Annotated in this window: 55 protein-coding genes (1 of these 55 running past the window's edge); 16 read left to right on the forward strand and 39 right to left on the reverse strand. The window is 61.5% G+C overall.

Annotated features, from left to right (window positions below):
• Both X733_RS161595 and X733_RS161590 read right to left on the reverse strand, forming a co-directional pair.
• A protein-coding gene (locus tag X733_RS161595; RefSeq protein ID WP_023667978.1) for a histidine phosphatase family protein crosses the window boundary here: on the reverse strand, window positions 1-450 show its 5' portion. The gene continues 147 nt to the left of window position 1, outside the view; the window shows 450 of its 597 coding nt (coding positions 1-450); its start codon is at window positions 448-450; its stop codon lies beyond the left edge, outside the window.
• Window positions 447-1550 (reverse strand): myo-inositol-1-phosphate synthase, encoded by a 1104-nt coding sequence (locus X733_RS161590; RefSeq protein WP_023736084.1) that lies wholly within the window; start codon window positions 1548-1550, stop codon window positions 447-449. The genes X733_RS161595 and X733_RS161590 overlap by 4 nt, the downstream gene beginning before the upstream one ends.
• 85 nt (window positions 1551-1635) lie before the next feature.
• Between X733_RS161590 and X733_RS161585 the strand changes: the two genes are divergently transcribed.
• Window positions 1636-3450, forward strand: a complete 1815-nt coding sequence (locus tag X733_RS161585) for a hypothetical protein (RefSeq protein ID WP_245274380.1) — start codon at window positions 1636-1638, stop codon at window positions 3448-3450.
• Between the two features lie 8 nt (window positions 3451-3458).
• Here the strand turns inward: X733_RS161585 and X733_RS161580 are convergent, their stop codons facing one another.
• The 9 genes from X733_RS161580 to X733_RS161540 form a co-directional block, all read right to left on the reverse strand.
• On the reverse strand, window positions 3459-3644 hold the full coding sequence (locus X733_RS161580; protein WP_023667982.1) for a hypothetical protein: 186 nt from the start codon (window positions 3642-3644) through the stop codon (window positions 3459-3461).
• A 94-nt stretch (window positions 3645-3738) separates the two neighbouring features.
• Complete coding sequence (locus X733_RS161575) at window positions 3739-4779, reverse strand: UDP-glucuronic acid decarboxylase family protein (RefSeq protein WP_023681096.1); 1041 nt, start codon at window positions 4777-4779, stop codon at window positions 3739-3741.
• Between the two features lie 23 nt (window positions 4780-4802).
• Complete coding sequence (locus tag X733_RS161570) at window positions 4803-5906, reverse strand: glycosyltransferase (protein ID WP_023817806.1); 1104 nt, start codon at window positions 5904-5906, stop codon at window positions 4803-4805.
• Window positions 5903-6997 (reverse strand): glycosyltransferase, encoded by a 1095-nt coding sequence (locus tag X733_RS161565; RefSeq protein ID WP_023667985.1) that lies wholly within the window; start codon window positions 6995-6997, stop codon window positions 5903-5905. Before X733_RS161565 ends, X733_RS161570 begins: the two co-directional genes overlap by 4 nt.
• On the reverse strand, window positions 6994-8124 hold the full coding sequence (locus X733_RS161560; protein WP_023817807.1) for a glycosyltransferase: 1131 nt from the start codon (window positions 8122-8124) through the stop codon (window positions 6994-6996). The genes X733_RS161565 and X733_RS161560 overlap by 4 nt, the downstream gene beginning before the upstream one ends.
• A gap of 2 nt (window positions 8125-8126) precedes the next feature.
• The gene (locus tag X733_RS161555) at window positions 8127-9227 is read right to left on the reverse strand and encodes a glycosyltransferase family 4 protein (RefSeq protein ID WP_023725528.1); all 1101 of its coding nucleotides are present in this window, start codon (window positions 9225-9227) and stop codon (window positions 8127-8129) included.
• Window positions 9212-10504 carry a TIGR04295 family B12-binding domain-containing radical SAM protein gene (locus X733_RS161550; protein WP_023817808.1) on the reverse strand — a complete coding sequence of 431 codons (1293 nt, stop codon included), beginning with the start codon at window positions 10502-10504 and terminating at the stop codon, window positions 9212-9214. The genes X733_RS161555 and X733_RS161550 overlap by 16 nt, the downstream gene beginning before the upstream one ends.
• Complete coding sequence (locus X733_RS161545; RefSeq protein WP_023691444.1) at window positions 10501-11574, reverse strand: GDP-mannose 4,6-dehydratase; 1074 nt, start codon at window positions 11572-11574, stop codon at window positions 10501-10503. Before X733_RS161545 ends, X733_RS161550 begins: the two co-directional genes overlap by 4 nt.
• Window positions 11571-12677, reverse strand: coding sequence for an SDR family NAD(P)-dependent oxidoreductase (locus X733_RS161540; RefSeq protein WP_023681102.1), 1107 nt, complete (start codon window positions 12675-12677; stop codon window positions 11571-11573). The genes X733_RS161545 and X733_RS161540 overlap by 4 nt, the downstream gene beginning before the upstream one ends.
• 217 nt (window positions 12678-12894) lie before the next feature.
• Between X733_RS161540 and X733_RS161535 the strand changes: the two genes are divergently transcribed.
• The gene (locus X733_RS161535; RefSeq protein WP_023667991.1) at window positions 12895-13170 is read left to right on the forward strand and encodes a hypothetical protein; all 276 of its coding nucleotides are present in this window, start codon (window positions 12895-12897) and stop codon (window positions 13168-13170) included.
• A gap of 214 nt (window positions 13171-13384) precedes the next feature.
• On the opposite strand, the gene X733_RS161530 is transcribed toward X733_RS161535, so the two are convergent.
• The 4 genes from X733_RS161530 to X733_RS161515 all read right to left on the reverse strand — a co-directional run bounded on the left by X733_RS161530 (window position 13385) and on the right by X733_RS161515 (window position 16712).
• Window positions 13385-13711, reverse strand: coding sequence for a low affinity iron permease family protein (locus X733_RS161530; protein ID WP_023687797.1), 327 nt, complete (start codon window positions 13709-13711; stop codon window positions 13385-13387).
• 110 nt (window positions 13712-13821) lie between these two features.
• The gene (locus X733_RS161525) at window positions 13822-14304 is read right to left on the reverse strand and encodes a DUF2269 domain-containing protein (protein WP_023817809.1); all 483 of its coding nucleotides are present in this window, start codon (window positions 14302-14304) and stop codon (window positions 13822-13824) included.
• The gene (locus X733_RS161520; protein ID WP_023817810.1) at window positions 14304-15590 is read right to left on the reverse strand and encodes an SDR family oxidoreductase; all 1287 of its coding nucleotides are present in this window, start codon (window positions 15588-15590) and stop codon (window positions 14304-14306) included. The genes X733_RS161525 and X733_RS161520 overlap by 1 nt, the downstream gene beginning before the upstream one ends.
• Window positions 15591-15755: 165 nt before the next feature.
• Window positions 15756-16712, reverse strand: coding sequence for an NAD(P)/FAD-dependent oxidoreductase (locus tag X733_RS161515; protein WP_031193031.1), 957 nt, complete (start codon window positions 16710-16712; stop codon window positions 15756-15758).
• Between the two features lie 188 nt (window positions 16713-16900).
• Between X733_RS161515 and X733_RS161510 the strand changes: the two genes are divergently transcribed.
• The 8 genes from X733_RS161510 to X733_RS161475 all read left to right on the forward strand — a co-directional run bounded on the left by X733_RS161510 (window position 16901) and on the right by X733_RS161475 (window position 23530).
• On the forward strand, window positions 16901-17242 hold the full coding sequence (locus X733_RS161510; RefSeq protein WP_023667997.1) for a DUF768 domain-containing protein: 342 nt from the start codon (window positions 16901-16903) through the stop codon (window positions 17240-17242).
• A gap of 157 nt (window positions 17243-17399) precedes the next feature.
• The gene (locus X733_RS161505) at window positions 17400-18434 is read left to right on the forward strand and encodes an ABC transporter substrate-binding protein (protein WP_031193032.1); all 1035 of its coding nucleotides are present in this window, start codon (window positions 17400-17402) and stop codon (window positions 18432-18434) included.
• Between the two features lie 10 nt (window positions 18435-18444).
• Window positions 18445-19212, forward strand: a complete 768-nt coding sequence (locus tag X733_RS161500; protein WP_023817812.1) for an ABC transporter permease — start codon at window positions 18445-18447, stop codon at window positions 19210-19212.
• Window positions 19212-19883: an ATP-binding cassette domain-containing protein gene (locus X733_RS161495; RefSeq protein ID WP_031249205.1), complete on the forward strand. Its 672-nt coding sequence runs from the start codon at window positions 19212-19214 to the stop codon at window positions 19881-19883. The genes X733_RS161500 and X733_RS161495 overlap by 1 nt, the downstream gene beginning before the upstream one ends.
• Complete coding sequence (locus X733_RS161490; protein WP_023817813.1) at window positions 19880-21055, forward strand: ABC transporter substrate-binding protein; 1176 nt, start codon at window positions 19880-19882, stop codon at window positions 21053-21055. Before X733_RS161495 ends, X733_RS161490 begins: the two co-directional genes overlap by 4 nt.
• A complete protein-coding gene (locus tag X733_RS161485; protein ID WP_023704603.1) occupies window positions 21043-22005 on the forward strand; it encodes a PQQ-dependent catabolism-associated beta-propeller protein in 963 nt (320 codons plus the stop codon). Before X733_RS161490 ends, X733_RS161485 begins: the two co-directional genes overlap by 13 nt.
• On the forward strand, window positions 22002-22727 hold the full coding sequence (locus tag X733_RS161480; protein WP_023817814.1) for an ABC transporter ATP-binding protein: 726 nt from the start codon (window positions 22002-22004) through the stop codon (window positions 22725-22727). Before X733_RS161485 ends, X733_RS161480 begins: the two co-directional genes overlap by 4 nt.
• Window positions 22724-23530, forward strand: a complete 807-nt coding sequence (locus X733_RS161475) for an ABC transporter permease (protein ID WP_023681112.1) — start codon at window positions 22724-22726, stop codon at window positions 23528-23530. Before X733_RS161480 ends, X733_RS161475 begins: the two co-directional genes overlap by 4 nt.
• 1 nt (window position 23531) lies before the next feature.
• Here X733_RS161475 and X733_RS161470 read toward each other — a convergent pair whose 3' ends face one another.
• The 13 genes from X733_RS161470 to X733_RS161410 all read right to left on the reverse strand — a co-directional run bounded on the left by X733_RS161470 (window position 23532) and on the right by X733_RS161410 (window position 38715).
• Window positions 23532-23948 (reverse strand): c-type cytochrome, encoded by a 417-nt coding sequence (locus tag X733_RS161470; protein ID WP_023817815.1) that lies wholly within the window; start codon window positions 23946-23948, stop codon window positions 23532-23534.
• Window positions 23929-24807 carry a cytochrome c oxidase assembly protein gene (locus X733_RS161465; RefSeq protein WP_023704606.1) on the reverse strand — a complete coding sequence of 293 codons (879 nt, stop codon included), beginning with the start codon at window positions 24805-24807 and terminating at the stop codon, window positions 23929-23931. Before X733_RS161465 ends, X733_RS161470 begins: the two co-directional genes overlap by 20 nt.
• Window positions 24804-25145: a hypothetical protein gene (locus tag X733_RS161460; RefSeq protein WP_023817816.1), complete on the reverse strand. Its 342-nt coding sequence runs from the start codon at window positions 25143-25145 to the stop codon at window positions 24804-24806. The genes X733_RS161465 and X733_RS161460 overlap by 4 nt, the downstream gene beginning before the upstream one ends.
• Complete coding sequence (locus X733_RS161455; protein WP_023704607.1) at window positions 25145-25750, reverse strand: cytochrome c oxidase subunit III; 606 nt, start codon at window positions 25748-25750, stop codon at window positions 25145-25147. Before X733_RS161455 ends, X733_RS161460 begins: the two co-directional genes overlap by 1 nt.
• Complete coding sequence (gene ctaD, locus X733_RS161450) at window positions 25747-27717, reverse strand: cytochrome c oxidase subunit I (RefSeq protein WP_023817817.1); 1971 nt, start codon at window positions 27715-27717, stop codon at window positions 25747-25749. The genes X733_RS161455 and ctaD overlap by 4 nt, the downstream gene beginning before the upstream one ends.
• On the reverse strand, window positions 27714-28727 hold the full coding sequence (gene coxB / locus X733_RS161445) for a cytochrome c oxidase subunit II (protein WP_023668010.1): 1014 nt from the start codon (window positions 28725-28727) through the stop codon (window positions 27714-27716). Before coxB ends, ctaD begins: the two co-directional genes overlap by 4 nt.
• Window positions 28724-29257 carry a c-type cytochrome gene (locus X733_RS161440; RefSeq protein ID WP_023681119.1) on the reverse strand — a complete coding sequence of 178 codons (534 nt, stop codon included), beginning with the start codon at window positions 29255-29257 and terminating at the stop codon, window positions 28724-28726. The genes coxB and X733_RS161440 overlap by 4 nt, the downstream gene beginning before the upstream one ends.
• Window positions 29254-30045, reverse strand: a complete 792-nt coding sequence (locus X733_RS161435) for a substrate-binding domain-containing protein (RefSeq protein WP_245274381.1) — start codon at window positions 30043-30045, stop codon at window positions 29254-29256. Before X733_RS161435 ends, X733_RS161440 begins: the two co-directional genes overlap by 4 nt.
• A gap of 58 nt (window positions 30046-30103) precedes the next feature.
• Entirely contained in the window at window positions 30104-31981 is a 1878-nt protein-coding gene (locus X733_RS161430; RefSeq protein ID WP_023748051.1) for a methanol/ethanol family PQQ-dependent dehydrogenase, read from the reverse strand.
• Window positions 31978-32760, reverse strand: a complete 783-nt coding sequence (locus tag X733_RS161425; protein WP_023668014.1) for a heme-binding protein — start codon at window positions 32758-32760, stop codon at window positions 31978-31980. The genes X733_RS161430 and X733_RS161425 overlap by 4 nt, the downstream gene beginning before the upstream one ends.
• 274 nt (window positions 32761-33034) lie before the next feature.
• Window positions 33035-34084: a chemotaxis protein CheB gene (locus X733_RS161420; protein ID WP_023700011.1), complete on the reverse strand. Its 1050-nt coding sequence runs from the start codon at window positions 34082-34084 to the stop codon at window positions 33035-33037.
• 142 nt (window positions 34085-34226) lie between these two features.
• On the reverse strand, window positions 34227-35195 hold the full coding sequence (locus tag X733_RS161415; RefSeq protein WP_023681124.1) for a manganese catalase family protein: 969 nt from the start codon (window positions 35193-35195) through the stop codon (window positions 34227-34229).
• Between the two features lie 367 nt (window positions 35196-35562).
• Window positions 35563-38715, reverse strand: a complete 3153-nt coding sequence (locus X733_RS161410; protein WP_023817819.1) for a GAF domain-containing protein — start codon at window positions 38713-38715, stop codon at window positions 35563-35565.
• 221 nt (window positions 38716-38936) lie between these two features.
• Here X733_RS161410 and X733_RS161405 point away from each other — a divergent pair, with 221 nt between their 5' ends.
• From X733_RS161405 to X733_RS161390, 4 genes are all read left to right on the forward strand, one after another.
• The gene (locus X733_RS161405) at window positions 38937-39191 is read left to right on the forward strand and encodes a hypothetical protein (RefSeq protein ID WP_023817820.1); all 255 of its coding nucleotides are present in this window, start codon (window positions 38937-38939) and stop codon (window positions 39189-39191) included.
• Between the two features lie 128 nt (window positions 39192-39319).
• Entirely contained in the window at window positions 39320-40378 is a 1059-nt protein-coding gene (locus X733_RS161400) for an alpha/beta hydrolase (RefSeq protein WP_023817821.1), read from the forward strand.
• 20 nt (window positions 40379-40398) lie between these two features.
• Window positions 40399-40929 (forward strand): DUF1003 domain-containing protein, encoded by a 531-nt coding sequence (locus X733_RS161395; protein WP_023687817.1) that lies wholly within the window; start codon window positions 40399-40401, stop codon window positions 40927-40929.
• Between the two features lie 243 nt (window positions 40930-41172).
• Entirely contained in the window at window positions 41173-41565 is a 393-nt protein-coding gene (locus X733_RS161390) for a response regulator (RefSeq protein ID WP_023700015.1), read from the forward strand.
• 185 nt (window positions 41566-41750) lie between these two features.
• Here X733_RS161390 and X733_RS161385 read toward each other — a convergent pair whose 3' ends face one another.
• From X733_RS161385 to X733_RS161375, 3 genes are all read right to left on the reverse strand, one after another.
• A complete protein-coding gene (locus X733_RS161385) occupies window positions 41751-41927 on the reverse strand; it encodes a hypothetical protein (protein ID WP_155924154.1) in 177 nt (58 codons plus the stop codon).
• 192 nt (window positions 41928-42119) lie between these two features.
• Entirely contained in the window at window positions 42120-42356 is a 237-nt protein-coding gene (locus tag X733_RS161380; RefSeq protein ID WP_023668023.1) for a hypothetical protein, read from the reverse strand.
• 19 nt (window positions 42357-42375) lie between these two features.
• Window positions 42376-43215 carry a Crp/Fnr family transcriptional regulator gene (locus X733_RS161375; RefSeq protein WP_245274382.1) on the reverse strand — a complete coding sequence of 280 codons (840 nt, stop codon included), beginning with the start codon at window positions 43213-43215 and terminating at the stop codon, window positions 42376-42378.
• A 306-nt stretch (window positions 43216-43521) separates the two neighbouring features.
• Between X733_RS161375 and X733_RS161370 the strand changes: the two genes are divergently transcribed.
• Window positions 43522-46851: a DEAD/DEAH box helicase gene (locus X733_RS161370; RefSeq protein ID WP_023817823.1), complete on the forward strand. Its 3330-nt coding sequence runs from the start codon at window positions 43522-43524 to the stop codon at window positions 46849-46851.
• A 73-nt stretch (window positions 46852-46924) separates the two neighbouring features.
• Here X733_RS161370 and cyoD read toward each other — a convergent pair whose 3' ends face one another.
• The 5 genes from cyoD to X733_RS161350 form a co-directional block, all read right to left on the reverse strand.
• A complete protein-coding gene (gene cyoD / locus X733_RS161365) occupies window positions 46925-47335 on the reverse strand; it encodes a cytochrome o ubiquinol oxidase subunit IV (RefSeq protein WP_023748059.1) in 411 nt (136 codons plus the stop codon).
• The gene (locus X733_RS161360) at window positions 47332-48009 is read right to left on the reverse strand and encodes a cytochrome (ubi)quinol oxidase subunit III (protein ID WP_023748060.1); all 678 of its coding nucleotides are present in this window, start codon (window positions 48007-48009) and stop codon (window positions 47332-47334) included. The genes cyoD and X733_RS161360 overlap by 4 nt, the downstream gene beginning before the upstream one ends.
• A complete protein-coding gene (cyoB, locus tag X733_RS161355) occupies window positions 48006-50006 on the reverse strand; it encodes a cytochrome o ubiquinol oxidase subunit I (RefSeq protein WP_023817824.1) in 2001 nt (666 codons plus the stop codon). The genes X733_RS161360 and cyoB overlap by 4 nt, the downstream gene beginning before the upstream one ends.
• A 2-nt stretch (window positions 50007-50008) precedes the next feature.
• Complete coding sequence (cyoA, locus tag X733_RS25095) at window positions 50009-50974, reverse strand: ubiquinol oxidase subunit II (RefSeq protein ID WP_081726068.1); 966 nt, start codon at window positions 50972-50974, stop codon at window positions 50009-50011.
• A 194-nt stretch (window positions 50975-51168) separates the two neighbouring features.
• Window positions 51169-52059: an MBL fold metallo-hydrolase gene (locus tag X733_RS161350; RefSeq protein ID WP_023668030.1), complete on the reverse strand. Its 891-nt coding sequence runs from the start codon at window positions 52057-52059 to the stop codon at window positions 51169-51171.
• 299 nt (window positions 52060-52358) lie between these two features.
• On the opposite strand from X733_RS161350, the gene X733_RS161345 reads away from it, so the two are divergent.
• A complete protein-coding gene (locus tag X733_RS161345; RefSeq protein WP_023817825.1) occupies window positions 52359-53516 on the forward strand; it encodes a hypothetical protein in 1158 nt (385 codons plus the stop codon).
• A 69-nt stretch (window positions 53517-53585) separates the two neighbouring features.
• On the opposite strand, the gene X733_RS161340 is transcribed toward X733_RS161345, so the two are convergent.
• Genes X733_RS161340 through X733_RS161330 form a run of 3 tightly spaced genes read right to left on the reverse strand, consistent with a single transcriptional unit; the run spans window position 53586 to window position 56472 of the window.
• The gene (locus X733_RS161340; protein WP_023817826.1) at window positions 53586-54107 is read right to left on the reverse strand and encodes a ferritin-like domain-containing protein; all 522 of its coding nucleotides are present in this window, start codon (window positions 54105-54107) and stop codon (window positions 53586-53588) included.
• 47 nt (window positions 54108-54154) lie between these two features.
• Complete coding sequence (glf, locus tag X733_RS161335; protein WP_023733195.1) at window positions 54155-55297, reverse strand: UDP-galactopyranose mutase; 1143 nt, start codon at window positions 55295-55297, stop codon at window positions 54155-54157.
• A gap of 2 nt (window positions 55298-55299) precedes the next feature.
• Window positions 55300-56472 carry a glycosyltransferase gene (locus tag X733_RS161330; protein ID WP_023817827.1) on the reverse strand — a complete coding sequence of 391 codons (1173 nt, stop codon included), beginning with the start codon at window positions 56470-56472 and terminating at the stop codon, window positions 55300-55302.
• Between the last annotated feature and the right edge of the window lie 103 nt (window positions 56473-56575).

The raw sequence follows: 56575 nt of genomic DNA on the forward strand, positions 1-56575 counted from the left end.
GTGGCTGACCAGGGCGACACACTGATTCGGATGCCGCTCGCGCACTGCGTTCATCAGTGCGACGATCCGCTCCTGGACATCCAGCATGGTCTCGCCGCTCGGTGTCCTGGCCTCCTGCCGCTGGTCGTTCCACGCCCGCCAACCGGCATCGCCATTCAACTCGTCGAAAGTCTTTCCCGACCAATCGCCGAAATCGATCTCGTCGAGTTCGGCGCAGATCGCGATTTCGCCGACGCCGCAGGCAAGCGCGATCGGCACGGCCGTCTCTTGCGTACGCTCACGCGGGCTGCACAAAATGGCTTCAATCGGCTCCCGGGCCATGCGGCCACCAAGATGCGCGGCCTGCGCCTTCCCAGCCTCGCCAAGGCAAACGCCGTCCATCCGTCCTGCAAGATAGGAGCCGACATTGTCGTGCGCTGCATGACGGATCAAAAAGAACGTTGTCGTCATTCCGCGGCATCCAGCAAAGGCTCGTCCTTGCCGGCGATGAAAGCGAGCGTGCGCTGCCGCGCTTCGGCGTCGGTGAACTGTTCGGGAGGCGACTTCATGAAATAGCTGCAGGGGCCGGTCAGTGCTCCCGCTATGCCACGATCGAGCGCAAGCTTGGCGCAGCGTATCGCATCGATCACCACGCCGGCTGAATTTGGAGAATCCCAGACTTCCAGCTTGAGTTCGGCGTTGAGCGGCACGCCGCCGAAGGTCGTCCCTTCCACCCGGATATAGGCCCATTTGCGATCGGTCAGCCACGGTACGTGGTCGCTGGGTCCGACATGAATATTGCCCGGCTCCAGGGGAACATCGAACTGGCTGGCCACGGACTGGGTCTTGGAAATCTTCTTTGATTCCAGCCGCTCGCGTTCCAGCATGTTGAGGAAGTCGGTGTTGCCGCCGAAATTCAGCTGATAAGTGCGATCGATGCGCACGCCGCGCTCGCGGAAGAGATTGGCCAGCAGGCGGTGAACGATGGTCGCCCCGACCTGGCTCTTGATATCATCGCCGACCAGCGGCAGCCCTCGCTGCTCGAAGCGCCGGCGCCATTCCGGACGTGAGGCGATGAAAACGGGTATGCAGTTGACGAAGGCGCAGCCGGCCTCGAGCGCGCATTCGGCGTAGAAGCGCGTCGCCTCCTCGGAGCCCACCGGCAGGTAAGACACCAGCACGTCGGCGCCGCTGTTGCGCAGGATTTCGCTGACGTCGGCAACCGGCTCCGGCGCCTCCTCGATTTCGTCGCGCAAGTATTTTCCGATGCCGTCAAGTGTCGGTCCGCGCTCGACGCGAACGCCGTTTGCCGCCGCATCGGCAAAGCGGAACGTGTTGTTGGGGGCGGCGTAGATTGCTTCAGCGACGTCGAGGCCAACCTTGCTCCTGGCGACGTCGAACGCGCAGACAATCTCGACGTCGTCGACATGGTAGCCGCCGAGGTCGGCATGCATCAGCCCTGGGATTGGTTCGTTGCTTTTTGCGTGACGATAATAGGAGAGGCCCTGCACCAGGGAGGATGCGCAATTGCCGACCCCGACGATACCGACACGAACCTTTTTCGATCCCACGAAACTGCCGCCCTATGCTGTTCAAAGGTAAGTTCCTGCCGCCGAACCACCAGCGTGCCGGAATGTTCCTTGGCCTGCCGAAAAATTGCGCAAGACAGCATGGATCGAAGCAGCGCTCGCTGCGTTGCCGCAAGGCAAAGCATTGGAAAACCGATCGATGATCGTTTACGGCGACCAGAAGCGGAGGCAGAGCGCAGAACGGCTTCGCGAAGCTGCCAGCGAGATTGCTCAAAGTCTGGACCGCATGGCTCGTGGCCTCCGACGCCATGCCGCGTTGGTCGGACTATTCATCAGCGTATCGGAACTGGTTCGGGCGCTTGCCGATGTCGATTTCGAGACCAGCGGCATCGACATCTTTTCGCCGCGGCAACAGCAAGGCGCGAGATTGCTGGTTGGTCTTGCGGCCGAGGTGGCGAAGTCGTGGCGAAGCGGTTTCGCCGTGGGCGGTGGCATCGACCCAGGACTTCTCCAACTGCTGGACGGGTTGGAATGCGAGGCTGAGGTTCTGACCGGTTCTGCCGAGGGTTACGCGCATTACGCGCTTTATCCCGAAAGCTATTTGGGAGCGGCGCAGGAGTCAGGTCTCGATGCGAACACATGCGTGATCGGCATCCGCAGCATCGGCCTGGGGCTTGCCGCCATAGTGGCTGCCGCGATTGGCGCGCCGGCGCCGTTCAGCGTTCGTCCGGTCGGCCATCCTTTCCGCAGGCACATCAATGCCGATCCGCGCTCGATCGCTTCCTGGAAGAACAATCCATCGGCACGCTTCGCCGTTGTAGACGAAGGTCCCGGTCTGTCCGGCAGTTCGATGCACGCCGTCGTCGCGTGGCTGCGGGAACTGGGTATTGGTATGGACCGCATTCACCTGTTTCCCAGCCATCCTGGCAACCCGGGCATCGAAGCGTCACGGGAGGCCAGGGAGACATGGTCGCGCTGTCCGAAACATGTGGCGACGGCGCTCGAATGCACCTTCCCCGAAAGCTCGAACATTCCCACGCTTAGCGAATGGGTGGCCGAGGCGGTCGGCAGCCCCGAATTACGCCTGACCGAACTGTCTGGTGGCGAATGGAGGAGCGTCCACTACGTCGACGAAAAGCATTGGCCGCCGAGCCCGCGCGGCATCGAGCGGCGTAAATTCCTGGCGTCCGCGGGGTGTGGTCGCTGGCTCGTCAAATTCGCCGGCCTCGGCGAAACCGGACGGCGTAAGAGACGAGCCGCGGAAATGTTGGGGAAAGCCGGGTTCGGATCGCAAGTGGTCGGGCTTTGCCACGGCTTTCTGGTCGAACGGTGGATTGACGGCACCACGATGGACCAGGCGCCGCTGCCAAGAGGAAGGCTGGTCGCGGAGTTGGCGCGCTATCTAACCTGGCGGGCGCTCAATCTCCGAACCTGCGAACCGGGTGCATCATTGCTCGCACTCGCGGAAATGGCTGTTTCCAATACATCTGAAGCCCTGGGCGAGAACCGAGCGGCGACGTTGCGCCGTTGGCTCTCGAAAAAAACCCCTGCGTATGTTCTGCAGCGGGTGGAAATCGACGGAAAGCTTCACGCGTGGGAGTTTCTCGTTTGTGCCGACGGCACGGTGCTCAAGACAGATGCCGTCGACCATTGCCGGGCACACGATTTGATTGGCTGCCAGCCGATAGAGTGGGACATTGCCGGCGCCCGGGTCGAATATGGACTAGCCGACAGCGATGTGACGACATTGGTCGAGGGGATGGGGCTCGATATTGACAATGGCCACATCGATTTTTTCGAACCCTGCTATTTGGCGTTCCAAATCGGGCTCTGGAGCACGGCTGCGCAATCCGAAAATGGCCAGGAAAAAGCAAGGCTGGCCGCGACCGGAGACCGATACAGGGCGGGGCTGATACGATTCCTGGACGAATCTCAGGTGTAGCGTTTCGATCAATCCAGCCTTCGTAGCATGTCTGCTTCCTGCTCGAGAATAGCGGCCACTTCCTCGCGCTGCAGATGCGTCATCATCAGGCTGACGCAGCACTCGAGATAGGTGATCGAGGAGCGCCGCAGATAGGCAGCCGCCTCGCGTTCGGCAATCTTGTCGACATCCTTCGCGGGTCGCTTGGGTTGCATGAGGATGATCCTCCGTATCGGGTCCCTCCCGCCAAACTACAAGGTTGGATGGATGTTCCGCACGATCTCCGGGCAGGTCCGGCCGCGGCCCGCGTCATGCAGGAAGGTTCTGCAGCCCGCCTGCGGGTCTCCTTTTGGCAAGGCCTGTCATCTGATCGCCGATGCCGGTGCCTTCGAGCGCCGCGAAATAATCGATCGTCAGCTTGAGCCCTTCGTTGAGCGGCACTCTCGGCGACCAGCCGAGCAGCGTTTTCGCACGCGAAATATCAGGCTGCCTGCGCCGAGGATCGTCTTGCGGCAGGGGCAGAAATTTCAGATCCGACTTGGTGCCGGTCATCGCCTTCACCAATGCCGCCAGTCGCACGATGGTGAATTCTCCGGGATTGCCCAGATTGACCGGCTTGCCCGGATTGGGGTCGATGTTCATCAGGCGCATCAATCCATCAATCAAGTCGGAGACATAGCAGAAGGATCGCGTTTGCTGGCCGTCGCCGAATATCGTCAGCGGACGCTTCTCGAGCGCCTGCATGATCAAATTCGAGACGATGCGACCGTCGGCCGGATCCATTCTCGGACCGTAGGTGTTGAAGATGCGCGCGACGCGGACGTCGGCCTTGCCGGCCCTTAGATAGTCGAAGCAAAGCGTTTCGGCGGTGCGCTTGCCCTCGTCGTAGCAGGCGCGTGGGCCGGTGCAGTTCACATGACCGACGTAATCCTCCCTTTGCGGGTGTTGTTCCGGATCGCCATACACTTCGCTCGTCGAGGCCTGCAGCAGTCGCGCGTCATTGCGGACAGCGAGTTCGAGCAGGTTGAGGGTTCCGATCACGCAGGTACGCGTGGTGTGTATCGGGTCGGCCTGATAACGCGGCGGTGAGGCGGCGCAGGCCAGGTTGAAGATGTGATCCACGGGCTCGCCGAGATCCAGTGGCCGGCAGATGTCCTGCTCGATCAACCGGAAACCCGGCCGGTCCATGATCGAGATGATGTTTTCCATGCGCCCGGTCAGAAAATTGTCGACGCAGATCACGCGCCAGCCGTTGCGGAGCAATACTTCGCAAAGATGCGAACCGAGGAAACCCGCGCCGCCGGCAACAAGCACCGTCTTTGCCCTGTGCGCCTTTCTTGTCTGTCGCATCGCTGTTTTCTCCTGTCTGCCGTTCATGCTGCACTTCCAATGTCGAGATCGAGGGCCGTCGCCCTTGGTTGGGTCAGCGCCGCCACGAATTCGCGAGCCCTGGCCGCACCGGTGTGGGAAGCGAGGACGAGTTTGCGAGCCCGGCCGGCCATGGCCAGGCGTGCGCGCTCGGACTCGCCAACGAGGATATCGATGACTTCGTCCGTCTCCGCGGCCGTGTGGATCGCCGATGCAGGAAAGAAGCTGTCGAGCCCTGGCCAGCGGTCGCTGACGATGGGCGTGCCGCAAGCCGCCGCTTCGAACAGGCGCACGCTGGGCGACCATCCTGCGGTGATCATGGAACTGCGTGTGACATTCAGCGTGTAGCGCTGACGGCTATAGAACGCGGCGTGATCGGCGGGCGGCAAATGTTCGATGCGTTCGACATTGTCCGGCCAGATGATGTCGGATGGATATTGGGAGCCGGCCACGACGAAACGGAGGTTTGGCATATGCCGTGCGGGCTCGAGCAGCAGAGCGTTCAGCGTTGTCTGCCGGTCCATGCTGTAGGTGCCGAGATAGCCGAGATCCCAGCGGACCGGATCTCCTGTCGGGTGATGCCGTTCCGGATCGACCGAACAATAGAGAGGTTCGGCATGGCGCGCGCCGAAGTCTTGCGCCAGATGGTTGAGCGTTGGGCCGCCAGTGAAGGAGAAATAGACATCGAAATACGGAATTTGCCGCGAACTCAGATAATCGCAATCGTCGGCTGAAAGCTTGGCCAGGGTCACCGGGGTGTCGATGTCGTAAAAGCAGAGCTGCCCCTTGCAAAGCGAGGCGACGATGTCGATGACCTGGCGTCCTTCTGGAACAAAGGATCCGATGACGATGATGTCGGCCTGCTCCAGGCACTGTGCGTAGTCGCGTTGCAGCTCCGCAGTGGTTTCGTAGTAGCGCAAGGCGCAGAACTCCGGTTCGCGCAGATCGCGGTGATTGGCGTACCATGGCACGTTGCGCTCCAGAAAAGTCACGTGGTGACCGAGTCCGTGCAAGCCTTTCAAAAGACCTCGAAAAGTGGTGGCGTGACCGTTTCCCCAGGATGAGGACAGCGACAGGCCGAGAAAGACGATGTCCAGTTTCTTGGTCATTCCGCTGCCTCCACGGCCCCGTGCTCGAAATGACGTTTGAAGACGGCATCCGCCACATCCGCCCGAAGCGCGTAGGTATGGTCCGCCAGCACGCGGTGAAGTGCGGCTTGGCCGATTGCCTTGGCCCGACCGGGGGTCAGCGAGCGCATTATTTCGGCGACATCGCCGCCGTCACGCGCGACCAGGATCTCCTCGCCTGGTTTCAGGAACAGTTCCACGCCCAGCCATGCATCCGTGATGAGACAGGCGCCGGCGCCAGCCGCCTCGAACACTCGCGTGGCCGGTGAAAAACCGTTGGCGGCCATGCTATCGCGGCTGATGTTCAACACGGCTTTTGGGGTGACATTGAAGGCGTTGTGATCGCGGGTGCCGACATGGCCGAGCCAGCCTACATTGGTGGGGAGCGGCTTGTCGCCCCAACCCGAGCCTCCGAGCAGGAAACGCTGTTTCGGCAGCTGGCTGGCGGGATCGAGGAAAAACGATTCGACACGCGCTTCACGGTCCGGCAGCCGGTTTCCGAGGAACGCCAGGTCGCAGGCAAAACGCGCTTTGCTGGCGACCGGATGGTGCGTTTCGGGATCGAGCGCATTGTAGATGGGCACGCACTCCTTGGCGCCCATGGCACGATAGGCCCAGACAACGGGATCGCCGCCACCATAGGTCAGCACGAGGTCGATCTCCTGCAGTGCACGATGGAGCGGGTGGTCCGGCTCGTCGCGCAACTGGGCAAGCGTGGCTGGCGCATCCACGTCCCAGAATACGACAAGCGCGTCGCTGCGGGCGTGGTCGAGAACGGCGCGAAGCAGCGCCTCGTCTTCGAAACCGACGCCACTCGCCTTGACGACGATGTCGGCGCCGGCGGCACGTGCCGCGACCTGCATCAGCGCATGCTGGGTCGCCTCATAAACGACGACAGTGCACCAGTCGGGAGCTTCGATGTCGCGGTTCTTCTGCCGGTCGTAGACATCGGGTTCGTAGAACGTGATCTCGTAACCCAATTGCGAAAGTGCCTTGAGCAAACCGCGATAGTACGTCGCGGCACCGTTCCAGTAGGACGACAAAAGGCTCGATCCATAGAATGCGATCTTCATGCGACGGCTTCCTTTGCGGCTGTCGGGACGGCGGTGTGTCGGTTCGCGCATTGCGTGAGCACGCCGAGCAACTCGTCGACGCGGTGGCGGCAGGTGTGCCGCGAGCGGATGGTCTCGAGACCCGAGGTCACCAGGGAGGCCGCAAAGTCCTCGTCGGACAACACCGTCCGAAGCTGTTGCCGCATTTGCGAGCCATTCTCGGCAAACAGGAAGTCGACACCGGGCCTGAAAAGCTGCTCGACATCGGACCATGGCGCTGAAATCAGCGGAATGCCGCAGGCGAGTGCCTCGAACATGCGGATCGTCGGGATTCCGGGCAACCTCTCGCGATAGGGGCGCCGTGGGATGTGAAGTGTGACACGATGCGCGGCGAAGGCCTTCGGCACGTCGGCATTGGCGATCCACCCCTCATAGCGCAGTCCTGCGGTGGCCAGATCCGCAAGTGCGGTCTTGGGGTAGCGTACGCCGTGAACAGCGGCATCAAGGCCGAGATCGTGCACCGGCTCGATCAGAAACTCCTTGAGTTCGGCGGTCCGCTCATCATCGCCCCAGTTGCCGATCCAGACCAGATCGGAGGTGGGGTGGATCTCCGGGTGCGGCTTGAACAGGCGATCGTCCGCCGCTTCATGCCAAGTGAAGACGCGCTTGCCCCAGCCGGCGCGCAGATAGCTCTCGCGCAAGGTTTCGCCAAAGGCGAGAACGCCGTCATAGTGCTCCAGCCGGAGCGCCGAGAGTGCCTCGGTCGCAGACACGGCCCGGTGGTGGGTGTCGTGAAAAAGAAGGATGAAGTTGCCGCCGGCGGCCCGGGCACGGCCAATACGTGCGACAAGCTCCGGATCCGTCCACTCATGAACGATCACAACGTCGGCCTCGGCAATCCAGGCTTCGTGATCAAATCCGGCATCGTAGGTCACCGGCATCAGTTCGGGAAAATCCTTGCGGAAGCGTTCGATGGCGAACGACCCCTTCTCAGCCAGCAGATTCGACCGGCTCCAGCCATTCGCCGGCTCCAGCGCAATCGCCTGATGCCGGCGCTGGACCAGCTCTCGCATGACGCCGCGCAGGAAATGGGCATTGCCATGGTTCCAGTCGGAAACGACCGAGTGGGTGTAGAACACAAAGCGCATGATCAGCGCTCCGCCATCGCTAAGGCCGCTTTGTCGTAGACGCCGCGCATAGCCGCTGTCTGCTTTGTCAGCCTAAACCTGCGGCTGCGTCGGATGGCTGCCTGGCCAAGCTCTCGCCGGAGCTCGGCATCGCTGGAGAGACGGTTGAGGCAGGCAGCGAGATCGTGCGGATCGCGCGCGTCAAAGAATATCGCGGCCCCGTCCCATAGTTCGCGATAGGTGGCGATATCGGAAAGCACCAGGGGCGTAGCCGACATGGCGGCTTCCAGCGCGGCCAGGCCGAATGGCTCGTAGAGCGATGGCGATACGAAAATACCCGCGCGAGCCATCAACGAACGCACCTCATCGGACGGCACTGCTCCCAGAGGAACAGCATGGCTGAAGCTGACATGCTCGCCGTTTGGACCGTTCGTCGACCCGGCGGCAAACAGAGGCCATCGCGTCAGGGACGCCGCCTGATCGACCACCGCCGCATTTTTGCCCTCGTCCCACCAGCGGGCAGCGGCGAAGACGAGCGGTTGATGCTTTTCGGCCTTCGGCAGAGGACGGGCACCATTTCTGACCACACTCAAGCGCGCGATCGGGCCGTAGCAGGTCTCTAGCATGTCGGCATGGCTGCGGCTCGGCGCGATGACCGCGTCGGCCCGATCCATGCCGCGTCTGTTGCGCTCCTTCTGCCAGGCCCATGCGCCATCCGCCGCCTGTCCTCTGACCGCATGGAACCAAGTCGTCACGCAGGAATGGGAGACCACCACGACCGGGCATGGCGCGTCGAATCCCGCCGCCTGCGAAGGCGCGTTGAAATGGACAAGGTCGATGGCGTGGTCGCGCATGGGCGCATGCAACTCTCGCGGCAGCGCGTCGAGATCACCGCCGTTGCGGGTCATCCAATCCGGCGGCGTGTTCAGCCAGATCAGCTTCGCGAAAGCCTCCGCCTCGTCGGCCTGCTGCCTGGACGGTGGCGGACCGAGACCGGCAAGCACTACGCTATCGCCGCCGTTGACAAGTTCCCTGGCCAGGTCGAGCGCATAGCGCCACACGCCGCCCACGGCATCGACCGTCATCAGGATGCGCCGCGAGCGCGGCGTCAGTGTCCGCAACATGTCGCCTCCAGTTCCGCCAGCGGACGCGGGCGCCTTTCCTGGATGTCGCTGAACTTCTGGAATGATGCGAGATAGTGATCATGGGCGCGCTCCCAGGCGAGGTCGTCGGGTTCGCCCCAAAGCTCGCGATAGCTTGGCGAACTCGGATATGGATAAAGCGGTACGGGTTCATTGGCCCACACGCCGTTGTCGATGAGGTGCGTTCGCCAGTAGTCCACAAGGGCAGGGTCATCCTCGACGACGCCGATCAGATTGGCCTGTACGAACGGAACGTGACGCCTCGCATTGACGAGCAGCGCGGCAAGTTCCTCGGTACCCAGCCGGCAGCGTTTCGCCAGCATCGCACGACCTTCCACGGTCAGGCTTTCGAGGCCGGCCTCGATGGAGACGCAGCCAGCCGCACCGAGCAGTTCCAGCAGCTCGGGTTTCCAAAGGTCGATGCGGGTCTGCACACCGAACTTCACGTCGCGATGGATCAACGCTTCCAGCAGCGCTTTCTGCGGCAGGAAGATTTCATCGATGAAATAAATGTAGCCGACGCCCTGGGCAATCAGCCCATCGATTTCCGCTATGACCGCCTCGTGGTTTCGGCGGCGATAGGCATCGCGGAAATCGATCTTGGCGCAGAAGCTGCAATTGTAGGGACAACCGCGCGATGCTTCGACCTCCGCGCCGAACCCAACCTGATTGTCATCGAACCTGTGATGGTGATGCGAATGGGCAGCGATCCAGTCTGATGGCCATTGGAGTGGCGGATGATCGACAAACGAGCTGGCGTGGACGCCGCCGGTCAAAACCACCTTGGCCTCGCGCAGGTAAGCGGTCGAGGGCACCGCGCTCCAGTCGTCGCGCCGGGCAAGTTCCGCGACGATTTCCTCGCATTCGCCGCGCACAACAATGTCGACGCCAAGCTTGCGCAAGGTTGGCGCGGGCGTAGCCGAGCCATGCGGCCCGACCGCGACTGTGCGTCCACCGCGCCCGGCGAGACGGTTGAGGAAATCGGCCGGCACGCGCAACTCGGGTGGTGCGCAGCGCCAGAACAGATAAGTCGGGGCGGTACTGACGACCGTCATTGCAGGCGCGAAATCAGCCACACGCTCGGAGAGGTCCGAGTTGTCGAGCTTCTGCAATTGCCCATCCAGCATCAACACCTCATGGCCGGCTGTTTCGAGGAGGGATTTCGAATAGCCGAGTTCCAGCGGGAGATGTGGTTGGCGGCAGCCGAAATAGATGCTGTCGTCATAGGTCCAGAACGGGTTTACCAGGGCGATTTTCATGCGACGTATCTCACGACTTCGGGGCGAGGCTGGAGCCGGTGTTGTTGCAGCCAGTCTGCGAGATCGCGAATGCCTTCGCGCCATGAAACACGAGCTTTCCAGCCAAGCATCGCTTTGATCTTGCGGGTGTCGGCGACGAAGAAGGGCTGATCGCCGGTGCGTTCGCCATCATGGCGGATCGAAAGCTCACGGCCGGTCAAGCTACGGATCTCGCTCAACAGCATGCGCAGGCTGATCGCATTATCGGGGCCGCCGCCAAGATTGAATGCCTGTCCTTTGGTCGTCTCGATACGATCGAGCGTGGCCCTGTAGGCGGCGACCGCATCGGAGACATGCAGTATGTCGCGCACTTGTCTGCCGTCGCCGTAAATGGTGATTGGACGTCCCGTCAGCGCACTCAGCAGGAAGTGCGCGACCCAGCCTTGATCCTCGGTTCCGAACTGGCGCGGCCCGTAAATGCAGCTCATCCGCAGCACCGCCGTCGGCATGCCGTAGGATTTGGCATAGTCGAGCACATATTGGTCCGCCGCGCCTTTGGAGCAGCCATAGGGCGTGCAGAAATCCAGGCCGTGGGTCTCGTCGATGCCATTCGCTTGGATGATGCCGTCGCAAGGCAGGTAACGATCGCCGTCCTCGCGAACCGCGACGTCTGGCAGGCTGCCATAGACCTTGTTGGTGCTGGCGAAGACCACCGGCACAAACTCACTGCTCAGCCGCGCCGCCTCGAGGACATTGAAGGTCCCTCGAAGGTTGATATCGAAATCCTCGTCCGGTTGGACCAGGCTCGTTGTGACGGCGGTTTGCGCGGCCAGGTGGAAGATCGCCTTGGAACTCTTCAGAACGGGCGCAAGCGCGTTGGCGTCGCGCACGTCAATCGTTTCGACCATGAGGCGGCTTCCGTGTTTCTGCGCCAGCCATTCAAGGTTCTGTTCGACGCCGGGGCGGCTGAGATTGTCGATCACCAGCACCGGCTCGCCATCCGACAACAGGCTGTCGGCCAGGTTCGATCCTATGAAGCCGCTGCCGCCGACAATGGCGACGGGCGCGTCGCGTCGATTGCGCGTATTCATGACACCAGCCCACGTTCTTCAAGCTCGCGTTTCATGTCGGCGCCGCGGTCGATGGCGGACGAGTTGCGCACCCAGGAAACGAAATCGGCGAGCGAATTCTCCAGTTGTTGCCTCGGCTCGAAACCGAGCAGCTCACGGGCCTTGGAAATATCGGCGAAGCAGTTGCGGATATCCCCGGAGCGCGCCTTGCCGAGCAACTCTGGCGAGCGGTCCGGCGTTCCCATGGCCTCGGCAAGTACCCGCGCGACGTCGCTGATAGCATAGGCTCGGCCGCTGCCGATGTTGATGACGTGACCCCTTGCCTGGCGTTGCTGCAGCGCAAGACGAAAGGCGCGGGCGACATCATCCACATGGACGAAATCGCGTTTCTGTTCGCCATCCTCGAAGATCATTGGACGTTGGCCGTTGGCGAGACGCGAAGCAAAATTGGCCAACACGCCGGTATAGGGGTTCGACAACGCCTGGCCGGCGCCGAAGACGTTGAACAGGCGCAGCGCGACCGCATCGATGCCATAGGCTTCGCCGAAGATCAGCACGGCGCGTTCCTGGGCGTATTTCGTCAGCGCATAGATAGAGGCGAGGTCGACCGGCTTTTCCTCGTCCGTCGGCAGGGGGGAGAGGGGCTCGCCTTCCGGCGACAGCGGATTCCACTGCCCGTTTTTGATGTCGCTCGCCTTGCGCCGGGCATTGTCGATGCGCCGGCCGTCCGATGTAGCATAGAGGCCCTCGCCATAGACACTCATCGATGAGGCGACGACAATGCGCTCGACCGGGTGTTTGATCAGCGCCTCAAGCAGCGTCGCGGTGCCGAGATCGTTGGTGCCGACATAGCGCGCGATCTCGTACATCGACTGTCCGACGCCGACTTCCGCGGCCAGATGAATGACCGCGTCAACGCCTTCCAGCGCCTTGGCGACCGCCTCCCGGTCCCGAATGTCGCCCTTGATCAGCTCGGCCCCGGCGGGAAGGGCGACTGTTTCGCCTGCGTGCACCTGCTCCAGCAGCACATCCAAAATGCGAACCGAATAATCCTGCTCGATGAGTTCCTGGGCGACATGCCGGCCAATGAAGCCGCAGCCCCCTGTAACCAATATCCGTTTCACGACCACTCCTCAGACAGGTAATCTTGGCGACCCGAACTTTTCGGCAAAAGGTTTGTTCCCTTGGCTTCAACAAAGTTCCTTTGGCCGGCTTCGTTCGGAAGCAGCCACATCGCGCTCGCCGCGCCGTGCCGGAACATTGCCGCCCTTGTGCTGTTAGGACGCCGGCAGCCCCGACGATGCCCGATGTTGGCAACGCCGATGATCAAAGGAGATTTCAATGTCCCAGTCGCAAACGACCACCAATCACGACGAAATCCGCAAATGGGCCGAGGAGCGGGATGGACGGCCGGCAGTGGTTCGCACCAAAGGCGCGGGCGGCATCCTGCGGATCGACTTCGGCAAACCCGAGGAAGCATTCGAGCCGGTCGAATGGGACGAGTTCTTCCGCATATTCGACGAGAACGATCTGGCCTTTCTTTACCAGTCCAAGACTGGTGACGGACAAACCAGCCGTTTCAACAAGTTCGTCGAGCGCAACCAGAAAGGCGAATGACGCACTTCGAGCCGGCCGATTTGCCTGACCTGGTTCTCGGGCAAATTTTTCTGGATCAGTGGAACAATAGAGGGCTCCGATCCTTCGGTCGCTGAACCACAGGCGCAGCAAGGATCGAAGGCCTGGGCCTGAGCGCAGGAGGCGGCGGGGCTGGATAGGCGTCAAAAGCTGGAAACCCGCTACTCGTCCTGCCGTGAAACCAAAACGCCGCTCATCAGTCGTCCTGCTGCTTGCGGTGGCGGTGTTTTTCGATTTCCTCGGGCTCTTCATCGTCGATCCGCGTGATGTTCGAGGCATTGTGGTCTGATCGCAGGATCTCATCCAGTTTGGCGTGAATGGCCTGAGTGTCGCGGTGCTCGGCACGCTGGATGAACAGCGTCATGGCCCACGTAAACAAGGTAGCCGCTCCATGCCAGTCCAGGGTCTGTCGCTCGAAGATCATCCAAAGGATTGCGTAGACCAACAGGATCAGGAATGCCGCGGGGCGGGAGGTTAATGTGCCGATTGAGGTAAGCACGCCGGTGACGGGATGATTGGCCATGCGAAAGAACTCGCGGCAGTGACCGTGGTTCCCGACCGCAGTGCATCGCGCCGGCACGAGCCAGCTAGGCGCGACGGATGAATTCACGGCGCAGTGCTTGCCGATCGCAGCTACAACGATGACCACTCGATTGCCGGGCGCGCAATCATCAGCCAGAAAATGGCGAGCACGGCGCCGAAAGCTGGGAAGCCGAAGACAAACCAGCGTCTGAACAGCTGATGGTAGCGCTCGGGAGGAGGTTGGTTGGAGAGTGCGGCCTGTGTGGCTAGATTTCGCATCTCGATCTGTATCCACACGACAGGCAGCCAGAACAGGCCCGTTAAGATGTAGAGCAGGATCGAGAGAACGATCCATCCTTCGGACAGCGAATACCCCGCAACCCTAGCGAGGCCCAGTCCGGTCAGAGGTTGTGCGACAACGGCCGTAGCCGTGAACAGGAAATCAGCCAGCACGACAATTCGGGCGACAGCTGCGATCGTCGCGGCATTCCCGGTCCGGTGTGCCAAAAGCATGAAAAAAGCAATGCCGGCACCAGTTCCGAGCAGCACAGCAGCGCCGATCACGTGCAGGTATTTAAGCACGAAGTACATCATCAGCGTTCCTCCAGAATGGCCAGCGCTGCAAAATGCAGAACGAGGATCGGGAGGATTTTGATCAGCGGCCCGAGTGGCTCAAGCCAAAGATCCGGCCGCAGAATGCTCCCAGCGGTCGCATAGAAAAGCGATACCGCGATTGCGCCGAAAAGACCAAGCCGGCTGGTTGGGCGCCAGGCGATAAGCGCCCCGACGGCGATGTCAGCCAGCGCGCCGGCGACTACCGCCGGTTCGGCCAAGGGGCCGGCAGCAGTGCCAATCAGCAAGTCAACTCCGCTGCGCCAGCCGGCGGTGAGGGAAATGATGCCGGTCATGATCCAGAAGAGCGGCAAGACGACAAAGAGCGCCGGCTTGACAAAGTAAAGACCGGCGAACCATCGCTCCTGCACGGTCGCAGGATTTAAACGCAGTGCAGATGTAAGACTTGATGGTTGAATGCCGGTCGCCGTCATCCACGGCTGGGGATCGCCGACAGCGCCACGGGCAATCTCTTTTGCTGCATTGCTGCGCATCGGCGGGCGCCAGCCCAGCTGAGCCGCGGCATCCCCGAACCTGTACAAGATAGCTGCGGCCCAATTCGGCAAGATGAACTCCCGAGCACTGCTCCATCCGAACCAGCGGCGATAGCGACCCACGACCTCGCTCATCGAAAGTGCCTCGGGCCCAGCCAGGTCCAGCGTGAGGTGCGATGGGCGGCCGGGTTTGAGGAAGAACAGGACGGTGGAGATGACGTCATCGAGTTGGACGACTTGGAGACGGCCCGTGCCGGGCATCAACGGCAAGAGCGGCAACGCCGCGAGGCCGCGAAAAAGTGCACTTGCGCCGAAGGCCGGCCTTCCCAGCACTACGGAGGGGCGCAGGATGACCCAGTCAAGGCTACGTGCCATCAGTGCTTCATCGCCAGCAAGCTTGCTGGCGGAAAAGGCGGACGGCTGCTGGCGATCGACCCCGATGGCAGAAAAGTGAATCACCTTGTTCACTCCTGCTTGCTCACACGCGGTGAAGAGAGCCGAGGCGCCGGTAGAATGGACATGCCGGGTGTTTTCCCGGGCACTATCCTGCAGGACGCCGGCACAGTTTACGACGGCGTCCACACCGGCGAGATAGGGGATCCAGTCCTGAGGTCGCAAGGCCCGCGCCATATCCAGGGAAACGGTTTGGATCTCCGGGTGGACGCCAGTGTCTGCGTGGTGAAGCACGCGAACCACTTCATGACTCTCGCCGGCCAGGCGCGCGCAAAGCGCGGCTCCAATCAGACCTGACGCGCCGGTGACGAGAATTTTCATTCCTTCCTCCAGCCGTTCGCCAGCGCGTGCCCGTCCATCAACCCAGCGGCTGCGCCTGGGAGAACTCTAGCAAAGCCGAAGCCGGTAGTCTCACGCCGGGTGGAACAGGTTCCGGGCATCAACGCAGCCAAAGGTGAGCCGGTACGGTGCGTTCGCATCTGCAGGTCAACTTCGCCGGAAGTTCGTCGCCGGCTCGGCGCAATCGCGGAGGTCGTTATGAATGTGAGTTGCAGCCTTGGCGGCGTCTCCGAACGCAACAGCAATTTGATTGAGCCCCTCGGCCACGTCGCCAATGGCATAGAGTCCTGGCGTTGAAGTCTCAAGGTGTCGGTTGACCAGGACATAGCCTTCTGCGTCACAGTCAGCCCGCAGAGCAACCGCTAGTTCGGAGCGTACGTCGCTGCCCATCGAAGGGTACACCACATCGATGTTGCGCATCGGGGCGCCCTCGGCCATGACGACATCGAACCCGGTTCGTCGAGGGATCAGGTCATCGACAGCGTCCCAGATTTCAACTCCGCCTGCCAAGGCGGCGCCGCGGGCAGCTTCGGAAACATCATCCTGGTTATTGGCGAGCAAGGCGACCTGACTGCCATATCCCTTCAGGAACAGAGCCTCCCTGACGGCGAGATGCTCCGGACCAACAACGCCGATGCGGCTACCCCGGGCCTCATATGCATCGCAAACCGGGCACAGTCTGACAATGCCGGTTGCGATCGCCTCCTCCAGTCTTTCAATGGGAGGTGCCTTGTCCACAATGCCCGTTGCCAGAATCACGCGCCTTGCTTGGACAATCCCGCAGGTGGTCGTCAGAACAAAAAACCCCTCGCGTTTTTCGGCGTGGCCTACGCAACCATGGACAAGGCTCGCGCCGTATAGCTGTGCCTGGGCTCGTAGGCGGCCGAGCAGTTCTTCCCCGCTGATGCCGTCGGGGAAGCCGGGACAGTTACGGGATTTTGGGATGAGCTTGGCACGCGCATGCCCCGCGTCGAGCGAGATCACCGAACGCAGAAACCTGGCTAAATACATGGCTGCAGCGAGCCCCGCGGGGCCGCCGCCGACGATGGCAACGTCAAAAACTTGTTCGCCCGAAAAACTTGGTTCGCCCGAAAAGCTTGGCATAGGGCCTAACTTCAACTCAACGAGCTTGTTCCACAGGGTCGAAATGGACGCAATCAGGATGCACACTGCGCGATAAGAGTGAACTCCAATCGAGTCGTGAAGAGAAAGGCCACTGCCTCATCAAGCCTGCAAAAACCTCGTGGCTCCCAACGCTGTGAGTACAGCGCCACTGGGAAAGTGAACGCATCATGGAACTTCGGCTCATCGTCGCGCTTAGTTTGGCGAAAGGGTGGTCTGAGATGAGCGCGACCAGAGAGTTTTTTCAAAACTGGCTACAGGAGAATGTCGGCACACTTCCTGGTCGAGAGGAAGTCAGCGTCGCGGTGCTCGCTCAGCAATTCGAGCAAGATGCCGAGGTGGCTGGTTATGGGCGTGAAGTAAGGGAGGACGAACTCGGAAACATCGAAGATGCTATCGTGCAAGCGATCGAGAACGCCGGGTCCGGGGTGCAGAGCCCGAGCTCCGAAAAGAGCGATCCGGCACCTGTAATGGACGCGTTGGAGGTCGATGATGCCAAGAGCGGACCGTAGCCCCTGACACCTTCTTCTGTTCGCCTGAACAAGCCCCCCGGGCTGCTATACGAGCCGAAAAACGGACCTTAGGTGCTTTCCCGTTAGTTCCATGCACCATCGGGGAACATTCCTGCCGCCACCGCGTTAGGAAAGTTCCTTCACACCCGGTGCGCCCGTGCTGACTGCTACCCTTCCAGGCGAATGGCTGACCCGGCATGATCAGGGTCACATCTCGCGGCGGGCCGCTCTTGCGGGTATTTGTTGCTGGCTATTGGGTGCTTCCGCTGAAGCCGCGCCACAGCCATCGCCGCTCGTGCGATTTGGCGTGCTGGGATTTGGCACCGCCGCCTGGGAAGTTGACGTCATGCGGCGACATGCGTTGGACGCTGTGCACGGCGTATCAATCGAGGCTCAGCGGCTTGCCGGGACCGAAGTCGGTAAGACCGCATTGCTGGCGGGCAGCGTCGACGTCATCGTTTCGGACTGGGTGTGGGTCATGCGCCAGCGCAGCGAAGGCGCTGATCTGGTGTTCTATCCCTATTCTCGTGCCGTCGGCGCGCTGGAACTGCCGCAAGGCTCGTCCATTCGAACTCTTGCGGACCTCAAGGGCAAAAGGCTGGGGATCGCAGGTGGTCCGCTGGACAAAAGCTGGATCCTGTTGCGCGCGCTCGGCCTCCGTCAGGTGAAGCGCGATCTTGCTGAAGAGGTGGAGCCAGTGTTCGGCGCGCCGCCTTTGTTGGAGCAGGAATTTCTGGCGGGGCGACTGGATGCACTGCTGACGTTCTGGAATTTCGCCGCTCGTCTCGAGTCAGAGGGGGCAAGGCCTCTGCTCAGTGTCGCGCAAATCCTGCAGGGGCTTGGCGTATCCGTGGACTTGCCGATGCTCGGCTACGTCTTCCATGAAAGCTGGGCGCGGGCCAACCCGATAGCCCTCGCGCGATTCACGAGCGCGACCGCGGCAGCGAAGTCGCTGCTCGAGTCTTCGGACGACGAGTGGCGGGTGCTCGCGCCTCAATTGGGCACGGACGATCCTCACCTACAGGCGGCGTTACGCGCCGCCTATCGAGCCGGAATCCCTCGTCGTTTCGGCAAAGACGAACGTGATGGCGCGGCCCGGTTGTTTGCAATCCTGGCCAAATTGGGCGGCGAGGATCTGGTCGGCAAGGCGACGAGCCTCGATCCTGGTGTCTTCCGGGCCATACCGGCTTGAGCTCGCGCCAATGACCGATGTCCCAGCGTTCCCCATCACAATGCAGCGTTGGCAATCGGCTGCGGCATTGCTGACCATGGTGCTCGTCTGGCAGATTGCATCATCGATCGCCGCCGATCGGCTGTTTCCTGGTCCGGTCCAGGTTGTTTCGGTTCTCCTGCACGAAGCGGTTCGGGGCGAGCTGCCATACCATTTGGGCATCTCGCTTGCGCGCGTCGTGGCAAGCCTCGGGTCGGCAATAGTCATCGGCGCGGCCCTTGGCTACGCGGCAGGCCGCTCGCACAGAGCCGACATATGGATGAGGCCTTGGATCGTCTTACTCCTCAACATGCCGGCGCTGATCACGGTCATTCTAATTTATATCTGGCTTGGTCTTGCCGAGACCGCGCTTGTCCTTGCGGTCGCGCTCAACAAGATCCCCAATGTCGTGGTGACTATTCGTGAAGGCGCCAGCCGGCTGGACAAGGACTTTGCCGAAATGGCTGAGCTCTATCGCTTCGGGCGTGCTGCAAAGCTGCGGCATGTCGTGCTGCCGCAATTGGCGCCGTTCTTTCTCGTCACCCTGCGCAGCGGGCTGGCATTGACGTGGAAGATCGTGTTGCTCGCCGAACTGCTCGGCCGCTCCAACGGCGTCGGGTTCCAGCTACAGGTCTATTTTCAGAACTTCGACGTCACCCACATCCTTGCCTATGCGATCAGCTTCGGCGTTGTGATGCTTGCCATAGAGTATGGACTGCTTGTGCCGTTGGAACGTCGTCTGTTCGCTTGGCGACGCTGATGCTGAGGATCAGGATCGAGGACAAGACTTTCCCCGGTGACGACGGCCAGCGCCGGACGATCTTTCGCGCGCTGTCGCTTGATATAGCCGACGGACAGGTCTGCGTCCTGACCGGCCCTTCCGGTGTCGGCAAGTCGACGCTGCTGTCGATCGTTTCGGGCGTCGACCGCGAATTTCGCGGCAGCGTGAGCGGACGACCGCTTCCGATAGGCATGCTGTTCCAGACACCGAGGCTGCTGCCCTGGCTCACCGCCTTGCGCAATGTAGAGCTGGCCATCCCGGATCGCGCGCCCGATGCGGCCCGGTGGCTTGCCGCTGTCGGTCTGAAAGGCAATGAGAAGAGCTATCCGCAGCGACTCTCGGGCGGTATGGCGCGGCGCGTAGCGCTTGCCCGGGCGCTCGCCATGGAGCCTGCGCTACTCCTCCTCGACGAGCCATTCGCTTCACTCGACGAGGCGACCGCGCAAGCCATGCGCTGCCTGCTGCAGGATTGTTTCGCCAGTCGGCGGACTACCACGCTGCTGGTTACGCATGATCTCGCATATGCCTCGTCGCTGGGTGATCGGGTTATTGTTCTGGAGGGATCGCCGGCGCGCATCGTGCGCGATGTCGCAATCTCTCGTGGCGATGAAGCGGGATCGTCGCGCTTTGGGCTGGGGGCGACACAATGAGACTGTTGCTGGGCCTTCTCTTTCTTTTGCTGATCACCGGCCCTGGCGTCACCGAGCAACAGACGATGGTGATCGGGTATATCGGCCAGGAGCGCAAACCGGCTCTGCCCCTTGGACCCCTTGATGAAACCGTCACCGACGACGGCCTGCAAGGCGCACGGCTCGGCATTGCCGACGACGAAAGCACCGGCCGGTTTCTTGGGCAGAAATTTCGGCTGGAGGAAAGGATATTGAAACCAACCGAAACGCCGGACGACGCGGTAAGACAATTCGCCGATGCCGGCATCGCCTTTGTCGTCGCCGATCTCGACGCCCGTCAGCTTCTACAGGCCAGTGCCGCGCCCGGTGCCGAGCAGATGACGTTGTTCAACAGCCGGGCGCCGGACGACGAGCTTCGCCAGCAGGACTGCCGTCGGAACGTGCTGCACACGATCCCGAGCCGCGCCATGCTCGCCGACGGGCTGGCGCAATATCTCGCCTGGAAGCGCTGGCAGCGTTGGTTCCTGCTTGTGGGGCCGCATTCGCAGGATCAGGCGATGGCTGCGGCCTTTCGACGGGCGGCGGCTCGCTTCGGAGCCGAGATCACGATCGACCAGCCGTGGACATTCAGGCCCGCCAACGGACGTGCCGATACAGGGCATGTCACGCTGCAGACCGAAATACCGGCGGTCACGCAGGTCAGCGACTATGATGTGCTCGTGGTCGCCGACGAGGCGGATGAATTCGGCGCCTATCTGGAGGGCCGCACTGCGCTGCCGAGAATCGTCGCCGGCACGCAAGGGCTTGTCGCCATAGGCTGGAGCGCTGTCAGCGAGGAATGGGGCGCCACGCAACTGCAGGACCGTTTCCACAGGCAGGCAGGGCGCTGGATGTTGCCCAGCGACTACGCGGCCTGGCTCGCTGTGCGCAGTATCGGCGAAGCGGCGACGCGCCTGCACAGTCTCGATCCCGCGGCAATCGGCAGATATATACGCGGCGACGCGTTTCTTCTCGCTGGCTTCAAGGGGCAGGGGCTTAGTTTCCGTCCTTGGGACGGACAGATGCGCCAGCCCATTTTGATCGCCGGGCCTCGCCTCTTGATTTCCAGCTCACCGCAACCGGGTTTCCTGCATCAGCGCACGCCGCTCGACACGCTGGGCATCGACCTGGAGGAGAGCACATGCAAGTTCTGATGACGCTGTTGTTGGCGGCGTTCGCTCTTGCTGCTCCCGCCGCCGCCGAGACCATCTACGTTTCCAATGAGCAGGATAATACCGTCGCGGTCGTCGACGGCGTGACAATGACTTTGCTGGCGACGATCGATGTCGGCCGCCGTCCGCGCGGGCTGGCGCTGTCGATCGACAACAAGATGCTTTTCGTCGCGGAAGGCGACGACAACCGCATCGACGTGGTCGACGTCGCGAAGCGGCGGGTCGTCGGGGAACTGCCTTCGGGAGCCGATCCGGAATTCTTCGCAGTCCATCCCGATGGCAAGCGGCTGTTCGTCGCCAACGAGAATGACAATCTGGTGTCGGTGGTGGACATCGCCGCGGCCAAGGTCATCGGCACCGTGGATGTCGGCGTCGAACCGGAAGGAATGGCGGCCAGCGCCGACGGCCGCTATGTCGCCTGCACTTCGGAGACCACCAGCATGGTGCATCTGATCGACGCAGGCACGCTTGAACTCGTCGACAATCTGCTGGTCGATACCCGGCCGCGCGCGGCTTTATTCTCGCCGGACGGTAAGCAATTCTGGGTGTCCTCGGAGATCCGGGGCACCGTCACCGTCTTCGACACGGCAACGCGCGCGCAGACCGGCAAAGTCGAGTTCGAGGTGCCGGGTATACGACGCGAGGGTGTGCAGGCGGTCGGCATGGCGACGTCCCGCGATGGCACGACCGTCTATGTGGCGCTCGGCCCCGCCAACAGGATTGCGGAAGTCGATGTGAAAACGTTGACGGTCCGTCGGCTCTACCTTGTTGGTCAACGACCCTGGCACGTGGCGCTCTCCGGCGACCAGAAGCGCCTGGTCAGCGCAAACGGGAATTCCGGCGACATCTCCTTCATCGATCTGGAAAACCAAGAGGTGGTGAAATCGCTGCCGGTGGGGCGGGGGCCGTGGGGCGTCGTGATCGGGCCATGAACGCCTTGTCGGTCGAGAATCTGGGCCATAGTTTCGGAAACCGGCGGGTTCTCGACGGCGTCTCTTTCTCTGTGACCCAAGGCAGGATGTGCATCTTGCTAGGCCGCAACGGCGCCGGCAAGACGACGCTGTTCTCGCTGATCACCGGTCTTTATCACGCCCGCTCCGGCTCGGTGCATGTCTTCGACCAGGCGATGGATGTCAACCCGTCCGCCGCGTTGGCGCAGATGGGCGTCGTCTTCCAGTTGCCGACCCTCGATCTCGATCTGACAGCCGGCGAGAACCTGCGTTACCACGCGGCCTTGCATGGGCTTAGCCAGGCCTTGAGCAAGGAGCGCTCCATCCACGAACTCGGCCGGCTGGACGTGCTGGACAGGATCGACGATCCTGCCCGAGCGCTTTCCGGGGGGCAGCGTCGCCGTGTCGAGATAGCACGCGCTCTGATGCATAGCCCACGCCTTTTGCTGCTGGACGAGCCGACCACCGGGCTCGACGTGCCGGGCCGCCGCGCGCTCGAGCGGCACGTGCGGGAGCTTTGCCGCGAGCGCGGCATTGCCGTCCTGTGGGCAACACATTTTCTGGAAGAACTAACGGCGGATGACGATGTGGTGGTGCTGCATCGAGGCACAATGCGGTGGGCCGGCCGCGCCGATCGTCTGGCTGCCGATCTCGGTGTAGCGAGCACGGGCGAGGCCTTCGCGTCGCTGACGGAGTCCGAATGAAAACGTCTCACGCGGTGCGCGCGCTCAACGGCATCCTGCGCAGGGAGATGCTGCGCACGTTGCGGCAACGCGGTCGGCTGCTCTCGGCGATGGTGCGGCCGCTGGTCTGGCTGGCAATCTTTGCCGCTGGCTTCCGCTCCGTTCTCGGTCTGTCGATCACGCCACCCTACCAGACCTATGTTCTCTATGACGTGTATGTGGTGCCCGGGCTAGCGGCCATGATGCTGCTCTTCCATGCCATGGCGAGTTCGCTGGCCATGGTCTACGATCGCGAGATGGGCAGCATGCGCTTGTTGCTGACCGCACCATTGCCGCGCTGGTACCTGCTTGCGGCGCGCCTGCTGGCCAGCGTGATCGTCGGCGTGCCGCTGGTCTATTTGTTTCTGTTGATCGCGCGTTTCTGGGATGTGCGGCCGCCCGTTCTCGGCTACGTCGCGGTATTTCCGGCGCTCGTGCTGGCGGGCCTGATGCTTGGCGCGTTCGGCCTGCTTGTCTCCTCGGTTTCGACACAGATGGAGAACTTTGCTGGTGTCATGAATTTCGTCATCTTTCCGGTGTTCTTTGCCTCGACGGCGCTCTATCCGCTGTGGCGGCTTGCCGAGGCGGGACCGGTGCTGGCAACAATCGCCGCCTGGAACCCGTTCAGCTCGGCGGTCGAGCTGATACGCTTCGCGCTCTATCTGCGGTTCGATCCTGTCGCGGCGATTGTGGTCCTTGGCTGCCTCATCGCCTTCTTCCTCGCGGCGGTCATCGGCTACGATCCCGGCCGCGGCTTGTGGTCCCGGCGCGGCGGCGAGGGCTGATTTACCTCAAAGCATAGAGATAAGCGGCGATGTCCCGCGCCTGTTGCTCGGTGATCCTCGTCGACGGCATGGCCGTGTGCGGATTGACTTCCCTCGCCGAGCGTATCCAGCGGATCATGTTCTCCGGATTGTTTGCCAGCAGGCCACCGATAAAGACCCTGTCGGCAAGGCCACCGTCCAGGCGGGGTCCGACCTGGCCTTGCGCACCCGGCACGCCGGGTATCGTATGGCAGCCGGAGCAGCCATTCGCCGTCATGATTGGAATGGCGCGGGCGCCTACGCCGCCGGTCGCCGCATCCGACTCGTGCCGGACGCGCTCGCGCCTGTCGGACCACAAAGTCGCCGCTGCGACAGCCGCAGCCAGCAGCAGGATTGCGGCAAGGGCGCGCCCGATCAGCCTACCCAGGTCTGAGCGCATGTGTTGCCTCCCTGGTTGCGCTGCTGCTTATCCAGAGGCCGGCGAGCAGCAGGGCGGCGCCGCCATAGATCAAGCCGGCCGGAACCCACATTACCAATCCGGCGAGCTGCTGGTCCTCGATCGCGGTCAGGCCCCACAACGCGGCGCCGGCGCCATTCTCCGGATACCAGAGTTTGGGCGACATCAGCAGCAGGACACCGAGCAGGCCGGTATGAAGCGAGGTGAAGAAAAGATGCATGACGGAGCTGCCATAGGTCTGCTGTCGACCGGGGCGCGGAAGGAGCGCCCACCAGAACAGCAAGGCTGTGCCGAGGAAGCTCGCATGCTGGGCATAATGAAGAAAGCCCTGCTGGAGCGCTGCCTGGAACAACGCCGGAATGTGCCAGATCCAGATGGCGACGCCGTGAATGATCGTCGCGTTGAGGGGGCGGATCACCAGGGCCCAAACCGATTGCAGCGTCTTTGCGCGCGTGAGCTTGCCCGTTCCGCGGCGAAGTGAGGCCGGCAAGGACCAGAGCAGGACTGCGCCTGGGCAAGCGGCGACAAGGAGGGGCGCCGCCACCGCCATCAGCAGTTCATGCTCGATCATATGGGCGGCAAACACCCGCTCGCCGAGCGCGTGGATGGGGCTGACCAGTGCTGCCGTCAGCACGCCCCAACCGGCGGCGAAAAACAACGCCTGCCGCATCCGCTCGGGACGGCCTCGGCTGCTGCGGCGCCACAACCGAGTCGCTCCGATGGAATAAAGGAAGGCAATCGCGGCCAGCGGAAACGTGATGGGAAATGCGAGCGTCCATCCGGCCTCGGGCGCGCCGGCGCCGTAGCAGATCGAGGTCGAGAAGAACGCGTCGAAGCTCATCGCAGGCACTCGTCGAGAATGAGAGCCGCGCTGCCTTGCACGATGATGACGAGGGCAAACAGCAATGCCGCAAGCATGCCGAGATCGGCGACGAACTGCTCGGTGCTGCGCGTGCGCTCAGGCTTGAAGGCGGCGCCGCCCTGCCGCTTCGCCCGCCATGACAAGGCACCGCCGAGCAGCGAAAGCACGGCGAGCACCAGTGCCACGGGAAGCACCACCGGCACCTGGCGGTTGCACTGCCATGGTACGAGTGCGTAGTTCAGCTGCGTCGAGATTGCCCAAGCCATCGGCCCCGACAGAAGACCAGCCCAGGACGTTCCCATTTTCAACGCACGCATCAGCCTAGCCTCGGCATCCAGTAGATGAGCAGATAGATCGGGATCCAGGTCAGCACCACGAAATCCCAATAGAAGACATTGTCGCCGACATCGCCGAAGCGCCGGCCGCTATAGCCATGGCGTGTGAACATCAGCACCGTCAAAACGATGGTGTCGCCGACATCGGTGATCAGGTGTGTGGTGTGCAGCCCGAGCAGCACCCAGAGCATCGAGCCATAGGCGTTCGTGTCCCAGTAGATGTTCAGCGCCGGGAATTCGAACCAGCGCACGACAAGCGGGGCCAGACCGAGCAGCGACATCACCACCAGCCCGATCCGCACCGGCACGATCGCGCATTGCTTGGCGTAGCCGTGGAGGATGTGGTTCGGCACCACGCTGATGATAAACAGGATGGTGACGATCGTCCCGGGCCAATGGTTGGGTTCCGGGGCGCTTAGACGCCAATTGGGCCACAAGGTCGCGAGATAGAGATAAGCGCCGGCGGCCAACGCAAAGCCCATGCCTTCCAGCGCCATGAAGCCGAGCGTTCCCCACCAGGTCGGGCTGCGCGGACCATGTCCAAAGGTTGGGAGGTCCGAAAGATCCAAGCTGGGACGCTCACTCATCCCTCATCCTCCGGGTCGTCCTTGGGCCAGAACCAGCCGATCAAGGTGATGGCGATCGGCGCGGCGCCCCAGACGATCGCCCAGGGCGTGAAGATCGAGTAGACAAACGTACTGCCGACGGCGATTGCCGCCAGCAGCGGCCAGATCGACGGTGTCGCCGATTTCTCGCGAATGTCGGGGTGGGCTTCCGCCACGGTTGAGATCAATAGCTCACGGACATCGACGCGGAGTCCGGTCGCCACAGGCAGCGCCTCCCGTTCGGCCCAGAGCGGCTCGACATGTGTGACAATCGGTATCCGCGCGAAATTATAGCTTGGCGGCGGCGAAGACGTCGCCCATTCGAGCGTACCGGCATCCCAGGGATTGTTTCCGGCCAGCGCGCCCTTCAACGCGCCGTGTACAAGATTGAAAGTGAACAGTACGAAGCTGAGGAAAAAGAGCACCGCGCCAGCGCTGATGAACATGTTGATGTTGCCCCAGCCAAGCTCGGCCGGATAGGTGTAGACCCTTCGTGGCATGCCCCAGAGCCCGACGAGATGCATTGGAAAAAAAGCCGCGTTGAAGCCGATGAAAGCCAGCCAGAAATGCCAGCGCCCGAGACGCTCGCTCATCATGCGGCCGCTGATCTTGGGGAACCAGAAATAGGCCGCGCCCAGCAGCGGGAAGACCGAACCGCCGATCAGCACGTAATGGAAATGGGCGACGACGAAATAAGTGTCGTGCACCTGGAGGTCCAGCGGCACCGAAGCGAGCATGACGCCGGTGAGGCCGCCGATGACGAAGATGAAAAAGAAGCCGAACACGAACAGCAGCGGCGTGCGGATCACCGGCCTGCCGTCCCACAAGGTCGCCAGCCAGCAGAAGATCTGAACGCCATTGGGGATGGCGATCAGCATGCTCGACGCGGTGAAGAAGCTGGCGCCGAGCTTGGGTAGCCCCGTCGCGAACATGTGATGGACCCAGAGGCCGAACGAAAGGAAACCGACGGCGATCAGCGACAAGACCAGCCCGAGATGCCCGAACACGGGACGCCGGGCGAAGACCGGGATGATCGCGGAGACCATGCCCGTCGCCGGCAGGAAGATGATGTAGACCTCGGGATGGCCAAAGAACCAGAACAGATGCTGGAAGAGCAGTGCGTCGCCGCCCTCGGCGGGGTTGAAGATATGTGTGCCGACCAGCCGGTCGAGGATCAGGAAGGTCGAGGTGATCATCACCGCGGGCATGGCGAAGACGACGACGAAGGAGGTAACCAGCATTGCCCAGACGTAGAGCGGAATCCTGTCCAGCGACATGCCGGGGGCTCGCTGCTTGAACACGGTGACGATGGTTGCCACCGCGACCGCCAGCGAGGATACTTCTGTATAAGTGATCATCTGGGCCCAGACGTCGGCCCGCTTGCCCGGCGCGAATTCGGGGCCTGACAGCGGCACATAAGCAAACCAGCCGACGTCGGGCGCCATGTTGAGCGCGAAAGACACCCAGGCAAATATACCGCCCGAAACATAGATCCAGTAGCTGAACGCGTTCAGGCGGGGAAAGGCGATGTTGCGGCTGCCGACCATCAGCGGGACGAGATAGATGCCTGTCGCCTGCACGATGGGCACGGCGAACAGGAACATCATGGTCACACCATGCATCGTGAACAGCTGGTTGTAGAGGTCCGGGCCGATCAGACCGCGCTGCGGCCCTGAGAGCTGGATGCGCATGGCGACAGCGTTGAGCCCGCCCAGGCACAGAAACACGAAGGCGGTGATCAGATAGCGCCGTGCGACGACCTTGTGGTCGACGCTCGACAGCGCGCCGATGATGCCGGGGGGCGTGCGCCATGTCCGCGCCAGCCAGCGATCCAGGCTGGCATCGTCCATGCCGGTGTCGCGCGGTCCGTCATGCTCGGGTGCGACGTCGCCTGTGGCGGGCGTTTCGCGCGGCAGGTCGCGTTCGCTTGTGAGGTCCGCGCTGCTCATTTAAGCGCCTCGAGGTAGGCGACCATGGCGTTGAGTTCGTCGCCGCTGAGCTCCACCACCGGCATGTGGGATCCGGGCTTGATGCCCTGTGGGTCGGCTATCCAGGCGGCGAGATTGCCGCGGCTCATCGTCAATGTCCCGGCGGCAAGCGTCTGCCGGCTGGCTATATGGGTGAGGTCAGGGGCGACCGTTCCTCCGGCAGGCGTGCCGCCTATTCTGTGACACATCACGCAAGGGCGCTTCAGAAACAGATCCTGGCCGGCCTTGGCCTCGTCCCCCGTCGGAGTAGCTGCCGGCTGCAACTGGTCGTTCCACCAGGCGTCGAACTTCGCACGCGGCTCGGCGATGATGAAGGTGCCCATGTTTGCGTGCTGCGCCCCGCAGAACTCGGCGCATTGACCTCGGTAAACACCAGGCTTGTCTGCCTTGAGGTCGAGCACGTTCATGTGGCCGGGAATGAGGTCGAGCTTGCCCGAAAGGCTCGGAATCCAGAAGGAATGGATGACGTCGGTCGAGGTCAGAAGAAGCCGCACCGGCTCTCCGGCGGGGATATGGATCTCGTTCGCCGTGGTCAGGATGCGGCTTGGCGTGGCATCCTCATAGCGCACCTCCCACCACCATTGATGGCCGGTGACCCGAATGGTCAGTGCGGCATCCGAGCCGATCGCGGCGAGCGTCCTGTTGGCGAAGAAGCTCAGCAAGGTCAGTCCGATCAGGACAATGGCGGTCAACCCGACGGCGGTCATCACCGCGCGCAGCTTCCGGTCGTCGGCGCCGGCCTTGATCGCGAGCGGCTCCGCCTGCGCGCGCGAGCGCATCATCAAGGGCACGACGAGGGCGATCATCACCAGCACCCACACCACGGCGCAGAGCGCGGTGAAGAACCAGATCAGCCATGCCAGTTCGCTCGCCGCAGGACCTTTCGGGTCGAGGGCGGATTGCCAGCCCGCGCATCCCTGGAGCAACAGAGCGCCGGCGGTGGCGAACGCCATCGAGACGAGACGTTTCACGGCGACTTCCCCAGCGTGGCCGCGTCGGGCATGCGGTTTTCCGACGGATGCGCCATCATGTCGTCATTGCGTTGCGGCGCGGCGGAAGACGGCGCGTTGCCGCTCAGCGAGCGCACGAAAGCCGCAAGCTCCCAGATCTGGTCGTCGGGAATCTTGTCGCGGAAGCTCGGCATGCCGTTTGGCCGACCGTCGCGGATCGTGGCATGGATGCTTTCGATCGAGCTGCCATAGAGCCACTTCTGGTCCATCAGGGCCGGCCCCATGCCGCCGCCGCCATTGGCGTGGCATCCCGAACAGTTGAACCAGCCGAAAAGCCGTTTCCCTTCGCTCATGTGGAAGGCGTTGGCCTCGAAGCTCGCCGCCTTGTTGTCGCTGGCGGGGGGGCGCTGTCCGCCGGGCTCCAGCGTGGTCACAGGCGTCGGCTGCTCGCCCGATCCGAGCGCCGATTGCGGGCGCGTGTCACGTTCCTCGCGCTGGCAGGCAGCGAGCGCCAGGACTGGAAACAGGAGCATGGCCACCGCGGCTCTCATCGCACCGGGCTCCCCGAGGGATCGAGGCGGGGCACGCCATACTGTGACAGCAAGGCATCTATCTCGCCCTTGTGCCTGGACAGGGCGCCATTGACATCGCCGCGCAGCGCATCGTCTTCGCGGCGGACGCCCATCGAGATGTCATAGATCATCGGCAGTTGCGGTCCATCGATGCGGGGCGCAACCGGCGTGATGCGGAGCGGCACCTTCTGCCTTGCGGCGAAGTAGCCGGCGAGGGGGCCCCAGACCACGGCAAGGTCGATCTCGCCACTCGCCACCGCTTCGACGATGCGCGCCGGCGGGTTGGGGGCGGAATAATCGCCATAGACCGGATAGCCAACGAGGTGCCCGACGATACCGCGGCGGCCAAGCGCCTGGACCGGAGGCGAATTGGCGCCATCGTTGCCGATGAGCTGAACACCGATCCGCATGTCGCGCAGCCGCGGATCATTGAACGATGCTACGTCGGGGCCGTCCCTGCGGGTGACGAAGACATAGGACGATCGGTAGTAGGGCGTGGTGGTGCGCAGCATTTCGAGGTTGCTCGGCGTGCCCGGCACGAGATCGCACAGGCCCGCCTTCAGCGTGTTGCGGATGAAGCCGCGACGCTGCGCCCACCAGGTATAGGTCAGCTTGGCGCCGAGATCGGACGCAACGATTTCGGCGATCCTGTTCTCGAAGCCCTGACCTGCCGCGTTGGAGAACGGCAGGTTGTTCGGATCGGCGCAGACCCTCAGCTCACGTGCGTCGGCTGTGGCCGTCAAGAACACGAAGGCGATCGCGGCCATGCCGATCGCCAGCCGTTGACACCCCTTTCGCGCCGGACCTACGGTCAAGTACAATCCATCAAGGCAGCCGGAACACATAAAGCGTGCCTCCCGAGGTTGTCGCGTTCTTCAGATCCTTCATGGCATTGACGAAACCGAGCGCGGCGGTGGCGTCACGCGGGTCAAGATCGCCCGATACAATGGCGCCGGCCCAGCCGCCGACGCCTGAGAGGATGGCGACATATTGGTGCCCGTCGGGACCGCGATAGGTGATGGGCTGGCCGATGATCCCGGACGAGGTCTTGAACTGCCAAAGCAGGTCTCCGGTCTTGGCGCTGACCGCCTTGAACCAGCCTTCCATCGTGCCATAGAAGACAACGTCGCCGGCGGTCACTACCGCGCCGCTCCACACCGGGAAATTCTCCTTGAGGCTCCAGGCCGGTTTCTCTGCGGCGATGTCCCAGGCGGTGAAGGCGCCGCGATTGCCGCCAGGCCCTGGTATCATGCGGACGTTCATGCCCACATAGGGCGTGCCGGCGATGTAGTTCACCTCGACGCCTTCTTCATCCATGCACAGATTGTTGTGCGGGATGTAGAGCAGGCCGGTCTTCGGCGAGAACGCGGAAGGCTGCCAGTCCTTGAGGCCAGACGCCGTCGGACAGATATCGCGAACGACCTTGCCGGTGCCGGTCTTCTTGTCCGGATTTACGATCAGCCGGCCGGTTTTCAGATCCACGCCTTTGCTGGAGTTGACCGGACCAAAGGGTTTTGCCGACAGCACCTCGCCGGTGGTCCGGTCGAGGATGTAGAGATAGCCGTTGCGCTCCGGCCGGATCAGCACCTTGCGCGGCTTGCCCTGCCAGGTCATGTCGAGCAGGATCTGCTCGTTGATGCCGTCATAATCGTGGAGGTCGTGCGGGCTCCACTGATAGAACCATTTCGCCGCGCCGGTGTCGGGATCGCGCGCGAAAATGCCAGACGTCCACTTGTTGTCGCCCGGCCGCAAATCCGGATTCCATGGTCCGGGATTGCCGGTGCCGTGGAAGATCAGGTTCAGATCGGGATCATAGGAAATCCAGCCCCACATGTTGCCGCCGCCGATCTTCCAGGCTTCCGGCGGCCACGTCGTGACGCCAAGATCCTTGCCTTTGTCCATGTCGTAGTGCGGCTTGAAGTCCGGTCCGATCAGCACGTCCTTGTCCGGCCCGGTGCTATAGGCGATCCAGACGACATGACCGTCGCCGGCGTCGAGCGCCTTTACCCAGCCGCGAACGCCCATCTCGCCGCCGGAATTGCCGACCAACACTTTGCCCTTCACCACAAGCGGCGCCATGGTGATGGTCTCGCCGATGTTGATGTTGCCGACATGAGTGTTCCAGATCGGCTTGCCCGTGTTCGCATCAAGGGCAATCGTGTGGCCGTCCAGCGTATTGAAAAAGATGCGCCCGTCGGCGAATGCCACCCCGCGGTTGACGACGTCGCAGCAGGCCACTCCCTGTGCCGCCGGCTCGGGATTGGGTTCGTACTTCCACTTCATCGGGGCGCCGGGCTTGGAGAGATCGAGCGCATAGACGAAGTTGGGAAAGGGCGTCACGATATACATGGTGTTGCCGACGACCAGCGGCGCTGCTTCCTGGCCCTTGTTCACGCCTGTCGAGAACGTGAACGCGACCTGCAGGTTCTTGACGTTGCCTTCATTGATCTCGGAGAGTTCGCTGAAGCGCGTCGACGCGTAGTTCTTGGCCGGCATCGTCCATTGGCCGTCATCGGGTGGCGAAGCTGCGGCTGGCGGTACGATCGCTGGTGTTTTAGGAGGCTCGGACGCAGCGCCCAGAAGCAGCAGGCATGCGAGCAGCGTCACCAGAAGGATAGCGCCAAAGGAATTCCCGGCTGCCAATTTGCGGGTACGTCGTTCTACGTCAACGCGCGTTAATGCCAACTGCGGCATAGCTTTCATTTATTGATCGAGCCTCCCACGCCGGCGCCGAGTTCGGCGGCGATGTCGGCCTCCGTTCCGGCGCAAAGCGGATGGCCCCAGCCCGAAGCGCTTTTGCCGCCGGGGTCCAGATCGTAGACAATGGCATCCTTGCGATTTGGATTGACGCCTGCCGGGACCTTGTCGAAGCCGAGCGCCGCGCGGATACGCCAGGCGACATTGTGATCGGCGCATGAGGAATCGCCTGAAACGCCGAGGCCGCCGACAATGCTCTTGCCGTCGTAGAGGGCAAGCCCGCCGCCAAACACCACGACGCCTCCGATCGGCTTGCCGACGAGCGGGTCGCCGGCGCTTCCGAACGTTTTGGGATCGCCCGTATAGGCCGCGGCCTGGTTGACGGGATTGGTCTCCTGCAGGCCAAATAGCGGCCCGCCCGGCTGCACCCCCGCATAGAGATTGGCCGTAGAGAGGGCCATCTGAGCCAGGCTGAGACCGTTGGCCGTGTTGGCTTTCTCCGCTGCTATGAGCCGACTTCCCGGCCATTGCGAGTCGGGGGTGGGGCCGCTGAACGCAATCGCGCAGACAGTGCCGTCACGGGCAACGATGGCTGCCCATTCGTTGGTTTCAAAGCCGCCATTCGCTGGTCCGCCGCTTGCCTTCACGTTGGCTTTGAGGGCTGCAAGCAGCTTGTCGTGGTCGGCCGGACAGGGTTCCTGCGCCATGGCCTCGTGCCCGTGGAACAGGCCACCCATCAGCAACAGCAGGCCAAAAAGAGGTACGAAAAGCTGATAGCGATACATTGTCCTGGCATTCGTTCACATAACAAGGACCACCCCGGCAGACCGCAGAATGCGAGGATACGTCCAATGCGTCAGTGCCTAACTCGCGTAATGCTTCTATGTTCCTGCTTTGCATAAAATTCGTGCAGTTGGATTTGGGTGCAGGTGTTCAATCAAAGCATGGGACCTGGATACCCGTGGCCACAGGCCAAGCGGTGAGGCAACGCGGCTGATCCGGGAAAACCGCGATCGGGACAGCGCAGACGTACCCGCCCTGACAAACGCTGTTGCCTTGTCACGGCGTTCGACGATGGATGATCTCTTCAATAAGTTTCGCGTCGGCTTCGTATTCCGCGGCCCGCGCAGCCATTTGACTGGCCAGGCTGTGTCTTTCCCGCGCGGCTTCGCGTTTTGCCGTACGTTTCGCCAACTCAGCCCGCTGCTGGTGCGCTCTTAAAAGGCTCCAAAGAGCCTGCTCCGCATCGTCAGCCTGGGCCTGCATCAAAACGTCTGCTCCGAACGCATGTCCGGTGTGGCAGCGGTAACGGGTAATCGGCCCGTCTTCTATCTCCCATAGGGGGCCATGACATTCGGGGCAGACAAATGTCGAGGGGGCGCCAAGCTGGCCTTCGGTCAATTCCATTGTGCTGTGCTCCTGAGCTGCAATCGCTGCCTCAAGGCGGATGCCGGACGGGATTTCTGGTGTCGGCCCTGCGATTTCGGAAGCAAGCCTGTGCAACAGGCCAGCCATTTCGGACAGAGGGACGCAATGGTCGATTTCCACATTCTGCAAGGCGCTCAGCGGCATATCGGGTACTGCGGCGTCGCCGGGGTCCTGGACTACGCTGACGCCTCCGCACATCTTGATTGCGTGCAGGCCGGCGGTGCCGTCGGAGAGGCTGCCTGTGAGCACGACGCCGATCACGCTGCCGCCAAAGCTGCAGGCCGCCGATCGAAACAGGGGGTCGATGGCGGGGCGCGCCAGGTTCTCGCGCGGCCCGCGCCGCAGCAGCATATGATCGTCATGTAACAGAAGGTGAGCTCCGGGCGGTGCAACGAAGATGTGCCCGTTTTTAACCTTCATGCCGTTGGAGGCATTTGCAACGGGCATGTTGGCAGCGCGACCGAGAATGTCGCCGAGGTAACTCGTGGGACCAACGTGCTGTACGACGAGGAGAGCCGCCGGGATGTCCGGCGAAAGATCGCGGACAAGTCTCTTCAGCGCGTCGACGCCGCCGGCCGATGCTCCGATTGTCACGATGCACCGGTTCTTGCAACCGTCGGGACGGACCTTGTCCGGCTGGCCCGCACGCTCCGAATCTGATCGTGGTGCGGCGGTGGCCATGGTTGCTTCACCCACATTCAGCACAGATGTCGATGCGAGCGCTCCGGCCAAGTCCGTTGCTGGTCGGGCGCCCTGCCTTCGTCGGTGTTAGCTTCCGGCCGCATCGCGGAACATAGATGCCCGCAATGATGTCGGCTCTGTACTAACGCCTACGTGCGCGTTTGACAGCAGCCTCTGCCACGGCCGGGGCCTCCTGAATGCTTGCCGCGCCGCCGAAATCGGCGTTCTTGGTACGGCCAGCTCCCGGGCCCGCTCCTAGATCAGCGCCTGTTGTCGGATCGGAAGCCGGATCGGAAAGCGTACGGTCGGCCATCCTGGCCACCACCTTCATGTCTTTGGCCCCCAGCTTGACAGTTGCCAGGCCGTCTCCGCCGTCGACGGGCATCACCTCTTCAAGGTCATCGATCCGATCCCACTCTTCGCCGGAATTCCATGGGCCAGCGACATCGCCGTCGCCTTGAGAGGTGTTGACATACATGCTGGCGTACTTCTCTACGCCTGGGAGCTTGCCGGAAGGGAAATTGTTTTCGATCGCGTAGAGTGCTTTCTCGAACGACTTCTGGTGCGCGATCTCGCGGGTCATCAGGAAGCCGAGCGCGTCCTTGATTCCCGGGTCGTCGGTGATGTTGATGAGGCGTTCGTAAACGATCTTGGCGCGGGCTTCGGCGGCGATATTCGACCGCAAATCCACCGTAGGTTCACCGCGCGAGTCGACATAGGCCGCGGTCCAGGGAACGCCGGCTGAGTCGCACAGCGCGGGAGCGCCGCCGAACAGAATTGATTCCTTGGCTGTTGTGCCGCTGGCGCCGATCATCAGGTAAAGGTCGGCTTCCTTCATTTGGCCCTCGGCCAGCTGTGCCTTGAGCCCCTTGTTGAGCATGGTGACGATTGATCCCACCACTTCGAGATGGCTGAGTTCTTCGGTCGCAATATCGAGCAACATGTCGCGACGGCCAAGATCGTCCTCGCCAAGCCCTTGCGTGAAATAGCGCATGGCCGCTGCAAGCTCGCCATCAGCGCCGCCGAACTGTTCCATGATCATGCAGGCCAGGCGAGGATTCGGCTCCGAGACGCGAACGGTGTATTGCAGGCGCTTGTTGTGCATGAACATGGACATCTCTCCGGTTAGATCATCCGAACATCCCGGCAAGTTGATTGTTCCATCCGGCCATCGGCCAGCGAGCATTTTTACGGTAACTTCAGTGTTGAGCATCGCAGGGAGCCAGAGGCGGCATTTATTTCTCCGACCGGTGACCGGCGGCAACGAGATTTCGATCGTGCTGCGCCATCACAGCAATGAGCAAGGCCGCGGATGGGCAAGAGGTAGACAAAATCTGGAGGGATACTGGCTCGGAAAAGTGAAGCCGGGCCATATTAATACGATGTCGGTGTCGACACCTTCGGCCCGTTTCGCCGCACACCTTACGCGGCAAACGCCGGGTTCGGTCACACGGCGAGCGTCGCGGGCTGTTGCCCGTTCACTTTCGATCCAGCACCTTCCGGACTTTCTCTGCCAATTCGTCGATCGTGTAGGGCTTGGTCAAAAGTTCGGTTCCGAAATCGAGCGTGCCGTTGTGGACAATCGCATTTCGTGTGTAGCCGGTGGTGTAGAGCACTTTTAGCGACGGGTGCATTGTCTTGACCTGATCCACCAGCTCCCGGCCCGACATCTCCGGCATCACCACGTCGGTGAACAGAAGCGACGGCACTTGCCCGCTTTCGACGGCCACCAGCGCTTCGCGTGGACCTTGCATTTCCAGCACAGAGTAGCCCAGTTCCCGCAGCGCTTCCGCGGCCATCAGCCGGACGCGATCTTCATCCTCGACAACCATGATGATCTCGTCTGCACAGCCGGGGTGCTCGCCTGCCACGACGTCGATTTGGCTGTCGAGCACGCCATGGTGCGAGCGCGGCAAATATATTTTCAAGGTGGTTCCAATGCCCTGCTCGGAATAGATCTTCACACTGCCGCCGGACTGGCGAACAAACCCATAGACTTGGCTGAGTCCCAGCCCGGTGCCTTTGCCGACCCCCTTGGTGGTGAAGAACGGATCGAAGGCTCTTGCGACAACATCAGCAGTCATGCCCGTTCCTGTATCGGTGACCGCTATCATCACATACTGGCCGGAGGGGATCGCGTTCTCCCTGGCATAGCGATCGTCGACGTGGGCGTTTGATGTCTCGATCGTCAGCTTGCCGCCAGCAGGCATGGCATCCCTTGCGTTGACGCAAAGGTTGAGCAGCGCGCTTTCCAATTGCCCTGCGTCGGCCTCGACATGCCATAGGCCCGCAGCGAGCACGGTCTCGATCTGGATGGTCTCGCCAAGCGTCCGGTTCAGCAATTCGCTCATACCGGAGACGAGGCGATTTGGATTCAGCCGCTTCGGCGCCAGTGGTTGCTGGCGGGAAAAGGCGAGCAGTCGCCTGGTAAGTTCTGCGGCACGTTGTGCTCCATCGATCGCGCCGGTTACGAATTGGTGGACGTTGGTATCGCCGTTTCTGAGCTTGCGCTGCACAAGGTTCAGGCCGCCGATGATGACGGCCAGCATATTGTTGAAGTCGTGCGCGATGCCACCGGTGAGCTGTCCGACAGCTTCCATCTTCTGGGCTTGGCGCAGGTGCTCTTCTGCTCTGGCGCGTTCCGCAACTTCATCTTTGACACGTTGTTCGAGCGTGCCGTTGAGTGTCTGCAGCGCCTTGAACAGCCGGGAGTTGTCGATGGCCGTCGCGGCATGGCCGGCAAGCCCCAGCAAGGCCGCTTCTTGCTGTTCGGCGAACACGCCGGTCTCTGAATGACCAAGGAAGAGGCCGCCCAGGACCTCGCCCGAACGCGAGACGACCGGCACGGCGAGATAGGAACGCACCGGTAGATGGCCCTCCGGCATTCCCTTGCGGGGCCAGTTCTTGCCGTAGCGCGGATCGGTGAGGATATCGTCGGAACGCACCACGCTTGTTCCGCGGAAAGTGGGCTCGAACACCGCGGTGTTGCGCGGCATGGGAAAGTTTTCGAAAGCAGAACGAGGTGCCCCCGACAGGGCGTAGAGCACATAGCTGTCGCCCTTGTCGTCGATCACATTGTAGAAGAAAGCTCCGAATTGTGCGCCCGACAGCACCACGCCGGCATCGGTTACCGTCTGGACAATTCGCTCTACGTCAAGCTCGGCCGCCACGGCTGCCGCAGTGGCGTTCATCAACTGAAGCTGATGCTCCACCCGCTTTCGCGCGGTGACGTCGACCACGGTGCCGATGAAGCGGATCGCACGGCCGGACTGGAAAAGCGCTTCCCCCGTTGCGGCAATCCAGCGCTCCTTGCCATCCCGAAGGCCGATCGTCCGGTATTCGATGTCGTAGCGGGAGGGGGTGCCTGGCGCGAGCGACTGGCGTACGGCCTCGTCGGCCCGTGCGCGATCTTCCGGGTGGAGGCCCGCCAGGAAGGCGCTTTCATATGTCACCTCCGCGTCCGGCGGCAAACCAAAAAGGGCTTTGCACCGGTCGTCCCAACGCAGCACTCCGCTGATGGGATCGTAATCCCAGGTGCCAATAGCGGCCGCGTCGGTGGCAAGCCTCAGCCTCTCCTCGCTGGCCCGTGCCGCCTGTTCCGAGCGAACGCGCTCGATGTGAGCCCAGGACCGCTCCGTCACCTCGGTCAGCAAGGACAGTTCGCGTTGCGACCAGACGTGGCGCTGCTTGTCGTGGATGGCCATCAGGGCAGTCAGTCGGCCTTGTTTGACCAAAGGCATACAGATGGTTGCCGTTATCCCGATATCCTGAAAGGTCTTCGCTTCCTCGGGAGCAATTTCCTCAAGGTTGTTGTTGATGATAAGCGGCTTGTTGGCGCTGAGGTTGGTGACAGCCAGGCGACCGAAATCGGCAAGACTGTAATATCCCCTGATGCTGGGCGAGCCAGGTGCGCTCCAATCGCCGCGGATGGTGAAATGGTCTTGGTCCTGCTCCATGTCGGCATAGGCGCAAATCGAGACGCCAAGATGTTCGCCGAGGAGCCGAGTGGTGATCTGCATGACAGCATCGGCGTCGGCCGCGAGGGCTATCTCCCTGCCGAGGCGGTCGAGAAAAGCAAGGCGTTCGGCGTTCTCACGCAGGGCCAGTTCGGCGCGAAGGCGTTCTATCGCCGTACGCGTCCGGTCCGCGACTGCCGAAATGAGGGCTACTTCCTCCGTCGCCCAGCGTCTGGGCGCGGAGTGGTTCAGGTATAACAGCGCCACCAGCCCGCCATGCTCGGTAACGGGCATGTTGATGACGGATTGGGCGCTGATGGCTTTGAGTGCCTCCGCATGGCTGCTGGTTCGCGGATCTGTCTCGGCGTTTTCAAAGACAACGGTTTCGCCTCGCTTCAAATCCTCGATATACGAGCCGTAGTTCCTGAAATTCAGCGTCCCAGCCAGGCTTTTGATGCCTGGCGCGTTCCAGTCCCTTTCAATGGTGATCGTTTCTTTCTCTAGATCGATCGTGCCGTATCCGGCTCGGCTGATGCCAAAATGGTTCCCCAGCAGTTCCGCGGCTGCGTAGGCCAGTTCTGCGGGATCCGTAATCTCGCGGATACGGTCGCCCAACGCTGCCAAAAGCTCGAAGCGCTGCAGTTCAGATCGCGGATTGCTTGAAGTGGCCCCCATTTCGCCCCCGTTTTGCCCGGACTTAAATGCAGTCTGCGGCCAAGAGTTCCCCGCAGGACGGCAGTTTCTTTGGCGGGCCGGTCAGCCGAACACGCCGCACCGGTCATAGGTTAATGACAGCTTGGCGCGCTGTGGCGGATAAAGGGGAAACCAGCGGGCACTTGACGAGCTCCCGCTGGCTGGGTGCCCGAACCGCACTTCACTCGTTTGGAGACGTTTTGATGCTTGACCGACCCATTCTTACGAATACGGACGCTCTCTATCCAGACGACCTGAAAACGCTTCGGTCGGTTTTCGACGCGCTGTGTGAGGAATTTGAGATTTCGTCGGACACTACCGCGGCAGAATCCATCGCGAGAGAGCTGGTCAGACTTTTCCAGACCGGGATGACGGAAGCGGCCATGCTGATGATTGCCGTGCGCGCACGTTGGCAGGGTGATTGGAAAATGGGAGGCAGCAGCGCTGCCCAGGCTTAACGGTCCCAACTCCATGGAGAAGGCCTACTTTAGCCGCTTGAGCCGGTTGTACAGCGTTGTCTTGTCTGGCGGAACAAGCTTTCGCCCCGAGAGTTGGGGTCGGGAGATAGTTTCCAACAGGCACGGGCATGGCGTTCGACAGAGATGGACCGAAACTCGCGACCGGGTTGCTCGCGGCCTCGTTGGCGGCGCTGGCGGCATACAACGCCATCCGCGCCAAACGTGCGATTGCCGGCCGGGCATGCGGACGTGTGATGGAAATCGATGGTGTGCGCCTGCATTTTATCGAAGCCGGAACCGGCATGCCGCTGCTTCTCCTGCATGGCAATGGATCCATGGCGGAGGATTTCAAGTCGAGCGGCATCTTCGATGAGGCGGCAAAGACCTACCGGGTGATTGCATTTGATCGTCCCGGTTTTGGGCGAAGCTCACGGCCGCGCGGCCGGCGTTGGTCCGCTCGCGACCAAGCCGACCTTATACATGCCGCCGCCTGCGGGCTGGGTATAGAGAAATACCTCGTGCTTGGACATTCCTGGGGAGCTTGGATCGCCCTCGAATTGGCGCGCAGGCATTCTCAATCGGTCGCCGGCATCGTGCTGGTCTCGGGTTACTACTATCCGCCACCGCGGCTGGATCTTGCACTGGCCGCACTCCCTGCATTGCCTGTGATCGGCACCGCGTTTCGTCACACCTTGCTGCCCCCGCTTGTAAGGCTTGCTTGGCATTGGGCAATGGAGAAGATCTTTAAACCCGCCGTCGTCGCCGGCGACTTCGCCGCACTGGCCAAAGATGTCGCCAGCCGCCCTTCCCAACTGCGGGCGGTTTCTCTGGAGACAGCATCGATGCTGGCCGCGTCCCTCTTGGGAAAAGCCAACTATAGGGACATTGCCGTGCCCACCGGCATCATGGCGGGATCCGGGGACCGGTTGTTCGACGCGCAACGCGATGCACGACGCTTGCACGTGGAAGTCGGTGGGTCTCTCCTTGAGGTGGTTCCGGGCGCCGGCCATATGGTTCATCAGAGCGCCCCGCAAGCGGTGGTTGGCATGGTGCACACTATTGCAGGCCGGCACACCTTGTTCCAAGCGGGCCGTCGGCAGCGACCCAAGTCTCGTGCCGTCGAGTTCAAGGCAGATCCGGCCTCGCGGGAGCCACCGGCGATAAGCGACGCCGCTTGCACGGAATGATCTCCAAACGGGGCTTTCAAATGAGCGACCAACGTCCAGCCGACATGCAGTCGGTGCTCCACCAGAACATACAGGCCCTGGTGGAGCACAGGCGGCAGCAAGAGGAGCACCAAGGCGTTCAAGCGTGGGTCGCCGGCGCTGTTTCGCGCTTCGCGGGAAGCATGACTTTCGTCTATCTGCACCTTGCAATTCTTGTCGTCTGGGTCCTCGCAAACCTTGGCGAGATACCAGCCGTCCCAGCCTGGGACCCGACTTTCGTGATCCTGGCCATGGTCGCCTCGGTTGAGGCAATCTTCCTGTCTACCTTTGTGCTGATCAATCAGAACAGAATGGCCGCCCACAGCGAGCGCCGAGCCGAACTGGATTTGCAGATCAGCCTTCTAAACGAACATGAAACCACGCGGCTGATCGAGATGGTGGCTGCCTTGACGGCGCGTCTGAATATCTCGACCCCGGCCGACAAAGAGCTGCCGGAACTCGCCGAGAATGTGGATCCCCAAAAGGTGATGACGCAGATCCAGCAAGCTTCTGGAGATCAGGAGAACGCTTGATCAAAGCGACCTCGTCGGCAACGGTTAAGCGTCGGCTACAACCTGTAATTCAACCTCATTGTCCAAGGCTGTCGAAGCAGCTAAGCCGGTGTCGGCCTTTTCCAGGGTGGCTTCCCGACGTCACAAGTCCGCCGCGCAATCGAGGCAGCGTAGAGCTTCGATAACCAACAGGCTGCTGCGCGTCAGATGGAACCAAGTTGACGCCGAACTCGTATTAGCGGTGGCGGCTTGGGGAGATTCCGGATGAGCGAAGGTGCTGTTCTGATCGTCGAAGATGAGACAATGATCCTGCTCGACCTCGAGTCAGCTTTGGAGGAGGCCGGCTTCCAGGTGGTCGGCACTCGGAGTGCCGCCGACGCGCTGGCGGCTTTCGACCCCGATCCGACCAAGTTCAAGGCCGTGCTCACGGACATCCGTCTGGGAGCAGGACAGTCGGGGTGGGAGGTCGCTCGGCACTTGCGAAGGTCCAACTCGACCATCCCGGTTGTCTATATCAGTGGCGACAGCGCGGTACACTGGGGAGCGGAAGGCGTGCCCAACAGCATAATGATCACCAAGCCCTTTTTTCTGCCGCAGATCATAACTGCCGTTTCTCAACTTTTAAACGCGCAGCAAGGTGCAGAAACTCACCTCTAGGAATCCGACCGCGGCTCCACGAAACCACCGAACATCCTTTCTTCGGCCAATCGGCGCCGTCCGGCGTAAAGCGTTCGCGTCTGCTTCGGTCAAATGTCGGCGGCCTCAACCAGATGTCGACCTCAGCTCCTTTCCCTCGCCACCGGCTCGCATCCACTCGGAAGCCCTCCCGAAAGCAGGGGCGCTCATTGGTTGAGCTTTCGGTCGAGTTCGTCAAGCAATGACCGATGCTCGCCGGGCATGTCCGCATCTGTCGGCAGATCCAGCAACTGGCGAAGCTGGCGACGATTGGCGTCCGATGAAATCCACTCCCGTATGAGGCGGGCTATGACCTTTTGTTGTGCCTTGCCGATTTCTTCCATGTCAGATTCCGAGCTTGTCCGTTGGACGAACTCGGCGGCTCTTTGATGGTTCCCCGTCCTGTACACAAATCGAGGCACAATCTATGGGTTAATGCATGTCGCTCAAAAGTGGCCATGGTTTTGAGACACGACATGCCAGTGGATGTTTGCAGTCCCAGTCCGCTCGCCTAACGCTGCGCGTAGAGTGCAAATTTATACGTTCGATTTTACCCGAAGCGAGAGGCTCAGCCGCAAAATCTTGGCGCCATTTTCATCGCGCACTTCGATAAACAATTGCTGCCCGTCGACGCTCTTCAGTGACTCTCTCGTGAGGTCGACAAGGCCCTCGAATCCCGCGCGGCGGACCTCCTCGAGGCCAGCGCATTCGACACCTATTTCGTCCTCGAAGATGAGATCGCCATCGCCGCTGTCGAAGAAAAATCGTGCCATCGGAGAGCTTCCGTCACTGCTAATCTGCGGGGTTCCTTTGGTGCAGGTAGGTCGTGTCGAAATCTCCTGCGTGAGTGAGGCCAGCCCAGTCCAGTGCGTGAACTTTTGATCCCGAGGTGGCAATGAGGCCTCTGCGTCGTAGTTCCTGGAGCATCCGGTTGACGTGGACCGTGGACAAACCCAGTGCATCGCCAAGGGCCGCCTGTGTAATGGGGATATCCGCCACGTGATCCTCAATGCGCCCCATGGAGCGCAAGCGAAAAATCAGTTCGCACAGGATGTGAGCCATGCGGGTGTATGCCTCGCGTCTTCCCACATTGATGACCCACTCCCTGTAGATCGCGGCATCTATCAACGTCGACCGCCAAAAAGCGGTGGCGATGCGAGGGTGCTGGTCGCAAACGGCGCGCAGAGTGTCATGCCGCATGAAACCTATTCGCGCCGGCGTAAGGGTCGAGAAGTTACAATCCATGACCGACAGATGCAGCCCATGCAGATCAGGAATGTCGCCGGCGACGAAGAATGATGTGATTTGTCGCTTTCCTTCGCCCGTATGTTTGGTGGAACCGACCAAGCCATCAAGAACGATAAACGAGTAAACAGGACGGTCGCCCTCACGCACCAGATCGTGGTTGGCCAAATATTCCTTCTCCTGGATCGGAATGCCTTTCAGAACGCCGATGTCGGCCTCTCGAAGATCCGAGATGGTCTGAAGCTTGCGAATGAGTACATCCGAGGATGAGGTGGGGAACAAATTGACTACCTGGCTGATGTTGGTGATCGAACTATTATCCGCGCCAAAAGTTCCGATTGGCATGGGGACATATGCGCGGCGGCAGAAGGCGCCGCCGTGCGGCATGGTCCCATGCCTGGAGCGTTCTGCCAGCGTCGAGGGTGGTTGAAGATCCCGGAATGATCGAAGCACCAGTTTTTTAGGACAGCCATAGGTGAGCCAGGCAGCAATGCATTAACCTATGACATAGGCTCGGTTAGAAATGTCCCGCTGGGCAGCCAGCCCCAGGAGTTCGCCGATCACGGCGCAGCTTTGACCCTTCGCTCCGCCCTTTCGAGGGCTGCACCCGCAGCCCGTCCTGGAACTCTTTGATGCGCCACCAGGAACGGGGTGGCTCCGCTGACGTTGTCTCAGTGGCAAGGTGAGATTTCAGTGAACAGGCATATTTCGCGGACGGATGTCGAACAAATCGATCACACGGATGACAGCGGGTCTGCCATAGGGCACGGCGGACCGCCATCCTCAGCAATCGCGGTAGCGCTGGCCCGTGGCCTGGAGACCAGTCGGGACAAGCACATCATCCATATAGCTCCCTCGGAACGCAGTGCCGAGGAGATCGCCGGCGCCTTGCGTCAGTTCCTGCCTGACGCGGATATCATCTTGCTGCCGTCCTGGGATTGCCTGCCCTACGACAGGGTGTGGCCCACACGCGCCAATATGGGGCGAAGGCTTCGTGCGTTGCGTGAGATCGCAACGAAGCCGGATCGCCCGCGCGTCGCTGTGATGTCGCTCGAAGCCATTCTGCAGCGGGTGCCGCCTGCTCCGGTCATCGCTGGCGGTTTCACAATTCTGGAGGTGGGCCAAAAGCTCGACCGTGACGATTTCAGAACCAGGTCCGAAGCCATTGGCTATGTCGTCGACGAGAGGGTCGACGAACCGGGTGAGATAGCCTTTCGGGGCGATCCCATCGATATTTTTCCTGCTGGCGCGGACGGCCCCGTTCGCATCATCGTTGGTCCCGATGCCTGCATCGGCCAGCTCAAGACCTACGACCCGCTCAGTCAGCTCAGCGATCAGGTTCGAGACTCGGTTACGGTCGGACCGGCATCCGAGCTGATCTTTAAAGCTGGTGAGCATCCTGAGTTGACAGCGATGCGCGCGACGTCGATGGAGGAGCGCCTGGTCGCATCGTATGGCGCTATGCCATCCGTCTTCGATGCGGCATCCAGCGCTTCGATCTCCTTCCTTGAAGGGACCGACGGGCAGCCGCTCGGCAGAATTCTGGATCTGGTCGAGGATGCACGTCGTGCCAGGCAGGAGGCAGCCGGAACGAAAAAACCTTTGCCCGGACGATTTTACCTATCCCGTGAAGAGTGGGACGCTGCTCTGCTTAACCGCTGCTGCGTGAGACTTGCCGTTTCTGCCGTGGGAGTTCCCAAATTCTTCCGCCAGGCCCGACCCGGGCATGATTTCGCGGAATTCGTCACCAGGCAGACGAGCGCCGGAGTCAGAGTAGTGTTCACCGGCGATGCCTCTGAACTGCAGCGAGCAGATCGCCTGCTCGATAGGAGACTAGGCCGGCGGGCAGAGGAAGCGGCCGACTTGCCGCAAATCCTTTCGGCCGCGAGGGGCTCTGTTCTCAAGGCTGAATTCGTCCTCGACGAAGGGTTTGTCGACGCGCAATCCAATATCGCCGTGGTGGCCGCATCCGACCTGTTTGGGCCCGCGTTAAAGGCGAGCGGGAGCGCGACCACGGGCATACTCGAACCCGAGTTGCGCATTGGCGATGTCGTCGTCCATGAAGACCATGGCCTGGGCGTGCTCGCCGCGGTCGAACAGGTCGAGTTGGCTGGCCAGCAACAGGATGTCGTCAGACTGGAATATCATGGCGGGGCTTCCTTGCTGGTTCCGGTCGACGACTTTGGACGAATATGGCGCTACGGCTCGGAACCGGAGGCAGTGTCGCTTGATCGCCTCAAAGGCGAGGGCTGGCCGAAGCGACGCGAAGCTGCGTTGCGCGAGATCGACAGGCTGGCCAAACGCCTCTTGAGTCTTGCCAAAATCAGGTCCAGCCAGCCTGCCGAGATCATAAAGCCCTCCCGCACGGACTTGGCCCGTTTTGCGGCGAGATTTCCCTATACGGAGACGCCCGACCAAGCGGCCGCCATCCGCGCTGTGCTCGATGATCTTTCGTCGGGAAGAACAATGAACCGGCTCGTCTGCGGCGATGTCGGCTTCGGCAAGACAGAGGTCGCCCTGCGTGCTTGCGCCGCCGCGGCTTTCTGCGGGAAACAGGTTGCTATCATAGCGCCGACAACGGTGTTGGCACGACAGCACTATGAGACGTTCAGCCGCCGCTTCGCAGGAACCGGCCTGCAGGTCGCCCACCTTTCAAGAATGGTCGGGGCAGCGGACGCGAGAGCGGCAAAAGAGGGTCTGCGGAGCGGCCAGGTTGCGGTCGTTGTGGGTACTCAGGCCCTGGCGTCCAGGAGCGTCACCTTCGCCAATCTTGGACTGCTGGTGATCGACGAGGAGCACCGGTTCGGGGTCAAGTTGAAGCGGGCCCTGCGGACCATGACGCCTTGCCTCCATACGCTGAGCATGACCGCCACACCGATACCCCGGACGCTGCAATCGGCGTTGTCAGGCATCCAGGACGTCAGCGTTCTAAACTCTCCGCCCGCCAAAAGACGTCCCGTTCGCACGATCTTGGCAGCTTTCGATCCAGCATCGGTGCGCGCGGCCCTCCTGCGTGAATTTCACCGGGGTGGACAGAGCTTCTTCGTGGTCCCGCGGATCGAGGATATTGACCCGGCCTGTGACCAACTGAACAGACTGGTGCCGGAACTCCGGGTCAAGACGGCGCATGGTGAAATGAAGGGGAGACAGCTGGACGAAGTCATGGTCGGATTCGCCGACGGTGATGGCGACATTTTGTTGAGCACCGACATCATCGAGAGCGGCCTCGATGTGCCGCGGGCCAACACCATCATCGTTTGGCGCCCCGACCGGTTCGGTCTGGCGCAGTTGCACCAGCTGCGGGGCCGGGTCGGAAGGGGGGCGGTGCAGGCCGTAGCGTTTCTTCTGACCCAACCTGGCGTTGAACTGGCCGACGGTACCAGGGCCCGGCTTTCGACGATGCTTGCGCTCGATCGGCTCGGCTCCGGCCTGGCGATCAGTCAAAGAGACCTCGACCTGCGTGGCGCCGGAGATCTTTTCGGCGAAGACCAGGCCGGGCATATGAAGCTGATCGGAGTGGGCTTGTACGAGCACTTGCTGGAGCGGGCGGTCTCGGCGGCTGGCGGAGGGCCCGACTTCGGCAAGCAACTTGCCGAGATCAATGGCTCGGGAAAGGGGGCTTTTCCCGAGAGCTATGTCGACGAGCCTACGGTGCGCGTTGGCCTCTATGCGCGGCTCTCCCGCATCCGTTCGGAGCCGGACCTCGATACATTCAGCGAAGAGCTCGAGGACCGCTTTGGAGACATGCCTGGCGAAGTAGCCCTTTTGCTGGAATTTACCAGGTTGCGAATAGCAGCGTCGGAATTGGGCGTCGGCAAAGTCGATGTGGGTCCCGAGGCCATCGCGATCACCCCTCGGAACAAGCCGTCGGCGTCCCAATGGCGGAACAGCAAGGCGTTGGGCCTGGACTACCGGAACGGCCGCCTGATTTTCAGGCCGATCCAGCCCAGCGTCTCAGGCATCGATGCGGTTCGCTTAGCGCTTGATGCCCTACGCGCAGCCCAGCCAAAGCACGAGATCTGACGAGCCTTTTGTCTCCTGGGGCCATCGGTGCGAATGGTGCACTGTGGGCGGCCGTGCGTTCGCAGGGCAGCGTTCAAGGCATGGTTCCGGCTTGATGGGGTGTCATGGCAGCCATGTTTTGATTCAGATGGGCCATGATCCAGATAGAGCCCAGAACCACCAGCGCGACGATCAGCACGCCGAAGGCCAGGGCCAGGATGTTGTTGGTGTTGTCCGGCCCGGTGGTCAGGTGCAGAAAGAAGACAAGATGCACGCCCATCTGCGCAACAGCGAGCACCACCAGGGCCGAGATGACCGCGGGCTGGTAAATCAGATCGGTTCGCGCCGCCAGGAATGTCGCCATTGTGAGCAGGATGGCCAGGCCGAAGCCGAGCACATAGCCCGAGAGGCCCCCAGCCGTTTCGTGCTCGCTTATGTGTTCCTCGCCCGGCGCTGAATCGCGGGGGTCCTGCAACTCGCCGGTCTTGCTCTCGATCTCGGTCATGGCGATGCTCCCAGCAGATAGACCAGGGTGAAGATGGCAACCCAAATGATGTCGAGGGCGTGCCAGAAGAGCCCGAAGCAGTGGAGCCGCCGCAAGATGTCGGGCCGAAAGCCCTTGACCCACAGCTGCGCCATCATCGTTCCCAGCCAGAGCAGGCCGAGACCGACGTGGGCACCGTGGCAGCCAACGAGCGCAAAGAAGGCAGAAAGAAATGCGCTGCGCGAGGGGCCTGCCTGCTCGCCGATCATTGCCGCGAACTCCTGCAGTTCCAGGAACAGGAACGCTGCCCCGAGCAACCCCGTGACGAGAAGCCAGAACTGCGTGGCAGCCATTGATCTGCGAAGGGTGGCGAGTGTTGCCACGCCGCCGGTGAAGCTCGAAGTGAGCAGAAGGCCCGTCTGGACCGCAACGCGTGTCGGTTCGAACAGATCCTTGCCTGTCGGTCCGCCGGCGGTTGCCTTGGCGAGCACGGCGTAGGCGGCGAAAAATGCCGAGAACATGATGATGTCGGACAGGAGAAAGATCCAGAAGCCGTAAGTCACTGTGACGAACTTTGAGGCCGGGCCGCCTTCTCCGTGGCCGGTCGCAGAGCGCACCGCGTGCCGACCGGTGTGATTGAGCCGATACGGGTCCCGTGCCTGGGTGCCGACGCTGGAGAATGCATGATCGCTCATGCCGGGCGCTCCCACCCGCGCAGCCAGGCAAACTGGGCTGCCTTGTGGTCATGGTCGATGCGGGCGACCTCGTCGACAGGGATCTGGTAGTCTCCATGATCGCGCCAGGCGAATACGACGAAGGTTGCGTAGGCGCCGATGAAGCCGACGATCGCCAGCCACCATATATGCCAGATCAGCGCGAAGCCGATCAGTGTGCTGAAGAAGGCGGTGACGAAGCCAGTCGGGCTGTTGCGAGGCATCTCGATCGGCTCATATGCCTTTTCCTCGTCCGAGCTCTGTTCGATCCCTCGTTGCTTGATGCTCCAGTAGGGCTCTTCGTCTTCCACGTGAGGCAGCCGTGCATAATTGAAGACAGGAGGAGGAGAAGATGTCGACCACTCCAGCGAACGCCCGTCCCACGGGTCGCCGGTTTCGTCGCGAAACTTGTCGCGATGCCGGATCGAAACGAAAAGCTGTGTGATCTGCAGCGCCGCGCCGGCGATCATCACCACCACGCCGAAAGCGGCCACCACCAGCCACGGTGCCCAAAGGTCCATATCGATATGTTGCAGGCGCCGCGTCATGCCGAGCAGACCGACAATATAGAGCGGTACGAAGACCAGCATGTAGCCGGCCAAGGTGACCCAAAATGCCGCTTTTCCCCAGCCTTCGTGCAAACGGAAGCCGAACGCCTTGGGGAACCAGTAGGTGAAGCCGGCGAATGCTCCAAACAACACGCCCGAGATGATGACGTTATGGAAATGCGCGACGAGGAAAAGGGAATTGTGTAGCACGAAGTCGGCCGGCGGGACGGCAAGCAGGACGCCAGTCATGCCGCCGACGGTGAAGGTGGTCACGAAAGCCAGTGCCCAAAGCATCGGCGTGTCGAAACGAACGCGCCCGCCATACATGGTGAAGAGCCAGTTGTAGATTTTCACACCGGTTCCCACGGCAATGACCGACGTGGCGATGCCGAAGGCGGCATTAACGTCCGCTCCGGCACCCATAGTGAAGAAGTGATGCAGCCAGACCATGAACGAGACGATGCAGATGAACATCGTGGCCGCGACCATCGAACGGTATCCGAACAGCGGCTTCGATGAAAAAGTCGAGAAAATCTCGGAAAAGATTCCGAAGGCGGGAAGCACCAGGATGTATACTTCGGGATGGCCCCACGCCCAGATCAGGTTGACGAACATCATCTGATTTCCACCGGCTTCGTTGGTGAAGAAGTGGAAGCCGAGATACCGGTCCAGCGTCAGCATTGCGAGCGTGGCGGTAAGGATCGGGAAGGCTGCGACAATGAGCAGGTTGGACGCGAGCGAGGTCCAGCAGAACATCGGCATTCGCAGATAGCCCATTCCCGGCGCCCGCATCTTGAGGATAGTCGTCACCAGGTTGACACCGGTGAGCAGCGTGCCGACGCCGGAGATCTGGATCGCCCACAGATAATAATCGACACCGACGCCCGGCGAGTAGGTGGTTTCCGACAAAGGGGCATAGGGCAGCCAGCCGGTGCGCGCGAACTCGCCGATCACAAGCGAGATGTTGACCAGCAGGGCTCCGGAAGCCGTCAGCCAGAAGCTGACGCAATTGAGCGTCGGAAAAGCGACATCGCGTACGCCAAGCTGCAGCGGCACGACGAAATTCATCAGGCCGATCATGAACGGCATCGCGGCGAAGAAGATCATGATCGTGCCGTGCGCGGAAAAGATCTGGTCGTAATGCTCCGGCGGGAGGTAGCCCGGCCCGTGAATCGCCAGCACCTGTTGTGTGCGCATCATGATAGCATCGATAAAACCACGAAGAAGCATGAGCATCGCCAGCACAATGTACATCACGCCGATGCGCTTGTGGTCGACCGAGCTTATCCACTCGCTCCACAGATATGGCCAGTACCCCTTCACCGTTATCCAGCCAAGCACGGCGGCTGCTGCCAGAAAGACGCCAAGGGCTGCGCCGAGGGGGATGGGTTGATCGAAAGGAACGGCCGACCAGTCGAGCTTGCCCAGCATCGTCATTCTGCGCCTTGTGGATGATGGGTCATCGTTGCCGCCGCCGCGGGTAATGCCCTTGGGCTCACCTGTGGCTCGCCGCTGGCTGCGCTCTCAGCAGGCCCCGGACCCGGTGGGAGCGTCTGCTGAACGACCGCTTCGAACAGCCCAGGCTGGACATGACCGAAGGAAGCCGGCGCCACATTTGTGCTTTGCCGGGCGAGTTCGCGATAGGCGTTGGCGTTGAGCACGCCGCCCCCGCCACGCAGCGATGACGCCCAGCGGGTGAAGGCATCGGCTGAAACCGCGCTCACACTGAAATTCATATCCGAGAAGCCGTCGCCGCTGAAGTGCGCCGACTGGCCGAAAAAGCTGCCCTCGCGGTCGGCCTGCAGATGCAATTCGGTCTGCATGCCGTTCATGACGTAGACCATGCTGCCAAGCTGGGGCACGAAGAACGTGTTCATCACGCTGGCCGAGGTCAACTTGAAACGCACTGGAACACCGGCGGGAATAACCAGTTGATTGACAGCGCCCACGCCCTGCTCGGGATAGAGGAACAGCCATTTCCAGTCGAGCGCCACCACCTGAATGTCGAGCGGCGGCTGGCTAGAAGGGATCGGTTTGCGCGGATCGAGCTGATACGATCCGTAGTAGATCAGACCGCCAATGAACAGGATGGTGAGCGTCGGGATCGACCAGACGATCAACTCCACGCGTCCCGAATAGGTGAACTCCGGGTTATAGCGGGCGTTGCTGTTCGAGGCGCGGAACTTCCAGGCGAATGCCAGAAGTGCAACAAGCGTGGGAACAACGATCACCAGCATCACCGCCAGCGAGTTCAAAAGGATCGTGCGATTACCGACACCAATTGGTCCTTGGGGATCGAGCACTCCCCCCGCGCAACCGGGCAAGAATGCGCCTCCGACGATCCAGAGCAGTTGGCGTGTCAACTTAGGGCTGGATGGCAAGAACACCGGCTCTGCAATCTCTCTTTGCGGGAACGCGGGCTAGAGGCATGCGTTCGTCGGGTTTCCATCTGAGCCTCCCCATGGCGCGGAACCTCGCGGCACTTCGCAGGGTGTCGCCACCTGAGCGAGTGCCCCAACTGTCGCCGGCCGGGTTTGTTCCGCCGGACCGAGTTACTCTGTCCGATGGTCCCGCCTTGGCCCAATCTGGCCATTCAGAACGATGGCGGCTCGATTGGCCTAGCTATCGGCGACGCTGGCTCCCGCACGAATTTCAATTTCGGCGGGACGGCGAATACCCTGAATCGCTCAGCCAGATTATCGAGAGCCTGACGCATGCCCACTCCCGCAGCAGCCGCACCGTGTCCACTGATGACCATCTGGGGGCCCAAGGCAGCCAGATGCTTCACGGACCTTTCCGCTGCATCCCAGTCTGGCGTGAAATAGCGCGGCGGACCGTGCATCTCGAGATCCTGAATGGCGACTTCATAGACCGACTCCTGACCGGTGGTGATGAAAGCGTCTCCTACGATGAGCGAGCGGTCTTGCTCGCGCCAGAGCGAGATATGCCCAGGGGCATGTCCGGGTGTGTGCAGCCATTGCCATCCGGGCATTCCGGGGATCGATCCATCGGCGGGCAAGGGTTGCAAACGGCTGCCAAGATCGATTGGCCCGCGTGGAAAAAGCGGTGAAAGCAGCGCCATCAGTCCACCCCCAACCCAGGGATCCGGTGGCGGATAGGATGTGGTTCCGTCCAAATAGGGGTGCTCGAGTGGATGGGCGAAGACAGGCACGTCCCAGCCATTTGCGAGTTCTAGAACCGTTCCCACATGGTCGAAATGGCCATGGGTCAGGATGATTGCAGCCGGCCGTGCGTTAACGCCGAACCGCTTTTCCGCGACCGCTAGAATGCTGCTGCGAGACGTCGGCAACCCGGTATCGATCAGCACCCAGTTCCGATCTCCGCTGCCCGGTGCGCCGAAGAACACGACATTGACGATTGCTAGCCGCAAGTAACCCAGGTCCGGTGCGATGCTCCAAGCGCCGTCGCCACGATCCTCGCGCCTGGCGTGGTCGATCTCGGAAAGTCGAATCTGAACGGTCATGTGATCCCATGCCTCTGTTGTTGCCGAGCAGCCGCTCGAGTGGATGACGGCGGCTGTACATCGCCCCGAACTTGGGACGGGCCTCCTTGTTCCTCATTTGCACGCGGCGCCCGGACAGTTCACCACCGGAACAAAGGCTCTACCAATGGGTTCGGCACTACCCGGCCACGCAAGGACGAGCTGGACTGAGCAACGAACATGGGGCGCGCCCGACTGAATTCGGTATTTCGCCAACGCGGTTCCCGGTCCGGACAAGGCGGCCGAGTTCGAAGCCGATTGCCCAAAGGAGACTTCGAAAAATGAGCGAAGTGGGACGCCAGACGGAGGCCTCGGTTCCGGAAGCTTCGCGCTTCGCCAGTTTTTTCATGGCAGGCTTTGAATGCTCCTCGCACCGGCGCAAGGACGGCGTTCGCCTCGATCTTATTCGTGCGACCTCGCATAATTTGCATGCCCTGGGCGACTACCGCGGCTGCGCCGAACTCGGCCTTCGCACCATCCGCGACGGCCTGCGTTGGCATTTGATCGAAACCGCTCCCGGAACCTATGACTGGTCAAGTTGGGCGCCAATGGTCGAGGCAGCCCGATCGGCAGGTGTTCAGGTAATCTGGGACATCTTTCACTACGGATCTCCGGACCATGTCGATCAGGGCTCGCTGCATTTCATCGACGCCTATGCCTCGTTCGCGGCGGAAGCCGTCAAGGTACACCGTTCGATCACCGGAACATCGCCTCTGTTGTGTCCCATCAACGAAATCTCCTTTTTCGCATGGGCTGTCGAGGTCGGCTATTTCCCGCGCGTGGGGCCGAACAAACATGGATGGTTCAAGCGGCACCTCGTCAAGGCCGCCATCGCGGGTGTTCGTGCAATGCGGGAGATCGATCCCGCCTGCAGATTTGTCTGGGCCGAGCCGCTTATCCATATCGCCCCTCGTGACCGGACCCGCAGCGAACGGCGCCGGGCCGAAAACGCCCGACAGGGACAGTTCGAAGCTTACGACATGTTGCTGGGCCGCGTCGAACCTGAGTTGGGCGGGAGCGAAGATGTTGTCGATGTCGTGGGCTTGAATTTTTACCCGCACAATCAATGGTACGTAAACGGGCCGACGATTCCGATGGGACACCACGAGTACCGCGCCCTGTCGGAAATGTTGCTAGAAGTTGCTCACCGGTACGGCAAGCCGATGTTCATTGCGGAGACCGGCTCCGAGGGATCCGGCGGGCCGGCTTGGCTCCACTATGTCTGCGACGAGGTGCGTTCCGCAATCAGTCTCGGAGCGCCGATCGAGGGTATTTGCCTGTACCCGATAACGGCCTACCCGGGCTGGGACAATTCGCGACATGCCGAGGTTGGTTTGTTTTCCGTCATCCAGGCTGATGGCAGGCGACACCTGCGCAAACCCACAGCAGATGAACTGGCCCGTCAGCAAGCTCTTCTCGTGGCGGACACGACGCCTTGAAGGGGCCTCAAACGGGGGAGGGGCGGGCGGGCGTCTGTTTCGAAACGCCGCCCGCGCCGGTGCGGTGCATCAGCTTTTTGCAGTCGCCCCAGCCTCGCGCAGCCTGGCATATCGCATGGTAACGTCGCTCAGATTTTCCTTGAGCCAGTTGGCCATGGCTTCCTCTTCGTTCAGGTTCTGCTTGAGGGCCCTTTCAGCATCCTGGAAGCCCCCGGCGTCGGCCAGTACCAGCAGCGAATTGTAGGCAGCAATCTCGTAGTTCTCGAATGCGAAATTCGCCAGGCTGTTCTTGATGATCTCGTCGCCGGCCATCGAATGTCCAATGGCGGCTACGCTGCCAACCATCGACAAGGCAGTGTCCTTGAGGGTGGAGTGCTCCTCACCAAGGCTCTCCAGGACGGACTCGAGTCTCGTGATCTGGCCTTCGGTTTCCTGAATGTGCCGGCGCAAGCGATCGGCCACCTCCGGATAGTTCTCTATACGCTCGACCTGAGGCTTCATGATCGACAGCGCTTGATTTTCCATGGCGTGCGCGTTCCGCAAACCGACGATAAATATCTCACGGCTTTCCGAGTTGAAGTTTGTATCCATCGAGTTTCTCCTTCTGATACCCGCCCGATCTTCCGTCTTGGAAGAAACTATCTTCTCGGCTCGGCCAACAACGGCTCCTCCGTGCGCGCCCAGGCCGGGAGGCTTTTTTGGATGCGCGCGAAAGTGGCCAGAGCCTGTCCGACTACCTGGTCCATGTTGTAATAGCGGTAAGTTGCAAGCCGACCGACAAACCACACGTCTGGGCAGCTTGCCGCGAGCGCTTCATAGCGCTTGTAGAGCACTTCGTTTTCGGGCCGGGGCACGGGATAGTACGGGTCCCCGATGTCCGTGGGATATTCGTAGGTCAGGCTGGTCCGCGAACTCTGCTGGCCGGTCAGATGTTTGTACTCGGTAATGCGCGTGTAATCTTCCGTCTGGGGATAATTGACCACGGCAACCGGCTGAAATTGCTCGCAATCCAGTGTAACGTGCTCGAAACGAAGCGAACGGTACGGAAGGTGCCCGAGCTGCCAGCCGAAATATTCATCGATCGGGCCGGTATAAACCATGCGCCTGAACGGTATCTTCTCACGAATTTCACGGAAATCGGTCTGCAGCATGATCTTGATATTCGGATGGTCGAGCATGCGCTCGAACATCCGCGTGTACCCGCCGGCCGGCATTTTCTGGAAGCTGTCGCTGAAATAGCGGTCGTCACGGTTGGTCCTGGTCGGCACTCGTGCCGTCACGGATTTGCTCAGCTGACTGGGATCGACGCCCCATTGCTTTCTAGTGTAGCCGCGGAAGAATTTTTCATAGAGCTCGCGCCCCACGGTGCTGACGACGACGTCCTCAGCCGTTCGGACGTCCTCCACCGTTTCGCGTCGCGACGCGAAGAAATCCTCCAGCTGTGCCGAGGTCAGGTCCAGCCCGTAAAGCCGGTTGATGGTGTCGAGATTGATCGGGATGGGAACCAGTTGCCCGTCTACGGCCGCCAACACCCTGTGCTCGTACGGCCGCCATTGCGTGAACTGCGAAAGGTAGTCCACTATGGCTTGGCTGTTGGTGTGGAAGATGTGCGGGCCGTAGCGATGGATGAGGATGCCGGCTTCATTGTAGCAGTCATAGGCGTTGCCTCCGACATGGCTGCGGCGATCGATCAGCAAAACGCTTTCCTGACGCTGCGACGCTATCCTTTCGGCAAGCACGCTGCCGGCGAAACCCGCGCCGACGATCAGCCAATCGAACATGGCTATGCACTCCTGCGAAGGGGCACGACCTTCTTGCGTTGATAGGCGCGCTCAATGTGAGCTGCCATGACATTCCATGTCCGTTCCCAGGACATGTCCGCAAGATAGGCATCGACTTGCTGCAGGAGCATCTGACGCGGTCGCGAAAGAACGGAGCGCAGCTTGATTTCCAGATCGTCACAGTCGGCGATTTCCACCAGCCCGGCAGCACCGTAACTGCGCACCACGTCGACGATTGCCGTCGAGATCACCGGCAGACCCGCGGCGAGGAATTCCGGCGTCTTGGTCGGGCTGATGAAACGCGTGGCCTCGTTGAGGGCAAACGGCATCCATCCGGCGTCCCAATGGCGCAAATAGTCGGGCAGATCGCAGTAGGCTTTCGGGCCAAGCCAATGCAGGTTTTCGGCTTGCGGCAGGCTTGCAGGGTCGATCTTGACGACCGGACCGAGCATGACGAAATGCACGTCCGGCATTGTCTTTGCCGCTAGCGCCACGAGATCGACGTCCAGCCGCTCGTCGATGACGCCGAAATATCCAACCCTCGGGGAAGGAATGCCGGCCTGGTCGGCTGGGTCCCTTCCTGGCCGTCTTGCGGTGTGAAAGTGCCTCACATCGATGCTGCTCGGAAATGGAAAGATGGCAGGATGCAGGTGACGCTTGGTCTCGAACAAGCTTAGACCACCGGTGAAAACCAGATCCGCGCGGCGCAGAAGCGCCTTTTCCATCTGGCCCAGCTCGGGGGGCGCATTCTTGAACGCAGAGAGTTCGTCCATGCAGTCATAGACGCATATGTCTGGGTCGAGGAATTCCGTGAAGCGAAGAGCCATTGGGGTGTAGTACCAGGCGATCAGCCGGCTATGCGGCATAGAAGCGATCGTCTGCTGCACAAATCTCCGCTGGACGGCATCTGCTTTCGCGGCCGACGTGCCGAGCGGCAGCACTGGTGTGACAATTAGAATGTTTTCCGATGCCACGCTCGTCCGCATCAGCGGCTGCGGCAATTCTTCGAAAAGGGGCTCTTCAAAGTAGACCACTCGCTGCTGAGCGGATGCGAGAGTGAGGAGATGCTGCGGACGCTGGTGAACAAAATTCCATCGTAAGTGGGAGAAGCAGACCAGTATATTTTCGCGACGAACATATTGACTGCCGGTTACCCCGCCAAAGGCCGCATCCATTGACATACTCCCTCTGTGACACTATTTATGTTACGATTAACATTTGTTAATCGCGAATGGAGAGAACTACTTAGTTCCAGCTCCTAACTTTCGATCAGGTGAG

This window comes from Mesorhizobium sp. L2C066B000, assembly GCF_000502335.1.
In the GTDB taxonomy this organism is placed as follows: Bacteria; Pseudomonadota; Alphaproteobacteria; order Rhizobiales; family Rhizobiaceae; genus Mesorhizobium.

Excerpts from the sequence above, each read along its gene's own strand:
- X733_RS161475 (WP_023681112.1), top strand. The coding sequence starts at position 22,724 with ATGAAAACGTCTCACGCGGTGCGCGCGCTCAACGGCATCCTGCGCAGG.
- ctaD (WP_023817817.1), bottom strand. The coding sequence starts at position 27,717 with ATGAGCAGCGCGGACCTCACAAGCGAACGCGACCTGCCGCGCGAAACG.
- X733_RS161510 (WP_023667997.1), top strand. The coding sequence starts at position 16,901 with ATGGAACTTCGGCTCATCGTCGCGCTTAGTTTGGCGAAAGGGTGGTCT.
- X733_RS161550 (WP_023817808.1), bottom strand. The coding sequence starts at position 10,504 with ATGAAAATCGCCCTGGTAAACCCGTTCTGGACCTATGACGACAGCATC.
- X733_RS161520 (WP_023817810.1), bottom strand. The coding sequence starts at position 15,590 with ATGAAAATTCTCGTCACCGGCGCGTCAGGTCTGATTGGAGCCGCGCTT.
- X733_RS161555 (WP_023725528.1), bottom strand. The coding sequence starts at position 9,227 with ATGTTGCGGACACTGACGCCGCGCTCGCGGCGCATCCTGATGACGGTC.
- X733_RS161340 (WP_023817826.1), bottom strand. The coding sequence starts at position 54,107 with ATGGATACAAACTTCAACTCGGAAAGCCGTGAGATATTTATCGTCGGT.
- X733_RS161375 (WP_245274382.1), bottom strand. The coding sequence starts at position 43,215 with ATGCCGCACGGCGGCGCCTTCTGCCGCCGCGCATATGTCCCCATGCCA.
- X733_RS161395 (WP_023687817.1), top strand. The coding sequence starts at position 40,399 with ATGAGCGACCAACGTCCAGCCGACATGCAGTCGGTGCTCCACCAGAAC.
- X733_RS161535 (WP_023667991.1), top strand. The coding sequence starts at position 12,895 with ATGTCCCAGTCGCAAACGACCACCAATCACGACGAAATCCGCAAATGG.
- X733_RS161480 (WP_023817814.1), top strand. The coding sequence starts at position 22,002 with ATGAACGCCTTGTCGGTCGAGAATCTGGGCCATAGTTTCGGAAACCGG.
- X733_RS161460 (WP_023817816.1), bottom strand. The coding sequence starts at position 25,145 with ATGCGTGCGTTGAAAATGGGAACGTCCTGGGCTGGTCTTCTGTCGGGG.
- X733_RS161455 (WP_023704607.1), bottom strand. The coding sequence starts at position 25,750 with ATGAGTGAGCGTCCCAGCTTGGATCTTTCGGACCTCCCAACCTTTGGA.
- X733_RS161345 (WP_023817825.1), top strand. The coding sequence starts at position 52,359 with ATGAGCGAAGTGGGACGCCAGACGGAGGCCTCGGTTCCGGAAGCTTCG.
- X733_RS161515 (WP_031193031.1), bottom strand. The coding sequence starts at position 16,712 with ATGCCAAGCTTTTCGGGCGAACCAAGTTTTTCGGGCGAACAAGTTTTT.
- glf (WP_023733195.1), bottom strand. The coding sequence starts at position 55,297 with ATGTTCGATTGGCTGATCGTCGGCGCGGGTTTCGCCGGCAGCGTGCTT.
- X733_RS161400 (WP_023817821.1), top strand. The coding sequence starts at position 39,320 with ATGGCGTTCGACAGAGATGGACCGAAACTCGCGACCGGGTTGCTCGCG.
- X733_RS161485 (WP_023704603.1), top strand. The coding sequence starts at position 21,043 with ATGCAAGTTCTGATGACGCTGTTGTTGGCGGCGTTCGCTCTTGCTGCT.
- X733_RS161385 (WP_155924154.1), bottom strand. The coding sequence starts at position 41,927 with ATGGAAGAAATCGGCAAGGCACAACAAAAGGTCATAGCCCGCCTCATA.
- X733_RS161490 (WP_023817813.1), top strand. The coding sequence starts at position 19,880 with ATGAGACTGTTGCTGGGCCTTCTCTTTCTTTTGCTGATCACCGGCCCT.
- X733_RS161430 (WP_023748051.1), bottom strand. The coding sequence starts at position 31,981 with ATGAAAGCTATGCCGCAGTTGGCATTAACGCGCGTTGACGTAGAACGA.
- X733_RS161525 (WP_023817809.1), bottom strand. The coding sequence starts at position 14,304 with ATGATGTACTTCGTGCTTAAATACCTGCACGTGATCGGCGCTGCTGTG.
- X733_RS161580 (WP_023667982.1), bottom strand. The coding sequence starts at position 3,644 with ATGCAACCCAAGCGACCCGCGAAGGATGTCGACAAGATTGCCGAACGC.
- X733_RS161425 (WP_023668014.1), bottom strand. The coding sequence starts at position 32,760 with ATGTATCGCTATCAGCTTTTCGTACCTCTTTTTGGCCTGCTGTTGCTG.
- X733_RS161415 (WP_023681124.1), bottom strand. The coding sequence starts at position 35,195 with ATGTTCATGCACAACAAGCGCCTGCAATACACCGTTCGCGTCTCGGAG.
- X733_RS161470 (WP_023817815.1), bottom strand. The coding sequence starts at position 23,948 with ATGCGCTCAGACCTGGGTAGGCTGATCGGGCGCGCCCTTGCCGCAATC.
- X733_RS161545 (WP_023691444.1), bottom strand. The coding sequence starts at position 11,574 with ATGAATACGCGCAATCGACGCGACGCGCCCGTCGCCATTGTCGGCGGC.
- X733_RS161380 (WP_023668023.1), bottom strand. The coding sequence starts at position 42,356 with ATGGCACGATTTTTCTTCGACAGCGGCGATGGCGATCTCATCTTCGAG.
- X733_RS161570 (WP_023817806.1), bottom strand. The coding sequence starts at position 5,906 with ATGACCAAGAAACTGGACATCGTCTTTCTCGGCCTGTCGCTGTCCTCA.
- cyoB (WP_023817824.1), bottom strand. The coding sequence starts at position 50,006 with ATGCTGGGCAAGCTCGACTGGTCGGCCGTTCCTTTCGATCAACCCATC.
- X733_RS161420 (WP_023700011.1), bottom strand. The coding sequence starts at position 34,084 with ATGGCCACCGCCGCACCACGATCAGATTCGGAGCGTGCGGGCCAGCCG.
- X733_RS161565 (WP_023667985.1), bottom strand. The coding sequence starts at position 6,997 with ATGAAGATCGCATTCTATGGATCGAGCCTTTTGTCGTCCTACTGGAAC.
- X733_RS161390 (WP_023700015.1), top strand. The coding sequence starts at position 41,173 with ATGAGCGAAGGTGCTGTTCTGATCGTCGAAGATGAGACAATGATCCTG.
- X733_RS161500 (WP_023817812.1), top strand. The coding sequence starts at position 18,445 with ATGACCGATGTCCCAGCGTTCCCCATCACAATGCAGCGTTGGCAATCG.
- cyoD (WP_023748059.1), bottom strand. The coding sequence starts at position 47,335 with ATGACCGAGATCGAGAGCAAGACCGGCGAGTTGCAGGACCCCCGCGAT.
- X733_RS161575 (WP_023681096.1), bottom strand. The coding sequence starts at position 4,779 with ATGCGACAGACAAGAAAGGCGCACAGGGCAAAGACGGTGCTTGTTGCC.
- X733_RS161560 (WP_023817807.1), bottom strand. The coding sequence starts at position 8,124 with ATGCGCTTTGTGTTCTACACCCACTCGGTCGTTTCCGACTGGAACCAT.
- X733_RS161495 (WP_031249205.1), top strand. The coding sequence starts at position 19,212 with ATGCTGAGGATCAGGATCGAGGACAAGACTTTCCCCGGTGACGACGGC.
- X733_RS161360 (WP_023748060.1), bottom strand. The coding sequence starts at position 48,009 with ATGAGCGATCATGCATTCTCCAGCGTCGGCACCCAGGCACGGGACCCG.
- X733_RS161440 (WP_023681119.1), bottom strand. The coding sequence starts at position 29,257 with ATGAGAGCCGCGGTGGCCATGCTCCTGTTTCCAGTCCTGGCGCTCGCT.
- X733_RS161530 (WP_023687797.1), bottom strand. The coding sequence starts at position 13,711 with ATGGCCAATCATCCCGTCACCGGCGTGCTTACCTCAATCGGCACATTA.
- X733_RS161350 (WP_023668030.1), bottom strand. The coding sequence starts at position 52,059 with ATGACCGTTCAGATTCGACTTTCCGAGATCGACCACGCCAGGCGCGAG.
- X733_RS161405 (WP_023817820.1), top strand. The coding sequence starts at position 38,937 with ATGCTTGACCGACCCATTCTTACGAATACGGACGCTCTCTATCCAGAC.
- X733_RS161330 (WP_023817827.1), bottom strand. The coding sequence starts at position 56,472 with ATGGATGCGGCCTTTGGCGGGGTAACCGGCAGTCAATATGTTCGTCGC.
- X733_RS161410 (WP_023817819.1), bottom strand. The coding sequence starts at position 38,715 with ATGGGGGCCACTTCAAGCAATCCGCGATCTGAACTGCAGCGCTTCGAG.
- X733_RS161435 (WP_245274381.1), bottom strand. The coding sequence starts at position 30,045 with ATGGCCGCGATCGCCTTCGTGTTCTTGACGGCCACAGCCGACGCACGT.
- X733_RS161465 (WP_023704606.1), bottom strand. The coding sequence starts at position 24,807 with ATGAGCTTCGACGCGTTCTTCTCGACCTCGATCTGCTACGGCGCCGGC.